Annotated in this window: 56 protein-coding genes, 1 tRNA gene and 1 pseudogene (2 of these 58 running past the window's edge); 23 read left to right on the top strand and 35 right to left on the bottom strand. The window is 61.7% G+C overall.

The genetic code is table 11. The features are described 5' to 3' along the window. Positions 1-601, top strand: partial view of an ion transporter gene (locus ACWUKX_RS08150; RefSeq protein WP_456005607.1) — the 3' portion only. Its footprint begins 185 nt before the window's first position; 601 of the gene's 786 nt are visible here — the last part of the coding sequence; its start codon lies off the left edge, out of view; it ends in the stop codon at positions 599-601. Positions 602-934: 333 nt separating this feature from the next. On the opposite strand, the gene rbsK is transcribed toward ACWUKX_RS08150, so the two are convergent. From rbsK to ACWUKX_RS08135, 3 genes are all read right to left on the bottom strand, one after another. Continuing rightward, the gene (gene rbsK / locus ACWUKX_RS08145; protein ID WP_065008102.1) at positions 935-1,861 is read right to left on the bottom strand and encodes a ribokinase; all 927 of its coding nucleotides are present in this window, start codon (positions 1,859-1,861) and stop codon (positions 935-937) included. Positions 1,862-1,865: 4 nt separating this feature from the next. Next, complete coding sequence (locus tag ACWUKX_RS08140; protein ID WP_127316286.1) at positions 1,866-2,318, bottom strand: RbsD/FucU family protein; 453 nt, start codon at positions 2,316-2,318, stop codon at positions 1,866-1,868. A 98-nt stretch (positions 2,319-2,416) separates the two neighbouring features. Continuing rightward, entirely contained in the window at positions 2,417-3,475 is a 1,059-nt protein-coding gene (locus tag ACWUKX_RS08135) for an ABC transporter ATP-binding protein (RefSeq protein ID WP_095521695.1), read from the bottom strand. A gap of 294 nt (positions 3,476-3,769) precedes the next feature. Here ACWUKX_RS08135 and ACWUKX_RS08130 point away from each other — a divergent pair, with 294 nt between their 5' ends. From ACWUKX_RS08130 to ACWUKX_RS08120, 3 genes are all read left to right on the top strand, one after another. Next, on the top strand, positions 3,770-5,446 hold the full coding sequence (locus tag ACWUKX_RS08130; protein WP_456005604.1) for an ABC transporter substrate-binding protein: 1,677 nt from the start codon (positions 3,770-3,772) through the stop codon (positions 5,444-5,446). A 101-nt stretch (positions 5,447-5,547) separates the two neighbouring features. Beyond that, the gene (locus ACWUKX_RS08125) at positions 5,548-6,669 is read left to right on the top strand and encodes a carbohydrate ABC transporter permease (RefSeq protein ID WP_029353496.1); all 1,122 of its coding nucleotides are present in this window, start codon (positions 5,548-5,550) and stop codon (positions 6,667-6,669) included. A 13-nt stretch (positions 6,670-6,682) separates the two neighbouring features. After that, a complete protein-coding gene (locus ACWUKX_RS08120) occupies positions 6,683-7,600 on the top strand; it encodes a carbohydrate ABC transporter permease (protein ID WP_029353494.1) in 918 nt (305 codons plus the stop codon). 45 nt (positions 7,601-7,645) lie between these two features. On the opposite strand, the gene ACWUKX_RS08115 is transcribed toward ACWUKX_RS08120, so the two are convergent. Beyond that, positions 7,646-8,389, bottom strand: coding sequence for a creatininase family protein (locus ACWUKX_RS08115; protein WP_456005602.1), 744 nt, complete (start codon positions 8,387-8,389; stop codon positions 7,646-7,648). A 5-nt stretch (positions 8,390-8,394) separates the two neighbouring features. Further along, positions 8,395-8,535: a hypothetical protein gene (locus ACWUKX_RS08110; RefSeq protein ID WP_456005600.1), complete on the bottom strand. Its 141-nt coding sequence runs from the start codon at positions 8,533-8,535 to the stop codon at positions 8,395-8,397. A gap of 133 nt (positions 8,536-8,668) precedes the next feature. On the opposite strand from ACWUKX_RS08110, the gene ACWUKX_RS08105 reads away from it, so the two are divergent. Further along, positions 8,669-9,691 carry an aldo/keto reductase gene (locus ACWUKX_RS08105; RefSeq protein WP_456005598.1) on the top strand — a complete coding sequence of 341 codons (1,023 nt, stop codon included), beginning with the start codon at positions 8,669-8,671 and terminating at the stop codon, positions 9,689-9,691. An 87-nt stretch (positions 9,692-9,778) separates the two neighbouring features. On the opposite strand, the gene ACWUKX_RS08100 is transcribed toward ACWUKX_RS08105, so the two are convergent. From ACWUKX_RS08100 to clpP, 4 genes are all read right to left on the bottom strand, one after another. Then, on the bottom strand, positions 9,779-10,051 hold the full coding sequence (locus ACWUKX_RS08100) for an HU family DNA-binding protein (protein ID WP_023798342.1): 273 nt from the start codon (positions 10,049-10,051) through the stop codon (positions 9,779-9,781). 194 nt (positions 10,052-10,245) lie between these two features. Continuing rightward, positions 10,246-12,657, bottom strand: a complete 2,412-nt coding sequence (gene lon / locus ACWUKX_RS08095; RefSeq protein ID WP_029353488.1) for an endopeptidase La — start codon at positions 12,655-12,657, stop codon at positions 10,246-10,248. A gap of 284 nt (positions 12,658-12,941) precedes the next feature. Further along, positions 12,942-14,216 (bottom strand): ATP-dependent Clp protease ATP-binding subunit ClpX, encoded by a 1,275-nt coding sequence (gene clpX, locus ACWUKX_RS08090; RefSeq protein WP_029353486.1) that lies wholly within the window; start codon positions 14,214-14,216, stop codon positions 12,942-12,944. Between the two features lie 295 nt (positions 14,217-14,511). Continuing rightward, on the bottom strand, positions 14,512-15,141 hold the full coding sequence (gene clpP, locus ACWUKX_RS08085; RefSeq protein ID WP_029353484.1) for an ATP-dependent Clp endopeptidase proteolytic subunit ClpP: 630 nt from the start codon (positions 15,139-15,141) through the stop codon (positions 14,512-14,514). A gap of 328 nt (positions 15,142-15,469) precedes the next feature. Between clpP and ACWUKX_RS08080 the strand changes: the two genes are divergently transcribed. Continuing rightward, positions 15,470-16,060: a hypothetical protein gene (locus ACWUKX_RS08080; protein WP_456005595.1), complete on the top strand. Its 591-nt coding sequence runs from the start codon at positions 15,470-15,472 to the stop codon at positions 16,058-16,060. A gap of 209 nt (positions 16,061-16,269) precedes the next feature. Here ACWUKX_RS08080 and ACWUKX_RS08075 read toward each other — a convergent pair whose 3' ends face one another. Further along, positions 16,270-17,373: an NAD(P)/FAD-dependent oxidoreductase gene (locus ACWUKX_RS08075; protein ID WP_456005917.1), complete on the bottom strand. Its 1,104-nt coding sequence runs from the start codon at positions 17,371-17,373 to the stop codon at positions 16,270-16,272. A 256-nt stretch (positions 17,374-17,629) separates the two neighbouring features. Here ACWUKX_RS08075 and ACWUKX_RS08070 point away from each other — a divergent pair, with 256 nt between their 5' ends. Then, positions 17,630-18,898 (top strand): cytochrome P450, encoded by a 1,269-nt coding sequence (locus ACWUKX_RS08070; RefSeq protein WP_456005593.1) that lies wholly within the window; start codon positions 17,630-17,632, stop codon positions 18,896-18,898. Here ACWUKX_RS08070 and ACWUKX_RS08065 read toward each other — a convergent pair. The 6 genes from ACWUKX_RS08065 to ACWUKX_RS08040 form a co-directional block, all read right to left on the bottom strand. Next, the gene (locus tag ACWUKX_RS08065) at positions 18,888-19,238 is read right to left on the bottom strand and encodes a cupin domain-containing protein (protein WP_456005591.1); all 351 of its coding nucleotides are present in this window, start codon (positions 19,236-19,238) and stop codon (positions 18,888-18,890) included. The two genes, ACWUKX_RS08070 and ACWUKX_RS08065, sit on opposite strands and share 11 nt — an antisense overlap. A gap of 21 nt (positions 19,239-19,259) precedes the next feature. Next, positions 19,260-20,540 (bottom strand): O-acetylhomoserine aminocarboxypropyltransferase, encoded by a 1,281-nt coding sequence (locus tag ACWUKX_RS08060; RefSeq protein WP_456005589.1) that lies wholly within the window; start codon positions 20,538-20,540, stop codon positions 19,260-19,262. A gap of 165 nt (positions 20,541-20,705) precedes the next feature. After that, positions 20,706-21,227 carry a CoA-binding protein gene (locus tag ACWUKX_RS08055; RefSeq protein ID WP_456005587.1) on the bottom strand — a complete coding sequence of 174 codons (522 nt, stop codon included), beginning with the start codon at positions 21,225-21,227 and terminating at the stop codon, positions 20,706-20,708. Continuing rightward, complete coding sequence (locus tag ACWUKX_RS08050; protein WP_456005584.1) at positions 21,224-22,000, bottom strand: AAA family ATPase; 777 nt, start codon at positions 21,998-22,000, stop codon at positions 21,224-21,226. Before ACWUKX_RS08050 ends, ACWUKX_RS08055 begins: the two co-directional genes overlap by 4 nt. Positions 22,001-22,010: 10 nt before the next feature. Continuing rightward, positions 22,011-22,433, bottom strand: a complete 423-nt coding sequence (locus tag ACWUKX_RS08045) for a VOC family protein (RefSeq protein WP_065008089.1) — start codon at positions 22,431-22,433, stop codon at positions 22,011-22,013. Positions 22,434-22,435: 2 nt separating this feature from the next. Then, positions 22,436-23,257: an enoyl-CoA hydratase gene (locus ACWUKX_RS08040; protein ID WP_095521887.1), complete on the bottom strand. Its 822-nt coding sequence runs from the start codon at positions 23,255-23,257 to the stop codon at positions 22,436-22,438. A 170-nt stretch (positions 23,258-23,427) separates the two neighbouring features. On the opposite strand from ACWUKX_RS08040, the gene ACWUKX_RS08035 reads away from it, so the two are divergent. The 4 genes from ACWUKX_RS08035 (at position 23,428) to rpsI (ending at position 25,852) form a co-directional block, all read left to right on the top strand. Next, entirely contained in the window at positions 23,428-23,892 is a 465-nt protein-coding gene (locus tag ACWUKX_RS08035; RefSeq protein WP_456005582.1) for a PaaI family thioesterase, read from the top strand. 96 nt (positions 23,893-23,988) lie between these two features. Beyond that, positions 23,989-24,639 (top strand): LysE family translocator, encoded by a 651-nt coding sequence (locus ACWUKX_RS08030; RefSeq protein ID WP_456005580.1) that lies wholly within the window; start codon positions 23,989-23,991, stop codon positions 24,637-24,639. Positions 24,640-24,903: 264 nt separating this feature from the next. Then, on the top strand, positions 24,904-25,368 hold the full coding sequence (rplM, locus tag ACWUKX_RS08025; protein WP_023798353.1) for a 50S ribosomal protein L13: 465 nt from the start codon (positions 24,904-24,906) through the stop codon (positions 25,366-25,368). A gap of 1 nt (position 25,369) precedes the next feature. Continuing rightward, a complete protein-coding gene (gene rpsI, locus ACWUKX_RS08020; RefSeq protein ID WP_023717316.1) occupies positions 25,370-25,852 on the top strand; it encodes a 30S ribosomal protein S9 in 483 nt (160 codons plus the stop codon). A 20-nt stretch (positions 25,853-25,872) separates the two neighbouring features. On the opposite strand, the gene ACWUKX_RS08015 is transcribed toward rpsI, so the two are convergent. Further along, positions 25,873-26,832 (bottom strand): LysR family transcriptional regulator, encoded by a 960-nt coding sequence (locus ACWUKX_RS08015; protein ID WP_456005578.1) that lies wholly within the window; start codon positions 26,830-26,832, stop codon positions 25,873-25,875. Positions 26,833-26,927: 95 nt separating this feature from the next. On the opposite strand from ACWUKX_RS08015, the gene ACWUKX_RS08010 reads away from it, so the two are divergent. After that, entirely contained in the window at positions 26,928-27,800 is an 873-nt protein-coding gene (locus tag ACWUKX_RS08010) for an aldo/keto reductase family oxidoreductase (RefSeq protein ID WP_456005575.1), read from the top strand. 54 nt (positions 27,801-27,854) lie between these two features. Here the strand turns inward: ACWUKX_RS08010 and ACWUKX_RS08005 are convergent. Beyond that, a pseudogene (locus tag ACWUKX_RS08005) lies at positions 27,855-28,913 on the bottom strand (glycerophosphodiester phosphodiesterase family protein). A 403-nt stretch (positions 28,914-29,316) separates the two neighbouring features. On the opposite strand from ACWUKX_RS08005, the gene speB reads away from it, so the two are divergent. The 3 genes from speB to ACWUKX_RS07990 are packed head-to-tail and all read left to right on the top strand — an operon-like array spanning position 29,317 to position 32,127. Continuing rightward, positions 29,317-30,324, top strand: a complete 1,008-nt coding sequence (gene speB, locus ACWUKX_RS08000) for an agmatinase (protein ID WP_456005572.1) — start codon at positions 29,317-29,319, stop codon at positions 30,322-30,324. A 30-nt stretch (positions 30,325-30,354) separates the two neighbouring features. Next, the gene (argC, locus tag ACWUKX_RS07995) at positions 30,355-31,287 is read left to right on the top strand and encodes an N-acetyl-gamma-glutamyl-phosphate reductase (protein WP_455838145.1); all 933 of its coding nucleotides are present in this window, start codon (positions 30,355-30,357) and stop codon (positions 31,285-31,287) included. Next, positions 31,288-32,127: an aminoglycoside phosphotransferase family protein gene (locus tag ACWUKX_RS07990; protein WP_456005570.1), complete on the top strand. Its 840-nt coding sequence runs from the start codon at positions 31,288-31,290 to the stop codon at positions 32,125-32,127. On the opposite strand, the gene ACWUKX_RS07985 is transcribed toward ACWUKX_RS07990, so the two are convergent. Further along, the gene (locus tag ACWUKX_RS07985; RefSeq protein WP_456005567.1) at positions 32,117-33,208 is read right to left on the bottom strand and encodes a COX15/CtaA family protein; all 1,092 of its coding nucleotides are present in this window, start codon (positions 33,206-33,208) and stop codon (positions 32,117-32,119) included. The genes ACWUKX_RS07990 and ACWUKX_RS07985 overlap by 11 nt on opposite strands. A gap of 152 nt (positions 33,209-33,360) precedes the next feature. Here ACWUKX_RS07985 and ACWUKX_RS07980 point away from each other — a divergent pair, with 152 nt between their 5' ends. Together ACWUKX_RS07980 and ACWUKX_RS07975 are read left to right on the top strand one after the other, a co-directional pair. Further along, entirely contained in the window at positions 33,361-33,579 is a 219-nt protein-coding gene (locus tag ACWUKX_RS07980; protein ID WP_029353452.1) for a DUF2842 domain-containing protein, read from the top strand. Positions 33,580-34,100: 521 nt separating this feature from the next. Continuing rightward, on the top strand, positions 34,101-35,843 hold the full coding sequence (locus ACWUKX_RS07975; RefSeq protein ID WP_456005564.1) for an adenylate/guanylate cyclase domain-containing protein: 1,743 nt from the start codon (positions 34,101-34,103) through the stop codon (positions 35,841-35,843). Between the two features lie 294 nt (positions 35,844-36,137). On the opposite strand, the gene ACWUKX_RS07970 is transcribed toward ACWUKX_RS07975, so the two are convergent. Next, entirely contained in the window at positions 36,138-37,193 is a 1,056-nt protein-coding gene (locus ACWUKX_RS07970) for a polysaccharide deacetylase family protein (RefSeq protein WP_456005561.1), read from the bottom strand. 90 nt (positions 37,194-37,283) lie between these two features. Between ACWUKX_RS07970 and ACWUKX_RS07965 the strand changes: the two genes are divergently transcribed. Then, the gene (locus ACWUKX_RS07965) at positions 37,284-38,513 is read left to right on the top strand and encodes a GNAT family N-acetyltransferase (RefSeq protein WP_456005559.1); all 1,230 of its coding nucleotides are present in this window, start codon (positions 37,284-37,286) and stop codon (positions 38,511-38,513) included. A 48-nt stretch (positions 38,514-38,561) separates the two neighbouring features. Here the strand turns inward: ACWUKX_RS07965 and ACWUKX_RS07960 are convergent, their stop codons facing one another. Next, on the bottom strand, positions 38,562-40,751 hold the full coding sequence (locus tag ACWUKX_RS07960) for a GumC family protein (RefSeq protein ID WP_456005557.1): 2,190 nt from the start codon (positions 40,749-40,751) through the stop codon (positions 38,562-38,564). 359 nt (positions 40,752-41,110) lie between these two features. Between ACWUKX_RS07960 and ACWUKX_RS07955 the strand changes: the two genes are divergently transcribed. From ACWUKX_RS07955 to ACWUKX_RS07940, 4 genes are all read left to right on the top strand, one after another. After that, positions 41,111-41,674 carry a polysaccharide biosynthesis/export family protein gene (locus ACWUKX_RS07955; RefSeq protein WP_455838138.1) on the top strand — a complete coding sequence of 188 codons (564 nt, stop codon included), beginning with the start codon at positions 41,111-41,113 and terminating at the stop codon, positions 41,672-41,674. A gap of 5 nt (positions 41,675-41,679) precedes the next feature. Continuing rightward, positions 41,680-42,810 carry a glycosyltransferase family 4 protein gene (locus ACWUKX_RS07950; RefSeq protein ID WP_455838137.1) on the top strand — a complete coding sequence of 377 codons (1,131 nt, stop codon included), beginning with the start codon at positions 41,680-41,682 and terminating at the stop codon, positions 42,808-42,810. A 107-nt stretch (positions 42,811-42,917) separates the two neighbouring features. Beyond that, positions 42,918-44,453: an undecaprenyl-phosphate glucose phosphotransferase gene (locus ACWUKX_RS07945; RefSeq protein ID WP_456005554.1), complete on the top strand. Its 1,536-nt coding sequence runs from the start codon at positions 42,918-42,920 to the stop codon at positions 44,451-44,453. Next, complete coding sequence (locus ACWUKX_RS07940; protein WP_456005551.1) at positions 44,450-45,709, top strand: O-antigen ligase family protein; 1,260 nt, start codon at positions 44,450-44,452, stop codon at positions 45,707-45,709. Before ACWUKX_RS07945 ends, ACWUKX_RS07940 begins: the two co-directional genes overlap by 4 nt. Before the next feature lie 103 nt (positions 45,710-45,812). Here ACWUKX_RS07940 and ACWUKX_RS07935 read toward each other — a convergent pair whose 3' ends face one another. From ACWUKX_RS07935 to ACWUKX_RS07895, 9 genes are all read right to left on the bottom strand, one after another. After that, the gene (locus ACWUKX_RS07935; protein WP_456005915.1) at positions 45,813-46,190 is read right to left on the bottom strand and encodes a tyrosine-type recombinase/integrase; all 378 of its coding nucleotides are present in this window, start codon (positions 46,188-46,190) and stop codon (positions 45,813-45,815) included. Between the two features lie 103 nt (positions 46,191-46,293). After that, positions 46,294-46,620, bottom strand: coding sequence for a hypothetical protein (locus tag ACWUKX_RS07930; protein WP_456005549.1), 327 nt, complete (start codon positions 46,618-46,620; stop codon positions 46,294-46,296). Positions 46,621-46,718: 98 nt separating this feature from the next. Beyond that, positions 46,719-47,726, bottom strand: coding sequence for a DUF2806 domain-containing protein (locus ACWUKX_RS07925; protein ID WP_456005546.1), 1,008 nt, complete (start codon positions 47,724-47,726; stop codon positions 46,719-46,721). Positions 47,727-47,811: 85 nt separating this feature from the next. Beyond that, positions 47,812-48,330 (bottom strand): HK97 family phage prohead protease, encoded by a 519-nt coding sequence (locus ACWUKX_RS07920; RefSeq protein ID WP_456005543.1) that lies wholly within the window; start codon positions 48,328-48,330, stop codon positions 47,812-47,814. A 17-nt stretch (positions 48,331-48,347) separates the two neighbouring features. Then, the gene (locus tag ACWUKX_RS07915) at positions 48,348-48,575 is read right to left on the bottom strand and encodes a hypothetical protein (RefSeq protein WP_456005541.1); all 228 of its coding nucleotides are present in this window, start codon (positions 48,573-48,575) and stop codon (positions 48,348-48,350) included. A gap of 531 nt (positions 48,576-49,106) precedes the next feature. Then, a complete protein-coding gene (locus ACWUKX_RS07910) occupies positions 49,107-49,514 on the bottom strand; it encodes a hypothetical protein (protein ID WP_456005539.1) in 408 nt (135 codons plus the stop codon). Between the two features lie 172 nt (positions 49,515-49,686). After that, positions 49,687-50,136: a hypothetical protein gene (locus ACWUKX_RS07905; protein WP_456005537.1), complete on the bottom strand. Its 450-nt coding sequence runs from the start codon at positions 50,134-50,136 to the stop codon at positions 49,687-49,689. A 685-nt stretch (positions 50,137-50,821) separates the two neighbouring features. Further along, positions 50,822-50,898: transfer RNA gene (locus tag ACWUKX_RS07900), tRNA-Pro, on the bottom strand. A 177-nt stretch (positions 50,899-51,075) separates the two neighbouring features. Then, entirely contained in the window at positions 51,076-51,396 is a 321-nt protein-coding gene (locus ACWUKX_RS07895; RefSeq protein ID WP_456005535.1) for a helix-turn-helix domain-containing protein, read from the bottom strand. A 405-nt stretch (positions 51,397-51,801) separates the two neighbouring features. On the opposite strand from ACWUKX_RS07895, the gene ACWUKX_RS07890 reads away from it, so the two are divergent. After that, complete coding sequence (locus tag ACWUKX_RS07890) at positions 51,802-52,074, top strand: hypothetical protein (protein WP_456005532.1); 273 nt, start codon at positions 51,802-51,804, stop codon at positions 52,072-52,074. A gap of 42 nt (positions 52,075-52,116) precedes the next feature. On the opposite strand, the gene ACWUKX_RS07885 is transcribed toward ACWUKX_RS07890, so the two are convergent. From ACWUKX_RS07885 to plsX, 5 genes are all read right to left on the bottom strand, one after another. Next, positions 52,117-52,455 (bottom strand): hypothetical protein, encoded by a 339-nt coding sequence (locus ACWUKX_RS07885; protein ID WP_456005530.1) that lies wholly within the window; start codon positions 52,453-52,455, stop codon positions 52,117-52,119. A 305-nt stretch (positions 52,456-52,760) separates the two neighbouring features. Next, entirely contained in the window at positions 52,761-53,303 is a 543-nt protein-coding gene (locus ACWUKX_RS07880; RefSeq protein ID WP_065008065.1) for a MerR family transcriptional regulator, read from the bottom strand. Positions 53,304-53,499: 196 nt separating this feature from the next. Beyond that, positions 53,500-53,823: an integration host factor subunit alpha gene (locus tag ACWUKX_RS07875; RefSeq protein WP_095485783.1), complete on the bottom strand. Its 324-nt coding sequence runs from the start codon at positions 53,821-53,823 to the stop codon at positions 53,500-53,502. Positions 53,824-53,929: 106 nt separating this feature from the next. Then, on the bottom strand, positions 53,930-54,901 hold the full coding sequence (locus ACWUKX_RS07870; RefSeq protein ID WP_065008063.1) for a beta-ketoacyl-ACP synthase III: 972 nt from the start codon (positions 54,899-54,901) through the stop codon (positions 53,930-53,932). A gap of 9 nt (positions 54,902-54,910) precedes the next feature. Next, positions 54,911-55,710, bottom strand: partial view of a phosphate acyltransferase PlsX gene (plsX, locus tag ACWUKX_RS07865; RefSeq protein ID WP_029353422.1) — the 3' portion only. Its footprint extends 271 nt past the window's final position; the window shows 800 of its 1,071 coding nt (coding positions 272-1,071); the start codon falls outside the window, past its right edge; the stop codon is at positions 54,911-54,913.

The raw sequence follows: 55,710 nt of genomic DNA, 5'->3' as shown, positions 1-55,710 counted from the left end.
GGTGGTCGTCTACAGGACGAATTTCTTCCGCGATCCATGGCGCATCTTCGACCTTTTCGTCGTCGGTTTCGCGCTCATCCCCGCGACCGGTTCGCTCTCCGTGCTGCGGGCGCTGCGCATCCTGCGGGTCCTGCGCCTGATCAGCATCGTTCCGTCGCTGCGCCGTGTCGTCACCGGCTTCATCACCGCCCTGCCCGGCATGGGCTCGATCATGCTGTTGCTTGGGCTGGTGTTCTACGTCTTTGCGGTGATGGCGACGAAGCTCTACGGCTCGTCCTTTCCCGAACTGTTCGGCGGCATACCGGAATCGCTCTTCACGCTTTTCCAGGTTATGACTCTCGAAGGCTGGTCGGACGGCGTGGTGCGCCCGGTCATGGCGGTCTATCCGACCGCCTGGCTGTTCTTCATCCCCTTCATCATCGCGACCTCGTTCACCGTGCTCAATCTGTTCATCGGCGTGATCGTTTCGGCGATGGAGGCCGAGCATGAGGCGGTAGAATCGGCCGACAGGGCAACGCTGCACAGCGATCAGGCCATCATCCTCGCGGAGTTACAGGCGCTGCGGGCAGAGGTTCGCGAATTGTCCGGCGTTCGCGGCTAGATCGCATCATTCGGCGCGACAGGTACTTCCCCGCGAGCATTGCAAAACACAGCCATTCCTATCCGTCGGCGGCTTCTGATGGTGTGGTGCCGTGAAAAAGCCCGCCGCTCCATTTGCGAAGCGGCGGCCCCCCCCAAATTACCCCCGATTGCCAGGTCAAGGTGCCCCCCGGCATTGCTGACCGTGCAATTGCGGCGCCAGACCCAGTGATCCATTACGGGACACCTATGCCAATGACGCAAGATAGGTTTGCCGATTCATATTAACTGTGGCTAATATGTCACCGTGGTCGGAACGGACTAAAGTCGAGAGCGCCGGCGAGGCTGGGCGGCCTCACCCCTTGGCGAGCAATGCCTCGACCTCTTGTAGCGTGGGCATCGACGGCGCCGTGCCGGGCCGGGTGACCGAAATGCCGGCGACGGCGCAGGCGAAGCGGACCGCTTGCAGCGGTTCCACCTCTCTCGCAAGTGCTGCGGCCAAGCCGCCATTGAAGGCGTCGCCTGCTCCGGTGGTCTCGACCACAGCGCCGGCATTGATCGCGCCGACATAGTCGGAGCGGCTGGCCGTTTGCAACAGCGCGCCTTTGTCGCCGAGTGTTACAATGACCGCGCCGACGCCCTTTTCGAGCAGGCTGTCGGCGGCGCGGCGGGCGTCGTCGATGGAAGACACCTTGATACCGGTCAGTTCCTCGGCCTCGGTCTCGTTCGGCGTGACATAGTCGCAGAGCGTATAGATGCGGTCAGGAAGCTTTGCCGCCGGCGCCGGGTTGAGGATCGTCGTCACGCCTGCCCCGCGCGCGATCTCTAACGCTCGCATCGCCGCCTCGATCGGCTGCTCGAGCTGGGTGACGAAGACGCCCGCCGAGCGGATCAGGCCGGCGTTAGCCTCGATGTCGTCGGGCGAAATCAGCATGGCCGCACCCGGACTGACGATGATGGCGTTGTTGCCGGTGGTCTCCTCGACGAAGATATAGGCCGCACCCGTATAACTCTCCGGCGTGTCGATGACGGCGCTCTTCACCCCGGCCTGCGCCCAGGTCTGCCTGGCCATATCGGCAAAGGGATCGACGCCGAGGCGCGTCAGGAAAGTGATGTCGGCACCGAGACGGCCGGCCGCAACCGCCTGGTTGGAGCCCTTGCCGCCGGGGCCAAGCGTGAAGGAAGTTCCAAGGAGCGTCTCGCCCATGCGCGGCTGGCGGGCGGCGCGGTAGGCAGTGTCGGCGACGAAGACGCCCAGTATGACGACAGGCTTGCCTGGCATCTCCTTACTCCGCATCCGGCGGAACGACGCCCTTGCGGAAGGCGAAACAGCCATAGAAGCGGCGCTCGCCGGTCTGGATGACGCAATAGGCCTTTTTGGCACGTTCGTAGAAGGCGTAGCGTTCGACCGAAATCATCGGCCATGGCTTGCCCTCCGCCGCGTCGATCTCGTCTTGCACTTGCCTCTGCACTGCGGGAATCTCATCCGGCTTGCCGACGATCTCCATGCGGGCGGCCGCATCGTCGACGAAACTGTCCAGCGGATAGAGCGACAGCACCGCCTTGACCACGTCCGCGGCCGGCGCATCGATGCGCAGCAGTCGGCCGAGGACGGTCTGGCGGGCCACCGAATCGGAGGGGAAATTGGTGTCGGCGATGATCAAATCGTCGCCGTGGCCCATCGCCCGCAGCGCCTGGAGCACATCGGCATTGAGCAGCGGATTGATCCCTTTGAGCATGGCATTCCTCCCGAACGGGCTTTTGATGTGAAACCTAGCGCGTGATCCCGAAAAAGGTGATGTCGGTTTCGGATAAGATCATGCGCAAATTCAAAGTGTTATAGACGACGGCCGGTCTCTGCGTCGAAGAGGTGGACCTGGTCCAGCCGTGGTTTCAGGTGAAGCGTGTCGCCCGGCTTGAAGTCGTGGCGCTCACGGAACAGCGCCACCATCTCGCCCTCGCCGAAACGCAGAAACACCAGCGTTTCGGAACCGGTCGGCTCAACCACGGAAATCTTTGCCGGCACGCCGTCGGGGTGGATTTCGAGATGCTCGGGCCGTACGCCGTAGACTACCTTGCGGCCATCCTCTACGGCGCTGTTCGCGGCGATAGGGAACGGCGTCCCGGCGATCTCGACGACAGGCTTGTCGCCCTTGCGCACCACGCCCTTGAGCAAGTTCATCGAGGGCGAGCCGATGAAGCCGGCGACGAACAGATTAGCCGGCCGGTCGAACAGTTCCAGCGGCGCGCCGACCTGCTCGATACGGCCGTCGCGCATCACGACGATCTTGTCGGCCATGGTCATGGCTTCGATCTGGTCGTGCGTGACATAGATGGTGGTGGTCTTCAGCCGCTGGTGCAGTTCCTTGATCTCGGTGCGCATCTGCACACGCAGCTTCGCGTCGAGATTGGAGAGCGGCTCGTCGAACAGGAACACCTGCGGGTTGCGCACGATGGCGCGGCCCATGGCGACGCGCTGGCGCTGCCCGCCCGAGAGCTGGCGCGGATAGCGCTTGAGATAGGGATTGAGGTCGAGGATATCGGCGGCGCGCTTGACCCGCTCGGCGACCACAGCCGGATCGGTCTTCCGCAGCTTCAGCGCAAAGGCCATGTTCTGCTCGACCGTCTTGTGCGGATAGAGTGCGTAATTCTGGAACACCATGGCGATGTCGCGCTTGGCCGGCGGCAGATGATTGACGACACGGTCGCCGATGGCGATTGTGCCGCCTGAAACGGTCTCCAGCCCCGCCACCATCCTGAGCAGCGTGGACTTGCCGCACCCCGAAGGACCGACCAGCACCACGAACTGCCCGTCGGCGATGTCAACGCTGACATCGTGCAGGACCTTGACGGTTCCGAACGCCTTGGCCACATTGCTGATCGCGACTTGAGCCATGGGCCCCCCTTTCGTTGCGGTGAAGCTAAACAACGCAAACGGCGAGGGCAAGTCAGTCTTTTATAGATAAAAAACCCCATCCTCGTTGACACGGCACTTGGTTGTGAGAATAGTGAAAGGGCTCGGGTTATGACCCTGTTCCGGGCGCGCCGGCACACTAGTTCGGACCACGGAAATCGAAGTGTCGCGGGAGGAAAACTTGGGCCCTATTTCTAGGAGTCGCTGTTGTTGGGGAACACGTCCAGCGCTCCAAACACCCGAAACAATCACCATTGAGATTCTGGGAGGAACGAAATGAAAGTCAGCCTTTACAACCAATTTATGCGCGCGGGAGCCACTCGCCGCGATGTCCTCAAGGGCGCAGCCAGCATGGCCGCGATCGCCGCGGCATCCAGCGCCGGGCTTGGCGCGCTGACGCGCCCGGCTTCCGCCGCAAGCGAACTGCGTGCGCAGATCCTGCAGATCCCCGGTGTCGGCAAGGGCCAGCCGACCGATGCCGACTTCCAGCAGGTCGGCGAGCTTTGCCTGGAGGCGACCAAGGCCAGCGTCAAGGAAGGCGAATTCGCCGGTGTCCAGCTCACCTTCATGGGCCTCAACAACCAGAACCTGCACAATGTGCTGTTTCGCGGCTTCCTGAAACCGTGGGAGACCTACACCGGCGCCAAGATCAACTGGATCGACCTGGCGCAGGCGGACTACAACGCCCGCCTGCAGCAGTCGATCGCCACCGGCACCGTCGATTTCGACATCATCGAGATGGGCGCGCCGTTCGAAGGCGACGTCTGCGGCAAGGGCCTCACTTCCGAGATGCCGGACTGGGTCAAGGACCAGATCGACATGAAGGACGTCGTGGCCTATCTGCAGCCACCGGTCGGCACGTGGGACGGCAAGCAGTACCGCGTGACCGTCGATGGCGACGCGCACAACTTCAACTACCGCACCGACGTGTTTGCCGATGCCGACCTCGCCAAGGCATGGAAGGACGGCGGCGGTGACAAGGCGGGCCTGACGGAATGGGGCGTGCCGAAGACCTGGCAGCAGGTGCAGGCGGTGACCAGGTTCCTCAAGGGCAAGCAGTTCCAGGGCCAGGATGTCTTCGGCTATCTCGACGCGCCCAAGGCGTGGGGCGGCTTCGGCTTCTACTTCCTCGGCAGCCGCGCCAGCGCCTATGCCAAGCATCCTGACGACAAGGCCTGGCTGTTCGATGCCGATACGATGAAGCCGCGCATCAACAATCCGGCCTGGGTGCGGGCGATCCAGGACGTGATCGACGCGCTGCCTTCCGAGCCCGCCGACCAGATCAACGCCGACCCGAATACCACCGCCTTCCAGCAATTCCTGGCCGGCACCGGTTCGATGGTCACCTGGTGGGGCGACGTCGGTTCCAACGTCAAGACCAACGACTCGTCGGTCGTTGGCGACGTCACCGGCTTCTCGATCCTGCCAGGCTCGGACGACGTCTACAATTCCAAGACCGGCCAGTGGGACAAGCTCGCCAGCGGCCCGAATTATTCGCCGAACTGCGCCTATCTCGGCTGGGGCGTCTACGTCATGGCACGGGTCGACAGCGACGAAAAGAAGAAAAAAGCGGCGTGGTCTGCCGCTGCCCATCTCGGCGGCAAGGACCTGTCGCTCTGGTGCGCGGCATACCCGTCCGGCTTCCAACCCTACCGCAACTCGCATTTCGACATTCCGGAATGGGTGGCGGCCGGTTACGACGAGGCTTTCATCACCTCGTATCTGAAGTCGGAGGCCGACAGCTACAACCATCCGAACGCCGCGATCGAGCCGCGCATCCCCGGCATCTTCCAGTATTACAGCGCCGCCGAGGACATCCTGGCCAACACATTCGCCGGCAAGATGACGGCGCAGGAAGGCGCCGACGCCATCGCAGCCGCCTGGGAGAAGCTGACCGACCAGATCGGCCGCGAAAACCAGATCAAGCTCTACAAGGCCTCGCTTGGCATGTAGGTTGAGATTGTTGGAACCGTGGTCCGGCGACGCAAAAGCCGCCGGACCACATCTTGACCGGCCAGCCGGTCATAAAAGCCTTCAGTGAACGGACGAGACGCGTGGCTGACCAGACTTTGCCCACCGATGCGTGGCCGGCAAACGCCGCTCCATCCGATCTGATATCGCCGGGCCGTAAGCGGCTCGGCCGGGCGTTGATGGCCGCTGCGACGCTCGGCCTGCTGGCAGTGATCGCAGTTCAGATCCTCTACAAGACAGAAGTCGACACGATCGGCTTCGAGACCTGGAGGCCGGTCGTCTATGCCTATGTGCTGTGGGGTATAGCACTCGGCGTCGGCCAGGTGCTGACGCGCGGCGAAGACGGCCAGCGCGCGCTGTTCCTGCTGCCGGCGCTGCTGTTCACCATCGCGATGGTGATCTTCCCGACGCTGTTCGGCTTCTACATCGCGCTGACCGACTGGAACCTCAGTTCCTTCTCCGGCCGGAAATTCAACGGGCTCGACAATTTCTGGCAGATGCTGGCGGATCCCTACTACCGCAATGCGCTGTTCAACATGGTGCTCTACGTGCTCGCGGTACTGGTCGAATATGTCATCGCCTTCGGCCTCGCCCTGCTGCTCAACGCACAGATCAGGGCGCGCAAATTCTTCCGTGTCGTCTTCCTCATGCCGTTGATGCTGTCGCCGGTCGCGGTATCGTGGATGATCGGCAAGTCGCTGATGGAATACCGGTTCGGGCCGGCCGCGGCGCTGGCGCGCCAACTCGGCTGGGAAAACCCCGCCTTCTTTTCAAACCCGATCACCGCCCGCATCTCGATCATGGTGCTGGATGCCTGGACCTTCATCCCGTTCATGATGATCATGCTGCTCGCCGGCCTTCAGGCGATGTCGCGCGAGGTTCTTGAGGCGGCCAGGGTTGACGGCGCCAATGCCTGGCAGACCTTCTGGCAGGTCACGTTCCCGCTAATGCTACCGGTGTCGGTGACGGCGATCATCCTGCGCATCATCTTCAAACTGAAGCTTGCCGACATCATCATCACCGTCACCTCGGGCGGCCCGGGCGGCGCGACCGATTCCGTGTCGAGCTTCATCTATCGCGAGTATCGCGACCGCTCGAATGTCGGCTACGGCACCATGCTGGCGATGGCCTACCTCATCATCATCATCGTGTTCGTGACGTGGCTGTTGAAATTCGCCAACCGCTTCGTGCGCAACGTCAATTGAATGGGGCGGTGACATGAGCGTCCAGACCACCGAGTATGCCGCTTCCGAAATCCGCTCGCCGGCGAGCTTTTTCGCGAACCGCGTCTTCATCTATGGGGCGCTGGTCTTCTGGGCCTTCATCTGCCTGTTCCCGATCTACTGGACAATAACAACCTCGTTCAAAACCGCGGTCGACGTCACCCAGGGCCATCTGATCCCGTTCGTCGACTTCCGGCCGGACTGGAAGGGTTGGCGCTCGCTCGGCCTGTCGCCCGACTCGATCTTCCGAACCTCGACAGTGCGCGACGAATTCATCAAGCGCTTCATGAATTCGGTCATCACCTCGGTCGGCGCGTCGAGCCTCGCCATCGTCATCGGCAGTCTCGCCGCATACGGCCTCACCCGCTACCGCTATCACTTCGCCTGGTTCAAGAACGAGGACATCTCCTTCTTTTTCCTGTCGCAGCTGATCCTGCCGCCGGTCGTGCTCGCCCTGCCCTTTCTCGTGCTGTACCGGGAAGTCGGCATGCTCGACACGCGCATCGGGCTGATCCTGCTCTACACGCTGATGGTGCTGCCGATCGTCATCTGGATCATGCGCGACCAGTTCAATTCGATCCCGGTCGAACTGGAGGAAGCAGCCCTCGTCGACGGCCTGTCGATCTGGGGCGCCTTCTTCCGCATCGTCATGCCGATTGCGCTGCCGGGCATGGTTGCCGCATTCATCCTGGCGATGGTGCTGTGCTGGAACGAGTATTTCTTCGCCGCACTTCTGACCTCGACCGACGCCAAGACCATTCCCGTGATGGTGGCGAGCCAGACCGGTTCGCAAGGCATCAACTGGTGGTCGATGGCGGCGCTGGCCACAGCCGCAATCACGCCGCTTGCCGTCATCGGCATCGCGCTGGAGCGCTATCTGATCATGGGCATGACCGCGGGCGCGGTGAAGTAGCGGCTCCTTCTTTCCTTCTCCCCTTTGGGAGAAGGCAGAGCCGCGTTAGGCCGACAATATCGCCCGCAAATGCTTGAGGATCATCGCGGCGCCCTTTTGCCCCAGTTCCGCCGAGGCGTCCGGGGCGGTCGCCGTGTACCATCCCGTATTGTCGGCGAAGCGGCCGGCGTCCACCGCTTCCGGGCATAGCGCCAGCATCAGCGACGTCTCGCCGATGCCGGCATGATCGAACGGATACTGGCCGTTCATTGCTGCCGGCATCAGCGGATGCACCTGTATCCAGTTGAAGAAATTGGCGCCTTCGGCATGTTCGGCATAATAGCCTGCCATCGCCTCGGAGCCCCACCAGCCCTCGCCGCGCTCCTTCTCCAGAAAACGGAAGATCGCCTCGCGGCCGGCGGTCTTGAAGGCGAGATCGGTCGGCATGCCGGCAACAAAATTCTCGGTCTGGTGATGGATGATGGCGTGGATGTTGCGAAAGCCGATGCGCAGCAGGCTGTAGAACAGTTCATCTGCGAACGGCGCCAACGCATTTCCGCCGACCTGAACCGAGCCATTGCCCTCCGGCGGCGCCACCGCGTAGCTCGCCGCGCCATAGTAGAACGGCGGCAGGATGACGATGTCGGCTTCTTTTTCGAACAGCTCCAGCGTCTTGACGACTGCCAGCGTATCCATGCCGACGGCCATGTGCTCACCGTGGTATTCGAGCACGCCGAGCGGGAGCACGACCGGCCAGTTTTCGGTGATCGCCTTGCGGATCTGGTGCGGCAGCATCAGCTCGTAGCGCATGACGCCTATTCCATGTTGGTTTGGCCGGCGGCGTCGATGCGGCTCTCGCCGATCCGAGCCACCACAGTGCCAAGCTCGTCGAGCGCAGCCCCGAACAGGTTTTTGCCAGCATTGGAACCGGAGACCTGCCTGAATGTTTGGGCCACGTTTTTCCCCGAACAGGTTGTTTTTGCTCATGCTATCACCGTGAAAATCCGTGTCCAATGGCTCGGAGTGCTTTTGCAGTGCCCCAGGCGTGATAGTGTCATGGCAATTGCGTAGGTGAGGAAACGGCAGGACATGAAGACACGGCATTTCGACCGCATCGGCAATGGCGGCATCGCGTTCACGGAACTCGGCTTCGGCACGGCGCCGCTGGGAAACCTCTATCGCGCTGTTTCCGACGAGGATTCCAACGCCACCTTGGAGACCGCCTGGCGAGTCGGCTGCCGTTACTACGACACCGCGCCACTCTACGGGCTTGGCCTGTCGGAAACGCGACTCAATCCGTTCCTGCGTTCGAAAAAGCGCGACGACTTGGTGCTGTCGAGCAAAGTCGGCCGCATCATGCGCGCCTGCCCGCCGGACCAACGCACCGGCATCGGCAAGTTCTTCGACACGCCGTCGCGCCGCGAGGTCTACGACTACAGCTATGACGGCGTCATGCGCTCCTTCGAAGCCTCGCTCGAGCGCCTCGGCGTCGACCGCATCGACATCCTTTTCGTGCATGATCTCGACATCTTCACCCATGGCAGCAAGGAGGCCTCGGACCAACGCATCGAGGAGTTCATGCGCTCGGGCTATTACGGGCTGCTGGCCTTGCGTGACCAGGGCGTCATCAAGGCATTCGGCGGCGGCATCAACGAATGGCAGGTTGCCCAGACACTTGCCGAGCGTGGCGACTTCGACCTTTTCCTGCTTGCCGGGCGCTATACGCTGCTGGAGCAGGAGGCGCTGCAATCCTTCCTGCCGCTATGCCAGAAGCGCGGCATCGGCATCGTTCTCGGCGGGCCGTATAATTCCGGCATCCTGGCAACCGGACCGAAGCCCGGCGCCTATTACAATTATTCCGAGGCGCCGCAGGACATCCTCGACCGCGTCGCGCGCATCGAGGCCATTTGCAAACGCCACGGCGTGCGCCTGATCGAGGCGGCATTGCAATTTCCGCTGCTGCACCCTTCGGTCGTGTCGGTGATCCCCGGCGGCCAGCGGCCGAGCGAGGTCGAAAGCAACCGGTCGCTGCTCGACGCGAAACTGCCATCAGCACTCTGGGCCGATCTCAAAAAGGAAGGGCTGATGCGCGCGGATGCGCCGACGGCATAGAGCCGTCCGCTGCCCGCCAAAGCGGGTGCAAAGGAAAAGCCGGGGAATGCCCGGCTTTTCTGGTCTCTGAAAAGGGTAAGAAGGCGCTTAGTTGACTGCGTCCTTGAGGCCCTTGCCGGCCGAAAACTTCGGCACGGTGCGCGCCGGAATCTGCACTTCCGCGCCGGTCTGCGGATTGCGGCCGGTCGAGGCAGCGCGTTTTGACACTGTGAAATTTCCGAAGCCGACAAGCCGGACATCGCCGCCCTTCTTCAGTTCGCCGGTGATGACGGAGAACACCGCATCAACCGCCGACTGCGCGTCACCCTTCGAAATACTCGCGGCATCGGCGACAGCGGACACCAGTTCGTTCTTGTTCATAAAAATTCCCTTCCATGAGAAACCGGAACGTACGACTCATCCGGCAGGAAACGGACTTTAGAAAGAAGCGCTTCCGCAACCAAGTCGAAAAGCGTCAATCGAGTCGAAAAAACCCCGGAATTCCGGGGTTTTTCACATGAAAAAGCCGGGCGCTAGGCCCGGCTCTCTCTTGTGCATTGCAACTTTAGCAGTAGCTAATGGGCGAGTGACTTGCCGGCGTCGTCCCCGGCATCCACCGCAGCCGGCGCATTGGCTGGTTCGACCCAGTCGATCGGCTCCGGCATACGCACCAGCGCATGGCGCAAGACTTCACCAACCCGCGCGACCGGAACGATCTCCATACCGTTCTTTACGTTGTCCGGAATCTCCGCCAGATCCTTGGCGTTGTCTTCCGGGATCAGCACCTTCTTGATGCCGCCGCGCAGCGCTGCAAGCAGCTTCTCCTTGAGCCCGCCGATCGGCAGCACCCTGCCGCGCAGCGTGATCTCGCCGGTCATCGCCACATCGGCCCTGACCGGGATGCCGGTCAGCACCGAGACGATCGCCGTCGCCATCGCCACACCCGCCGACGGTCCGTCCTTGGGCGTTGCGCCCTCCGGCACGTGGACGTGGATGTCGCGCTTGTCGAACAGCGGCGGCTCGACGCCGAAATCGATAGCCCGCGAGCGGACGTAGGAGGCCGCCGCCGAGATCGATTCCTTCATCACGTCGCGCAGATTGCCGGTCACGGTCATGCGGCCCTTGCCGGGCATCATGACACCTTCGATCGTCAGCAACTCGCCGCCGACTTCCGTCCAGGCAAGCCCGGTGACGACGCCAACCTGATCGTCGGCCTCGACCTGGCCGAAGCGGAAGCGCGGAACACCAAGGTAATCGGCGAGATTGTCCGCCGTGATGTCGACCGTCTTCTTCTTGGTCTTCAGGATCTCTGTCACCGCCTTGCGGCCGAGCTTCATCAGCTCGCGCTCCAGGCTCCTGACGCCTGCTTCACGGGTGTAGGTCTGGATGATGCCGCGGATCGCGTCCTCGCCGACGGAGAACTCCTTCGGCTGCAGGGCGTGATCGCGGATCACCTTGGGCATCAGGTGACGCTTGGCGATCTCGATCTTCTCGTCCTCGGTGTAGCCGGCGATACGGATGATCTCCATGCGGTCCATCAAGGGCGCAGGAATGTTCAGCGTGTTCGCCGTCGTCACGAACATCACACTCGACAGGTCGTATTCGACCTCGAGGTAGTGGTCCATGAACGTCGAGTTCTGCTCGGGATCGAGCACCTCAAGCAAGGCCGACGACGGGTCGCCGCGGAAATCCTGGCCCATCTTGTCGATCTCGTCGAGCAGGAAGAGCGGGTTGGACTTCTTCGCCTTCTTCATCGACTGGATGACCTTGCCGGGCATCGAGCCGATATAGGTGCGCCGGTGACCGCGGATCTCGGCCTCGTCGCGAACGCCGCCCAGCGCCATGCGGATAAACTCGCGGCCGGTCGCCTTGGCGATCGACTTGCCGAGCGAGGTCTTGCCGACGCCGGGAGGTCCGACGAGGCACAGGATCGGCCCCTTCAGCTTCTTCTGGCGGCTCTGCACGGCGAGATATTCGACGATACGGTCCTTGACCTTGTCGAGGCCGAAATGGTCGGTGTCGAGCACGTTCTGCGCGAAGGCCAGATCCTGCTTGACCTTGGAGTTCTTGCCCCACGGTATCGACAGGATCCAGTCGAGATAATTGCGCACGACAGTCGATTCAGCCGACATCGGCGACATCGTCCGCAACTTCTTCAGTTCGGCTTCCGCTTTTTCGCGGGCCTCCTTGGAGAGCTTGGTCTTCTTGATGCGCGCCTCGATCTCGGCGGCCTCGTCGCGGCCGTCCTCGCCCTCGCCGAGCTCCTTCTGGATCGCCTTCATCTGCTCGTTGAGGTAGTATTCGCGCTGGGTCTTCTCCATCTGGCGCTTGACGCGCGAACGGATGCGCTTCTCCACCTGCAGGACGGAGATTTCGGCTTCCATGAAGCCCATCGCCTTTTCCAGCCGCTCCTTGACCGAAAGCGTGGCCAGCATCTCCTGCTTCTCGGGGATCTTGATGGCAAGATGCGAGGCAACCGTATCGGCGAGCTTGGAATAGTCGTCGATCTGGCTGGCGGCACCCACCACTTCGGGCGAGATCTTCTTGTTCAGCTTGACGTAGTTCTCGAAGTCGGTGACGACGGAACGGGCCAGCGCCTCGACCTCGACCTCTTCCTCATCCGGTTCGACCAGCGCCGTGGCGCGGGCCTCGTGGAAGTCGGGACGGTCGGTGAACGAAACGATTTTCGCGCGCGAAGCGCCTTCCACCAGCACCTTCACGGTGCCGTCCGGCAGCTTCAGCAATTGCAGCACATTGGCGAGCGTGCCGATGTCGAAGATGGCATCGGCCTCGGGATCGTCATCGGCGGCATTCATCTGGGTCGCAAGCAGGATCTGCTTTTCCTGACCCATCACCTCCTCCAGCGCCTTGATCGACTTTTCACGCCCGACGAAGAGCGGAACGATCATGTGCGGGAACACCACGATGTCGCGCAGTGGGAGGACTGCGAAGACGCCGTCGCTGGGAGCCCTGGATATTTTGGCCATTGTCCAACCTTTCTTGTCGCGACCGCCAATCGGCCAACCGCGAATCTCATATTAACGACCGAGGATCGTTCCGCCTACCACCGTTTGTGACGGGAGTTTTACAGCACAGAATTCGGCACCCCGGCCTTCCTCAGTTAGTTGGAGGCACGGGGGGCAAAGATCAAGGGTCAACACGAAACCGTTCATTCAATCTGTCACAATCCGTTCATCATAAGTCGGCCCGTCCGCAAAGCAAAACGGCGCCTCACGGCGCCGTTTGAAGAATTCCACTGCAGGGGCTCACGTCAGGCGCTGACGTTGCCCTTTTTTTCCTTCTGCTCGGAATAGATGTAGAGCGGCCTGGCGTTACCGGACACCACCTCTTCCGAAATAACCACTTCGCGCACGCCTTCCAGCGCCGGCAGTTCGAACATCGTGTCGAGCAGGATCGCTTCCATGATCGAGCGCAGGCCGCGCGCGCCGGTCTTGCGCTCGATGGCGCGCTTGGCGATCGCCGACAGCGCATTCTCATGGAAGGTCAGGTCGACATTCTCCATCTCGAACAGCCGCTGGTACTGCTTGACCAGCGCGTTCTTCGGCTCGGTCAGGATCTGGATCAGCGCCGGCTCGTCGAGGTCCTCCAGCGTCGCCAGGACTGGTAGACGGCCGACGAACTCGGGAATGAGGCCGAACTTCAACAGATCCTCAGGCTCGACCAGGCGGAAAACGTCTCCGGTGCGGCGATCCTCGGGCGAAGCGACGGTGGCGCCGAAGCCGATCGACGTCTTGCGGCCGCGATCCGAGATGATCTTGTCGAGGCCGGCGAAGGCGCCGCCGCAGATGAACAGGATGTTGGCGGTGTCAACCTGCAGGAATTCCTGCTGAGGATGCTTCCTGCCGCCCTGCGGCGGTACGGAAGCGACCGTACCTTCCATGATCTTCAACAGCGCCTGCTGGACGCCCTCGCCCGACACATCGCGGGTGATCGAAGGATTGTCCGACTTGCGCGAGATCTTGTCGATCTCGTCGATATAGACGATGCCGCGCTGGGCTCGCTCGACGTTGTAGTCGGCCGACTGCAAGAGCTTCAGGATGATGTTCTCGACATCCTCGCCGACATAGCCGGCCTCGGTCAGCGTCGTCGCATCGGCCATGGTGAACGGCACGTCGATGATGCGGGCCAGCGTCTGCGCAAGCAGCGTCTTGCCGCAACCGGTCGGGCCGATCAGCAAAATGTTGGACTTCGCCAGCTCGACGTCATTGTTCTTGCCGGCATGAGCGAGGCGCTTGTAGTGGTTGTGGACCGCTACCGACAGCACGCGCTTGGCGTAGGGCTGGCCGATGACGTAGTCGTCGAGAACCTTGAGGATCTCCTGCGGGGTCGGCACGCCCTCGCGTGACTTCACCATCGAGGTCTTGTTCTCCTCGCGGATGATGTCCATGCAGAGCTCGACGCATTCGTCGCAGATGAACACCGTCGGGCCGGCGATCAGCTTGCGCACTTCGTGCTGGCTTTTGCCGCAAAACGAGCAATAAAGCGTGTTCTTGGAATCGCCGCCGTTGTTGCCGACCTTGCTCATTTTCATGTCCTTTCATAGCCGCCCGCCGATGGTCTGGTTGAAAGGGCGCATATCTCAATCTATCGCGGGAAATCGCCGCCGCCAGTATTCCGGCTCCCGCAACGCATTCCGTACGAAACACATATCAGAAAACGTCGCAATGATTCGCACCAACCCCGCACAAAGCTAAGCCGTCGAAAATCAACATAGGCTTAACGTAGGCAATTGCTCCCGTCGAGGGAACAGCCAATTGTGGCCGAAATGCCGCAAGCGGCATCAAAAAGCGGGTTTTCCCACCAGCCAACTGCCACCGGTCTTACGTGGCAATACCTTCGAGCGGCTCACGCGACGAAATGACCTTGTCGATGAGGCCGAAATCCTTGGCCTCGTCGGCGGTCATGAAGTGGTCACGGTCGAGCGTCTTTTCGATCTCGTCGTAGCTCTTGCCGGTGTGCTTGACGTAGACCTCGTTGAGACGACGCTTCAGCTTGATGATATCCTGAGCGTGGCGCTCGATGTCGGAAGCCTGGCCCTGGAAGCCACCGGAAGGCTGATGGACCATGATGCGGGCATTCGGCGTAGCGAAGCGCATGCCCTTCTCGCCTGCGGTGAGGAGCAGCGAGCCCATCGAGGCGGCCTGGCCGATGCACAGCGTCGCCACCGCCGGCTTGATGAACTGCATTGTGTCGTAGATCGCCATGCCCGAGGTGACGACGCCACCGGGCGAATTGATGTAGAGGTTGATTTCCTTCTTCGGATTCTCCGCTTCGAGGAACAGAAGCTGCGCGCAGACCAGCGTCGCCATGCCGTCCTCGACCGGACCGGTGATGAAAATGATGCGCTCTTTCAGGAGCCGCGAGAAAATGTCGTAGGCCCGCTCGCCGCGATTGGTCTGCTCGACCACCATCGGAACGAGGTTCATGTAGGTTTCGACGGGGTTCTTCATGGATTATCCCTTATTGAAAGATGGGATTCCGGCGCCGGGAGATTAGCAAATCGGGCAGAATCGGTTCTGGATCGTTATCCTGTAAATAGGATGTCGGCTCACCCTAGCGCAAGGCCGCCCCTCCTAGCCATCCGGTTAAGTCGAATCAAGGTTTCTGCACAGGATTCGCGAGGCTGCGTCGGCGCTAAAGCGGTGTGGCTGCGCTGCCGAGTAGCACTTTCTTAACCGCGTCGCTTAACGAAATATCTCGAAACTGCTTTCCCGCGATGGCGCTTCCCCTACAATTCAACGTTGAGCTTGCGCTGAAGGTTCAAACAGGGGGAGTGCCATGATCAGGAAAACTGCTTCCTCGGCCATCGCCAGCCTTGCTGTTTTCGGCATGGTGTCCGAAACGGCTGCCGGGGGACGCGCCGTCGAATGCTACGAACCGGTCAACAGGCCGTCCGTTTACGACACCGTTCACGAAAAGGTGCTGGTCAGCCCCGGTGGCCAGATCGTCGACTACGATCCACCAATCTACGGCACGCGCGAGAGCGTGGAGCAGATCGCTCCGGCCCGCGTCACTTACGAGGTGGTGCCGGCCGCCACGCGCACCGTCTACCACACGGTCAAGGTAGACGACGGCGGCTATGCCTGGGAATGGCGCATAATCCACGGCCGCAAAGTGCTGTGCAAGGTGTGGCGCAAGCCCCGATATGCGCGGGTCGCCGAAACCGTGGTGGTTGAACCCGAACGCACAAGGCGCGTGGTCATCCCTGCCGAGTATGAAAGCGTGGCCCGAGAGGTGCTGGTACGGCCCGAGCAGCGGCGTGTCATCGAAATCTCCCCGTCCTACCAGACGGTGGCACGGCGAGTGCTGGTCAGGGAAGGTTCGTCGGGCTGGCGGCGCGTTCATATGCCAAGGCATTGCAATGGATAGTCTCGGCTGGGTCGTCATAGCTTTCGGCGTTGCGGCAGCTTATGTCTTCTTGCGGTACAATTTGTACGATGCGGCGGGGTTGAAGTGGAAAAGCCCGTCTGGACCCGACGACTACAACGTCTACGCAGTCTTTTTCGTTTTTCTGACGATTGCTGCTGTAGGGCTCTTCTTTTACCCAAGCGGCTAGCGCACTGCTTTATGGGCTCTGCTCAAGCCGCCTCGGCCCGCAGCCACGCCTTCAAGCCGGCGACATCACCGTGGCCAACACAAGCCGCCACGCGCCTGCCGACCGCCGCGCCGAACTTGTAGCCGTGGCCGGAGCAGGCCGAGACAACAAGGCATCTGCCTTTTTCATGAGCCAGAAATTTCTCGTCGGCGGTGAAGGTGTAGGCGCAGGTGACGACCTCGGTGATCTTGTATTCTTCGACACGGGCGATCGGCGGCGAAAACAGGTCGCGGATCGCCTCACCCTCGCCCGGCACCGGCTGGCGGTTCCAGTCGGCGTCGCTGGTCGGCACCCTGTGCAGCCCTGAGCCGAATTTCATGCCGGCGCCGCCGGACGGCGGGATCACGTAGCCGTCGACAGCGCCGCCGACATTCAGGATTACGGGGGCTGCCTGCCATGCCGCTTTCAGATCCGCCGGTGGTTCGACATAGGCGAGCGCCGTGCGCCAGGTCTTCAGTTCACCGTCCAGTTCAGGAATCAGTTTCAGCACCCAGGCGCCGGCGGCGACGACGATGCGGTCGGCCTGCATCGTCTCGCCGCTTTCAAGCACGATGCGGCCGGCCTCGGCGTCAACTTCCACCACCTTGCTGTTTTCGTAGACATTGGCGTGGTTCACGCGCAGCCATCTAGCGAGGCGGGTCGCAATCTTGCGACAATGCAGCGCACCGCCGTCCGGTGAAAAATACGCGTAGCGGAACGAGCCGGGCTCCAGGAACGGCCAGCGTTTAGCCGCGGCGTCCGGCTCGAACAGTTCGAATGGATAGTTCCCGGCTTCCATGCCTTCGCGGTATTCCTCGGCTTCGTCTCCCGGCTCTCGCGAAATGCAGATGAAACCGCGCGGATCGAGATGGTTTTCGCCGAGATCGGCCCACATCTCGTCCCAGGCCTCATAGGCTTCGGTGATCAGCCTGCCGTAGCCCGCCGCTGCGCCATAGGCGCGGCGGATGATGCGATGATGATCGCCCGAGGCAGCAAGCGGATTGGGAATCGGTCCCTGCTCGACGATCGAGACCCGGTGCCCAGCTTTGGCCAGCGACCACGCCGTCGACAGCCCTGCAATGCCTGCGCCAACCACGATCACATTCATCAAGTCAGTCTTTCCGCAGCCGCTTCGGCCGGCTCAACGCGCTTTTGTGCATGTCATTGTCCCAAAACCGCTTCACACTTTTGGGCGACATGCATCGGATTGTCGTGCGCCAACATACGGTCTGGCGCCAAGCTGGCAAGCCTTGGAGCGCCGCGCGTCGATGGACGCGCAAAGGACGCTCCAACACTTTGAATCCGCGCATGATCCTTTCCGAAAACCGATTCCGGTTTTCGGGATCATGCGCTAATGATCCAGAATGACCGATTTGGTACCACCAACTTACCTGGCCTTCGATCCAGCCACCCGCCATGTGCGGCTCGATCCGCACGAGCCGGCTTTCTTCCAGAATCCCTGTGAGGCCTATGCCTTTATGCACGGCCGATCGAATGTCATTTTCTGGGAAGAGTTCGGCTTCTGGTGCTTTGGCGGCTTCGACGACGTCAACCGGCTGCTGCGCGATCGCCGCTTCGGCCGCCAGAACCCGGCCGGCATCCCTGACCGCCGGAGCATAGACCAGGACCGCACGCATCTCAGCGCCTTCGACGGCATCGAGGCCAATTCGATGCTGGAACTGGAACCGCCCGTTCACACCAGGCTCAGAACGCTGGTCAACCGCGCCTTCGTCTCGCGTCAGGTCGAGCGGCTCAGGCCGCGCGTAGAGGCGCTGGCCAACGAGCTGATCGACCGTTTCGAACCGGGCCAGGTCGACCTGCTGCCGGCTTTCGCATCGCCTTTGCCGATCACCATCATTGCCGAAATGCTCGGAGTGCCGGTCGAGATGGGGCCGCAACTGCTCGACTGGTCGCATCAGATGGTCGCCATGTACATGCATGGCCGCACACGTGAGACGGAAGAGACGGCCAATCGCGCGGCGCGGGATTTTTCGGATTTCCTGCGCGGCTATGTTGCCGAGCGGCGCAAAAACCCCGGCGACGATCTGTTGTCGCTGCTGATCTCGGCGCAGGACGATGGCCAAAAACTCTCCGAGGACGAACTGGTGTCCTCGGCTGTCCTGCTGCTCAACGCCGGCCACGAGGCGACCGTCCACCAGACCGGCAATGCGGTGCACGCGATCCTCGCGCAAGGCGGCGACCCCCGCCGCTTCTTCACCTCGCCACAAACGACAGCCGCCACGGTCGAGGAATGCCTGCGCTTCGACGCGCCGCTGCACATGTTCACGCGCTATGCCTATGAAGAGATCGAGGTGAGTGCCGGTGTCATCGTGCGGCGGGGCGAGACGATCGGCCTGCTGCTCGGTATGGCCAACCACGACCCGGCGGCGTTTGCGGAACCCTTCGCCTTCAGGCCGGATCGTGCGGACCAGAAGAACGTCTCGTTCGGCGCCGGCATTCATTTCTGCATCGGCGCGCCGCTCGCCCGGCTCGAATTGCAGGTATCGCTGAAAACCCTGTTCGACCGGCTACCGCGGCTCTATCTCGCCGAACAGCCGCGCTTTCGCGACACCTATCATTTCCATGGGCTGGAAACGCTCGCCGTGCACACCGGACAAGTGATCAAAGCTTGATCACATATTCCTTGCGAGTCGTTTCAAGCACTTCCCAGCTGCCCTTAAAGCCCGGCCTGAGCACGAAACTGTCGCCGGCCCTGACGGTGCGCGCCTCCCCGCCCTCCTCAGCGATCACTGAAACGCCCGACAGGATGTGGCAGAACTCCCACTCGTCATACTCGATGCGCCATTTGCCCCGGGTCGCCTCCCAGATGCCGGCATAGAGCCCGCCGTCGCGTTCCTCGACATTCCAGGTGCGAAGTTTCGGATCGCCTGAAATCAGACGATCCGGCGCCGGCGCGCCAAGTTCCGGTTCAATGCTGTCGACATTGACGGAAAGAAATTTCGGCGCGGTCATGGAAGCTCCTTCCAAGCAGAATCAAACGTTGGCGAGAGCCTGTTCCAGATCGGCGACGATGTCGTTGACATCCTCGATGCCAATCGAGAGCCTGACCGTATCCGGCCCTGCGCCTGCCGCGACCTTCTGCTCGTCGGACAGCTGCCGATGCGTGGTCGATGCCGGATGGATGACTAGCGACTTGGTGTCGCCGACATTGGCAAGGTGCGAGAACAGTTCGAGCGCCTCTACGAATTTGATGCCTGCCGTATAGCCGCCCTTCAGGCCGAAGGTGAACACGGCACCGGCGCCAAGCGGCGAGTACTTCTTCTGCAGCGCATTGTTCTTGTCACCGGGCAGGCCAGGATAGGACACCCAGGCGACCTTTGGGTGGTTAGACAGCCACCCGGCGACGGTGACCGCATTGTCGCAATGGCGCTGCATCCTGAGCGGCAGGGTTTCCAGCCCGGTCAGGATCAGGAATGCATTAAAGGGCGAGATCGCCGGGCCCATGTCGCGCAGGCCAAGCACGCGCGCGGCAATGGCGAAAGCGAAATTGCCGAAGGTTTCGTGCAAGACGAGGCCACCATATTCGGGGCGCGGCTCCGACAGCATCGGATATTTGCCGGATTTCGACCAGTCGAAGGTGCCGCCGTCGACAATGGCGCCGCCGATCGAATTGCCGTGGCCGCCGATGAACTTGGTCAGCGAATGCACGACAATGTCGGCGCCATGCTCGATTGGCCGCACCAGATAGGGCGAGGCCAGCGTGTTGTCGACGATCAGCGGCAGGCCGTGCTTGCGGGCGATATCGCCGATCTTCTCGATGTCGACGAAGACACCGCCCGGATTGGCTAGGCTCTCGATGAAGATCGCCTTGGTCTTTTCGTCGATCTGGCTTTCGAAGGTCGAGATGTCGTTGGTGTCGGCCCAGCGCACCTGCCAGCCGAAATTCTTGAAGGCGTGGCCGAACTGGTTGATCGAGCCGCCGTAAAGCCTTGTCGCAGAGACGAAATTGTCGCCGGGCTGCATTAGATTATGGAAGACGAGCACCTGCGCGGCATGGCCCGACGCCACGGCCAGCCCCGCCGTGCCGCCTTCGAGTGCCGCGATACGCTCTTCCAGCACCGCCTGCGTCGGGTTCATGATGCGGGTGTAGATGTTGCCGAAGGCCTTTAGCCCGAACAGCGACGCGGCATGGTCGGCATCATCGAAGACAAAGGAGGTCGTCTGGTAGATCGGCGTGGCACGCGCGCCGGTCGCCGGATCGGGCTTGGCACCCGCATGGACGGCGAGTGTGTTGAAACCGGGCGTGCGGGTCATCGAATACCTCCCCTGAATGCTGAATACTGAATGCTGAATGCTGAATGCTGAATGGTGAATGGTGAATGGTGATGGCAAAGTCGGCCAGCCTCATCCTGATTGCAAGCGGCTCATATGCCGCTTTGCCCGCCTTCCAGAAAAATCCTTCTATTCACCATTCACTACCTATTTCTGGCGAACGCCGAAGCTCTGGAATCCCGGCCGCATCAGCGGCTTCTTCGACGACAGCACGCCGGAATTAACGCCGGTCCAGCCGATTTCGCCCGACAGCTTGCCATATTCGATCTTGGGGCAGCGGTTCATCACCACCTTGATGCTGGCGGCCTCTGCGCGCGCCGCCGCCTCGTCATGGCGCACGCCAAGCTGCATCCAGATGACTTTCGGCAACGGATCGAGCCGCAAGACCTCGTCGACGACGCCCGGCACTGCCGTGGAGCCTCGAAAAACGTCGACCATGTCGATCGGCTCGGGAACATCGGCGAGCCTGGCATAGGTCATCCGGCCAAGGATTTCCTTGCCGGCCTGGCCGGGGTTGATCGGGAACACCGAAAATCCCTTGCCCAGCAGGTATTTCAGCACGAAGTAGCTCGGCCGGACATCGTTGGTGGACGCGCCGACCATGGCGATGGTCTTCACCGAATTGAGGATGCCGGCGATATAGGCATTGTCGTAGGCGTCGTGGTTCATGCCTCGTCCTCATACAGAGCTTCGGCGAGAAAACCATCCGGGTCGTTGCAGAAACTGCGCATCATGCGGAAATGTTCGGTATCGTGAAAATCGGTCGGGTCGAGGCCGAACCGGCTGATGCGGAACAGCCGCGCGCCGGGACAGGCCATCAGCAGCGGCGAATGCGTCGCCATGATCACTTGCGCCGTGCCTGATAGATCCATCCGCCGCAGCATCCTGATCAGCTCGATCTGACGCGTCGGCGACAAAGCGCTTTCGGGCTCGTCGAGGATGTAGATGCCTTGCCGGCGGCAGCGCTCCTCGAAGAAGCGGATGAAGCCCTCGCCATGCGACCAGGACAGGAAGTCGGGCGGCGCCGCACCAGAATCCAGCGCCGCTTGGTCAAGATAGCGCGCCACGGAGTAAAAAGATTCGGCGCGAAAGAACCAGCCGGCGGTGACCTTTGGCAGCCAGTGGCCGCGCAGCGTTGCGGCGAGCGCCGCGCCGCTCTTGTCGATGGCGCGGGAGTGGTCGATGGGCATGTAGCCCTTACCGCCGCCGGCTTCATCGTATCCGGCCAGCGCGCCGATCGCCTCGAGCAGCGTCGATTTGCCGGTGCCGTTCTCGCCGACGATGATGGTGATCGGCGCGGTGAATTCGAGTTCGAAATCGTGGCTGCGGAAGATCGGCAGATTCCAGGGATATTTTTCCCAATCTGCGACACGGCTGGGCTCGATCAGGATGCGCTTGAGATAGGGCGCATTCAGCCGCGTCAGTTGCTTGCGAGGAGCCATGCGGCGGCGGTCAGCCCGGCAGCGAGATGCTGCCGTCTTCCGCGATCGGAAAAGCCGGATTGTGCGCCACTTCCCAGACATGCCCTTCCGTGTCGGCGAAATAGCCATACCAGCCGCCCCAGAAGGCGCGACCGGCCGGTTTGACGATACGACCGCCGGCCTTCTCGGCCATCGCCAGCATGTGATCGACTTCCGTGTCGGAGCGGGTGTTGTAAGCGAGGTAGATCGCCGACGGCGCCGTGCCGAAGGTGATGCCTGAATCCTCTTCGGCGCTTTCGCGCGGAAATAGCCCGAGAATGACGCCGCCCATCTGGAAGAAGGCGACGCCATCGGTGATTCCAGCATGGCGGGTCAGGCCCATCGCCTCGTAGAAGCGTGTGGCGCGCTCCAGATCGTCGACGGCGATGGTGATAATGGAGATACGAGGCTCCATGTCTATTCCTCCGTCCATTCCGGCTTGCGCTTGCCGATGAAGGCGCCGATGCCCTCTTCCGCGTCGCGCGCCAGCATGTTGTCGACCATGACGCGGCCGGTATAGGCATAGGCCTCGGCAAGCCCCATCTCGGCCTGCGCGTAGAAGGCTTCCTTGCCGGTCTTCACGACCAAAGATGATTTGGCGGCAATGGTTTGCGCGTATTTGGTGACAATCTGATTCAGATATTCGCGCGGCACGACCCGGTTGACGAGGCCGAATTCCTTGGCCGTCGCAGCATCGATCGTCTCGCCGGTCAAAAGCATCTCCATAGCGTGCTTTCGCGAGACATTGCGCGACAGCGCCACCATCGGCGTCGAGCAGAACAGGCCGATATTGACGCCGGGCGTGCAGAAGGTCGCCTCATGCGAGGCGATCGCCAGATCACAGCTCGCGACCAGTTGCGCCCCCGCGGCCGTCGCCAGACCATCGACCTCGGCGATCACCGGCCTGGGATGGCGCACGATCGCCTGCATCAGTGCCGCGCAAGCGGTAAACGTCTCCTCGAAGAACGCCTTGCCGCGGTCGGGATCGCCACGGTGCGCGGTCATTTCCTTGAGATCGTGGCCGGCGCAGAACACCTTTCCGGCGGCCGCCAGGATGATGACGCGGACGGATCTGTCTGATTTCGCGCGGTCGAGTTCCGCCGTCAGCGCCGCCATGACCGCCAGCGACAGGGCATTGGCCGGCGGATTGGCGAGCGTGAGGCGCAGGACGCCCTTGTCCAGCCTCGCGACGACAGGACCTTCGGCAACAGCCGGCTTGATCGCGACGATTTCAGCCATTTCTCCAACCTCTTCATCGGCCAGCGGCATCGCATGCGCGGGCCATGGAACAAAAGAACTAGCACGCTGCCGATTGAAGAACAGTCGTCAGACGTGTTTTCTCATGAGCAACAATTGGCCCAGCCGCCTTATTCGGCAAGCCGAGGTCAGCACGATCAACGAGGAACATAATGGCCGAGCAGAGCAACCTCAAACCGGTGCTAACCGCGGCCGAAGTCAATGCCTTGATGGCAAGCGTCTATCCCCAGCTCAACAACCAGTTCACCTTCTACGAGGCGATCGACGTGTTTCCGGGCGGCTGCACGGTGCGGCTGAATGCCGGCGAGCGGCATTTGCGCCCTGGCGGAACGGTGTCGGGCTCGTCGCTGTTCACACTGGCCGACATAGGCGGCTATGTCTGCGTGCTTTCGCATGCCGGGCCCGATGCGCTTTCTGTCACCACCAATCTCAATATCAATTTTGTCCGCAAGGCCGAGGCCGGGCCGATCGACGGCCATTGCCGCATCCTGAAGCTGGGCAAGAGCCTGATGGTGTTCGATATCGACATCGTCGCCGGACCGGACGGACAGACGGTGGCGCACGCCACGGGAACCTATTCGATCCCGCCGAGGAAGAGCTTTCAATCGCAAGCCTGATTTGCCGGCGAATACGTTTTGCGCTCGTTCCAAGCGAACTCAACGGAACGAAACGTCCGACAAAACGTTCGCAGCACCAATCAGACCCGCAAAAACATGCCCGAACTTCCCACCTATCTGGCGTTCCTGGTCGCAGTGCTTGGCTATCAGCTGTCCGGCCCCGGACCGGACATGCTTCTGGTGATCAGCCGCGGTATCGGACAGGGCCGGCGGGCGGCGCTGGCAACGGCGACCGGCTGCGTTTTAGCAGGCGTGATCCAGATTCCGTTGCTGGCAATGGGACTTGCATCGCTAATCACGTCCTCGCCTACCGCGTATGGCCTGCTGCAAGTGCTCGGAGCGGCGTACCTCATTGCAATCGGGACAAAGTTCTTGCTCGTGCGCCACGAAGCGGAAACAAACAGCATCGTCGCGGCCAAGGAGGGAGGCCTGGCGGGCGCCTTTCGGCAAGGCATGATCTGCAACCTGACCAACCCTACCGCACTCGTTTTCATGCTCGCAGTGCTGCCGCAGTTCGTCCATGCCTCCACAGGATCGTCGGCGATGCAGTTTATCGTACTCGGAACCACCATGAAGGCTACGGGCCTTCTGGTCCTGGGGGCTGTAGCCTTGGCCTCAGGTGCGGTCGGCGCCTGGCTGGCACGCAACTCCGGTTTTCTTGTCTGGCAAGAACGCCTGGCCGGTGCGATCATGATCGCCGTCGGCATCAAACTGCTGCTGGCCGCAATTATTCCGGGCCGGCGCTAAACCAAGTTTGATGGGTTCGAATGCGGTATAATAATACCTCAACTACAACCTATTGATTTTACACAATAATCCTTTTAGGATGACGGGAAAAGCAGCTTGACTGCATAACTCTCCTCCCCTATAAGCCTTCACGAAGCAGCGGCCCCGCAAGGCCGCCGTTTTGTTATTGGCGGCGGGCAAGCGCTCACGGTCAATCCAAGCAACAAGAAACGCCTTTCCTTGTCGTTCGTCGATGGGGAAGGTCCGAACCGAAAGCAACAATTCATGGCAACCTTTTCGCAGAAGCCTGCGGATGTGGTGAAGAAGTGGGTGCTGATCGACGCCGAGGGTCTCGTCGTCGGCCGTCTCGCCACTGTCATCGCCAATCATCTTCGCGGCAAACACAAGCCCACCTTCACCCCGCATGTCGACGACGGCGACAACGTCATCGTCATCAATGCCGACAAGGTGGTGTTCACCGGCAAGAAATTCACCGACAAGGTCTATTACTGGCACACCGGCCATCCCGGCGGGATCAAGGAGCGCACCGCGCGGCAGCTGCTCGAGGGCCGTTTTCCCGAGCGTGTCGTCGAGAAGGCCGTCGAACGCATGATCCCGCGTGGCCCGCTCGGCCGTCGCCAGATGAAGAATCTCCGCGTCTATGCAGGCACGGAACATCCGCATGTCGCCCAGCAGCCCGTCACGCTCGACGTGGCCAAGCTGAACGCCAAGAACAAGAAGGTTTCGTAAAATGGCTGAGCTTTCCTCGCTCGCAGAACTCGGAACTGCCACCGGCAACACCAACACGCAGCCGGCTGCACCCGTCCATGTCCAGAAGCTCGACAAGTCGGGCCGCGCCTATGCCACCGGCAAGCGCAAGAACGCCATCGCGCGCGTCTGGGTGAAGCCCGGCTCCGGCAAGATCGTCGTCAACGACAAGGTGTTCGCCGAATATTTCGCGCGTCCGGTCCTGCAGATGATCCTTAACCAGCCGATCATCGCCGCCAACCGCGCCGGCCAGTACGACATCGTCGCCACGGTCATCGGCGGCGGGCTTTCCGGCCAAGCCGGTGCCGTGCGCCACGGCATCTCCAAGGCGCTGACCTATTACGAGCCGGCGCTGCGCGCCGTGCTCAAGAAGGGCGGCTTCCTGACCCGCGACAGCCGCGTCGTCGAGCGCAAGAAGTACGGCAAGGCGAAGGCCCGCCGCTCCTTCCAGTTCTCCAAGCGCTAAACTCTACGCAGCCGCATAGGTCAAAGGCCGCCTTCGGGTGGCCTTTTTCTTTGTGCCGACTTCGCTGAATGTCGGGATCGATCGGCCGATGCCTTGATGAAGTCGATAAACGCGCGCAGTGGAGCCGGCACGAGACGCCGGCCGGGATAATAAAGGAACGGCCCCGAGAAGCTCTGCCACCAGGGTTCGAGGACGGGTTCGAGCACACCGCTTTCGAAATGCGGGCGAAGCCAGTCCTCGAAGAGGCTGACAATGCCGGTGCCGGCAATGGCTGCATCGACGGCGAGATCGGCCGCCCCGCCCAGGGTCACGAGAAGCGGCCCCGCCGGATCGACCTGCACCACCTCGCCGTCTCGCTCGAATTCCCAAAGCGGCATCGCGCCGCTGGCGAATCGGCCGCGCAGGCAGGCGTGGCCGAGAAGATCGCGCGGGTGCTCAGGCCGGCCTTGGCGATCAAGGTAGGCGGGGCTGGCAGCGGTGGCGAAGCGCTGCACGCGCGGCCCGATCGGCACCGCGATCATGTCTTGTTCCAGCCGCTCATCGTAACGGATCCCGGCATCGCACCCCGCCGCCAGCACATCGACAAAACTCTCCTCGGCGATCACCTCCAGCCGGATGCCGGGATAGGCGGCGAGGAACCGCGGAACAATGCCGGGCAGCACCAGCCGCGCCGCGCTGACCGGCACATTAAGCCGCAACGTACCTGCCGGCCGGTCGCGGAAGCCGTTCACAATGTCTAGTGCTGCCTCGACCTCGGTTAAGGCTGGACCGAGCCGGGCCAGCAAGCTCGCACCCGCTTCTGTCAGGACGACACTGCGGGTCGTCCTGTTGAGCAGCCTGACACCTAGCTGCGTCTCGAGCCGGCGCACCGCCTCGCTCAAGCCCGACGCGCTGCCGCCGTTCGCGCGGGCGCCATCGCGAAAACCCTTGGCCCGCGCCACGGCCACGAAGGCGTTCAGGTCTCCGAGATCGATCTTCATTGTTCGATATTCCGTACAGCCCGTGCGGAATGTAGCCAATTATCGTAAGATCGGACAGCGCCTATCTCAGCGTCATCTTTGAACGGAGATAGACTATGTCCAGCATCGACTTTTCCGGCACGTTCACTCTCGGCGACCGCACCGTGAAGCGGCTCGGCTACGGCGCCATGCAGCTCGCAGGACCCGGCGTCTTTGGTCCGCCTGGAGATCACGACGCAGCCTTGGACGTGCTGCGCGAAGCCGTTGCGCGCGGGGTGAACCACATCGACACCAGCGACTTCTACGGCCCGCACGTCACCAATCTGCTGATCCGCGAGGCGCTCGCGCCCTATTCCGACGATCTGACGATCGTCACCAAGATCGGTGCGCGTCGCGGCGCGGATGGCTCGTGGCGCCCCGCCTTCTCGTCCGAAGCGCTGACCCAGGCGGTGCACGACAATCTGCGCAATCTTGGTCTCGACGTGCTGGACGTGGTCAATCTCAGGATCATGTTCGACGCGCATGGGCCCGCCGAAGGATCGATCGAGGCGCCGCTCACTGTGCTGGCCGAGCTGCAGCGACGCGGTTTTGTGCGCCACATCGGGCTAAGCAATGTCACGTCAGCACAGATCGAAGAGGCGCGACGGATCGCCAAGATCGTCTGCGTGCAGAACCAATACAATCTGGCGCACAGGGGCGACGATGCCTTGATCGACAAACTCGCCCGCGACGGCATCGCTTATGTGCCGTTCTTTCCGCTCGGCGGCTTCAACCCGCTGCAGTCGTCTACCCTATCCGGCGTCGCTCAGCGCCTCGGCGCCACACCGATGCAGGTCGCGCTCGCCTGGCTACTCGGTCGCGCGCCCAATATCCTGCTCATTCCCGGCACCTCATCGGTCGCACATCTCATTGAGAACCTTGCCGCAGCCGAACTCGATCTGCCGGAGGATGCCGCCAGGGAATTGGACGGAGTAGCGATGGCCGCCTGACAGCGGGCTGGCGACCATCCAGGGAAGCGGCTCCCTTGCCCGCTCCGATCCAGTCTAGTTGATGCTTGCGGTGTTCGCCGGCTCCGCCGGCCGCGTCTCATCAGAATAAGGCACGCGGTAGCCGTTCGCTGCCAGCCAGTCGATCGCCGCTTTCGGCTCGTCGGTCTGGATGATGGTGGCGCCGCGCTCGGCCCAGAAGCCGTACGTCTCGCGCGGTAGACTGGCGAGCACCGCCAACTCGTCGCCGCGACCGCCGGCAAGGAAGCCGCCCGGCTTATTGACGATAGCGTAGGTATTGGCCCAGATGTGCCAGTCGCCCCTTATCGCCGCCGCGCGCATACGGGGGCTGAACAGCGGACCGCCGGTGTCGGTCAGCGTCTCCGATCCCGCGCGCCAGTTGATCATCTCGACCGCGCGCGGCGAAAAGATCCCGCTGACTTTCTCGGCGAAACCGGCGTCGCGAACCGCGTCATCGGCGATAATCGGCATGAACTGGAAACCATTGCCGATCGCGCCCATGGCGGCTTTGACAGTGGTGATTCTGGCCGGATTTCACAGGTTCTCCTTGACGATCACCTGTTCGGCCATGCCCAGATCGCGCGCGACCGCGATCATGCCGGCCAGGCTGTCGACATCGAGCTTGTTGTCGATGTTGATGAGTATCCTGTCCTTGGTCGCCATCAGCATTTCGCGCAGCGTCGAAACCGGCTCATCGGTGACGGCGCCGGTGCCTTCGATCACCAGTCTGCAGGTTTTGAGCTCGGCCAGCGTGCGCTTGATCACCTCGCCATTGCAATTCGTCGTGCGGTCGAGCCAGCTGTCATGCATGACGATGAACTGGCCGTCCTTCGAGCGCCTGACATCGACCTCGACGATTTCGGCACCCAGCGCGATCGATGCCTCGACGGCGGCGATCGAGTTCTCCGCATAGAGCGTCTTGCGGGCCTGCATACTGCCGGCGCGGTGTGCCGCCACCATGACATGGTCGCGCCACTGGTTGGCGTGTTCGAAACGGTCGAGAATTTGTCTGGCGCGTGTTTCGCCTGCCGATGCCGCGCCTGTGAAGAGCACCGAGGCGGCGGCAAGCAGAAGGTTCAGCCAGGTCGTTCGCATGAGAATCGCTCCGTACCGGATGCAAACCCGGTTAACCGACACACGTGACAGCCTGGTGAACGAAGCCGGCTTCGCAGATGCCGGAAGTCCGGGTCAATGCCGGCTGAAGCGGCCGTTCTGAAACCTCGAACCGGCAATCAGCAGGTCGCCGGCAATCAGCTTGCCGAGATGCTTGGCGCGCCCATATCTGTTCCGCTCCGCGGCCGACACCATCCCATGCGAGACGGCTATCTACTCAAGGTTGCATTCATGCTTACCTAAGCAATTTCCGGGTTTGCCATGCGGGCTCACCTGGCAAGCAAGAATTTGTGACCGGGCTCGAATGGCCCAGGCCTCGGAAGGGGTCGCATTTCTGAGAATTATATCCAATAAGGTTGCGCCTCGACGCACAGGAGATCGCTTCATGCCGAACAGCAACATCGACCACGCCTTCACCGCCCGGGCCAGGACGGGTGCGTCCTTCGAGCCGACCTATGCCGGCGCGCTGTCGTTCATGCGACGCAAATACACGAAGGACGTGAAGGGCGCGGACGCGGTGGTGTGGGGCATCCCCTTCGACGCCGCCGTCACCAACCGGCCGGGCGCGCGCTTCGGGCCGCAGGCGATTCGCCGCGCCTCGACCATCCTCGACAACGATCCGCAGTATCCGTTTTCGCGCGATCTGTTCGAATATCTCGCCGTGGTCGACTATGGCGATTGCCTGCTCGACAGCGGCAATCACCAGAAGACTCCGGGGACGATCGAGCGCGAGGCAGCAAAGATCCTGAGATCCGGCGCCTTCCTGCTATCGCTTGGCGGCGACCATTTCGTCACCTGGCCGCTGCTCAAGGCGCATGCCGCTATCCACGGCCCACTTGCCCTCGTGCAGTTCGACGCCCACCAGGACACTTGGCCGGACGACGGCAAGCGCATCGACCACGGCTCCTTCGTCGGCCGTGCGGTCAAGGAGGGCATTGTCGACCCCGACCGTTCGATCCAGATCGGCATCCGCACCCATGCGCCCGAAACCTTCGGCATCAAGATCCTGTACGGCCACGAAGTTGAGGAAATGCGCGCGTCCGATATCGCTTATGCCATCGTCGATCGTACCGGCGGCAAAAAAGCCTACGTCACCTTCGATATCGATTGCCTGGACCCGGCCTTCGCGCCCGGCACCGGCACCCCGGTCGCCGGCGGGCCGTCCTCGGCAAAAATCCTGTCGGTACTGCGCCAGATCAATCAGGTCGATATCGTCGGCGCCGATGTCGTGGAGGTTGCGCCGGCCTATGATCACGCCGATATAACGGCAATTGCCGGGTCGACAGTCGCCATGCACTATCTCGGGCTCCTGGCGGAACGAAAGGCTCGACTCGAAGAGCTGAACAGCGGCAATCACGCCGCCGCCGCATTGAATCAGGCAAGCGGCATATAACTTCGAAATATCAGGGAATTCAGGCAGGCAATGAAACCGAAAATCTTCATCGACGGCGAGCACGGCACCACCGGTCTGCAGATCAGGGCGCTGCTTGCCGAACGCGGCGACCTGGAGATCATCTCCATCCCGACCGAGCGCCGCAAGGAACCGGCAGCTAGAGCCGAGTTCCTCAACGCCGCCGATGTCGCGATCCTGTGCCTGCCGGATGCAGCCGCAAAAGAAAGCGTTTCGCTGATCACCAACGACACCACAAGGGTTATCGACGCCTCGACCGCGCACCGCGTCGCCGAAGGTTGGGAATATGGCTTCGCCGAAATGGACAAGGATCAGGCGCGGAAAATCGCTTCGGCGAAGCGCGTCGCCAATCCGGGCTGCTGGCCGCAAGGCCCGATCGCGACGCTCAGGCCGCTGGTGGCAGCCGGGCTGTTGCCGCCGGATTTTCCGGTCACCGTCAATGGCATTTCGGGCTATTCGGGCGGCGGCCGGCCGATGATCGAGGACTATGTCGCCAAGGGCGAGAATGCCTCGGAATTCCTGCCCTACGGGCTGACCCTGCAGCACAAGCATGTGCCGGAGCTCAGGACCTATGCGAAGCTGTCGCATGACCCGATCATGCAGCCGGCGGTCGGCAATTTCGCGCAAGGCATGATCACCGTGGTACCGTTGCAGCTCGGCGGCCTCGACTATGTACCGACCGGCGCCGAGCTTCATGCGGCGATTGCCGACCATTTCGCCGCGATAGATGGCGGCGTGGTCGAGGTGGCGTCCTACGCGCATCTGGAGCGCGTGCCGGAGATCGACCCCGAAATCTACAACGGAACCAACCGGATGAGGCTTTATGTCTTCGCCAATGACGACAAGGCCCAGGCGCTTCTGCTCGCCGTCTACGACAACCTCGGCAAGGGCGCCTCGGGTGCTGCCGTGCAGAACATGGATCTGATGCTCGGCCTCAAGCACTGAATGGACGCTCCGGCATTTCCAGAACGCTGGAAGGTCAGCGCGCCAGAACTGATTGCCGAGACGTTCAGCAGCCGCATCTGGAAGGTTGTTCGCGCGGACGGCGCGCCGGCGATCGTCAAGGCCCTCAAACCTTTCGACGACGTCGAAGACGAGTTGCGCGGTGAGCATTTTCTCGCCTGGCGGCGCGGCGAAGGCGCGGTGCGGCTGCTCGGCCGCGACGGCCACTGCATGCTGCTCGAATATGCCGGCGAAACCTTGCTGTCACAGGTACTCGCGCAGCAGGGAGACAACGCCGCCACAGCAATCGCGGCCGAAGTGATGGCAAGACTGTTCTCGCCGTCTGACCACCCTGCCCCACCGGATCTGCAGCCGCTGCGGGTACGGTTTTCCAGCCTGTTCAAGAAGGCGAACATCGATCGCGACGCCGACGAAAAAAGCCTCTACGTCGAAGCCGCTGCGACCGCGGAACGGCTGTTGGCCGATCCTGTCGACGTGCTGCCGCTGCATGGCGACCTGCATCACGACAATATCATGCAGGGACCGCGCGGCTGGCTGGCGATCGACCCTAAGGGCGTTCTCGGCGATCCCGGCTTCGATGCGGCGAACATGTTCTACAACCCGCTCGACCGCGACGACCTTTGCAGCGATCCCCGGCGGATTGCCCACATGGCTGAGATCTTCGCCAGAACGCTCGGCCAAACGCCCCCAGCCATCCTGGATCATGCCATCGCCTATGGCTGCCTGTCGGCGTCGTGGCATCATGAGGACGGCAACGCGATCGAGGAAAGCCGCGAATTGTCCATTGCCACGGCAATCAGGACGGTGCGGCTCAGCCCCTGACGGCAATCTGGTTGGGCAGCGGATAAGCGCCTTTGGTGCCGCGCCAATGCGCTGCGGCAAACCCTAGCAGGACAAGCGCGGATGCCTGATGCGTCAGCGCCATGTGCAGCGGCACCTGCATCAGCAGCGTACCGATGCCGATCAACGCCTGCGCCAGCACCAGCAGAAACAACAACGTCGCGCGGTGCGCATGCGTCGTGCCTGGCTGGCGGCGGTGTGTCGCGATCATGTGCCAAAGTGCTGCGGCGAAGATCGCGTAGGCGCCGAGCCGGTGGATGAACTGAACCGTCTTCGGGCTCTCGAAGAAGTTGCGCCATGCCGGCTCGAGGATCATCAGATCGCCGGGGATGAGCTTGCCGTCCATCAACGGCCAGGTGTTGTAGCTCAGGCCGGCATCGAGGCCGGCGACCAGCCCGCCGAGATAGATCTGGATCAGCGCCAGCAGCACCAGAAAGCCGGCCAGACGCTGCGTCGAACGGTCGGCGGCCGGTTCGGAATGAGGCGCGAGCCCGCGCGCCACCACCATGGTCGCGGTGAAGATCAGCGCGGCCAGCGTCAGATGCGTTGCCAGCCGGTATTGGCTGACGGAGACCCGGTCGACCAGTCCGGACGCCACCATCCACCAGCCGATCGCGCCCTGGAGGCCGCCGAGAAGAAGAATGCCTGATAGTTTCGGCCCAAGGCCGCGTTCGATGCGGCGCGTCGCCCAGAAAAACACCAGCGGCACGGCGAAAACCACGCCGACACCGCGCGCCAGGATCCGGTGCACCCATTCCCACCAGAAGATCGACTTGAACGCTTCGATGCTCATGCCCTTGTTGAGCTCGGCATATTGCGGGATCTGCTGGTAGCGCTGGAATTCCTCCTGCCATTCGGCTTCGTTGAGCGGCGGGATGATGCCGTGGATCGGCTTCCATTCGGTGATCGACAGGCCGGATTCGGTGAGCCTGGTGGCGCCGCCGACCAGCACCAGGACAAACAGCACCAGAAGAACGACGTAGAGCCAGCCGCGCACCAGCGCCCGGTTGTGCAGGTCGCGGTCGCGAGCCACGAAAGGCGCGGCAGCTGAGATGGCAGCCATAGGCTTGTCCCGGCAGGTTGCAGTCGCGGATTGGTGAACCATCGCAACCCCGCTGGCAAGACCGGACAGCGCGTCACGCCGTCGCGCCGCTTCTTGCGGGTTGCGTGTCTCTTTTGTTGGGCCTAAGCGATAGAGATCAACGGGATCGCGAAATGCCCATTCGCCTGAAAAAGCTGATCGGAACCTTCCTGCTGGTGGCGCTGGTCATCGTCTACGCATTGGTCGCATCGATCGTGGCGGTTGCCCAACTGGCAGAATCGGGACCGTGGGCGCATTTCCTGTTCTTCCTGCTGAGCGGCATGCTCTGGGTGCTGCCGGCTATGGGCATCATCAAGTGGCTGATCCTGGAGCCGCCGCGGCCGAAGAATTGAGGCTCGCCGCCGCCGCTAGATGGTGACAAGCCTGACGCTTGCTACCCGACGTGTAGGGCAACTCAGGGTGGTCTTCTGCTTCCGTGTCGCCGATCGGAACGCGCAGATAGCGCCTCTTGCCGACCTCAGCACCTCTAAGCGAACGTCTGGTGTGATGCCCGATTCGGGCGTTCATAGGGCATCTCCCTGTTACATCGCGGTGACAAAAGCACCGCCACGGTGGCGTCAACCGGTTACACAGAGCAGGAAATATCTCCGGCCTTCTGGGAGTGCGGGTCACCGTCCCCAGAGGCTGCGTGGGCGCGTCGCCGGTTGGCTGTTAGCGCGGCGACTGGATCGCTCCACGCCTCGCAAGCGGGATAGCGAAATCTCGTGACGGCAAGGTCAAGCTGCGTTCTCCGTTCTGAATCGGCGACGGGCGGCGGCTGGGAGAGATGGATGCCATGCACGTTGAGCGTCTGGAAGTTGGCGGGGCATGGGCGCGAGGCAGCCCGCGTGCACGCGCCTGGCCGGGCGGTGCAATGACCGCGCAGCGCCGCCTCGCAGCGATCCTGGCTTGCGACGTGGTCGGCTATTCGCGCCTGATGGAGCGCGACGAGCGCGGCACGCTCGAGCGGCTGAAGACATACCGCAAGGGCCTCCTCGAACCGCTGGTCTCCGAGCACCAGGGTCGGATCGTCAAGCTCACCGGCGACGGGATGCTGTGCGAGTTCGCGAGCGTCGTCAACGCGGTGACCTCGGCGATGGCGATCCAGCAGGCCCTGGCAGAACACGAGGCGGAGACGCCCGAGGAAGAGCGGATTCGCTTCCGCATCGGCGTCAATCTCGGCGACGTGGTTTGCGAGGAGGACGGCGACCTCTACGGCGACGGGGTCAACATCGCCGCCCGCCTCGAAAGCATCGCCGATCCCGGCACCGTGGTCGTCTCGGGCACCGCCTACGACCACCTTCAGGGCAAGCTCGACGGCGGCTTCACACTGCTCGGCGACCTGCGCCTCAAGAACATCGAGCGGCCTGTGCGCGCCTACCGCGTCGAGACCGACGCCAGCGCCTCGGGGGCTGCACTGCCTCCCCTGCCCGCGAAACCCTCGATCGCGGTTCTGCCTTTCACCAACATGAGCGGCGATCCCGACCAGGAATACTTCGCCGACGGACTGGTGGAGGACATCATCACGGGATTGAGCCGGGTGAACTCCTTCTTCGTGATCGCCCGCAACTCGTCCTTCACCTACAAGGGCCGAGCGGTGGACCTGCGCCAGGTCGGGCGTGAGCTGGGCGTCCGCTACGTGCTCGAAGGTAGCATCCGCAGAGCAGGATCGCGGGTGCGTATCAGCGGGCAGCTGGTGGACGCGATCAGCGGACACCATGTCTGGGCCGACCGCTTCGAGGGCGACGTGAGCGACATCTTCGACCTACAGGACAAGGTGACCGAGAGCGTCGTCGGTGCGGCCGAGCCGAGCATCCGGCTGGAGGAGATCAAGCAAGCGCGCATGAAGCCGACCGACTACATCGGTGCCTACGACCTCTACCTTCGTGCGCTGCCGCGCTTCTACAGCATGACGCGCGAAGGCTTCGCCGACGTGCGCCGGCTCACCAACGAGGCGCTCAGCATCGACCCAGGCTTCACCCTGGCGAAGGCACTCGGTGCCTATATCCGCAGCCTGTCCGTGAGTCAGTGCTGGCACGAGCCCGACGATATCCGCGTCGCCGTGCGCATGGCCCGCGAGGTGCTGGCGGACGCGCGAGACGACCCGACAAGCTTGCGTTTCGCCGCGCAGGTGATCGCCTACAGCGCCAAGGATTACGAGACGGCGCTGGGGATCGAACGGTCCCTGCTGCTCAATCCCAATTCGGCGCAGGGCTATACGGGCAGCGGCTGGGTGAACGCCCATTCCGGCCGCCCCCTCGTCGCGATCGAGCACTTCCACAGGGCAATGCGGCTGAGCCCGGTCGACCCCGAGAAGGGCATCGCGCTCTCCGGCATCGGGATGAGCTACCTGATGCTCGAACGCTACGAGGAAGCGCTGGCTTGGGGAGAACGAGCGATGCGCGAGATGCCGAATTACGGCTCCTCGCACCGGGTGGTGATCATGGCGCTGGTCAAACTCAATCGGCCGGACGAAGCGCAGGCGGCGGCGCGGCGGCTGATGGAGGCGTTCCCGACCTACACGCTCGCCCTGCAGAGGCAGATCAACCCGTGGCGGGACAAGGTGTTCGCCGAGCGCTACGTCGAGGCGCTGGGTATTGCCGGCGTGCCGGAGTGATCGTCGCGTTTGCAAAGATGCCCTCTCCTGCGCGTCGCGTCCGGCCAGGCGACGCCCCTTGATCCCGCGTCGCTTCTGGAAGGATAGTTCTCTGGTCGGGTTGTCCGAGGACTGAGCGCGTAGAGCAGCTGTGAACAGCCGGCGAGCTCTCTGTTGGTTCGCGTCGAACTTCCGGTTTCCACCCTGACGAGACCTACCGACGGTCCAGACAAATGTCGCCTTCGGGTCACGACGTTCCCTTGACCTCCCATCAGGAATGGTCCTCAAGGGGTCGGTTCTGCCGGACTTTCACCACTAGATGGTGACGACCATCTTGCCGGCATTGGCCAGCGGCGTCGTCACACCCGACAGCATCGTGCGGATATGGGCAACGCTCTGATAGCGACCGTTGACCGAAATGCGCGGCAGCGCTTGCAGGAAACCGGCATGTTCGGCGCGCAGCACGCCGTGGCGTGTCGTCACCGCCGAGGCATAGCCGGCGTCGCGGGCAAAGCCGACTTCGCGGTCGCCAACGGCACTGGCATAGCCATAGGGATAGGCGAAATGGCGCGGCTCCTCGCCGAGTTCGGCCTGCAATATGCGCCTGACGTCGTCGACCTCGTGCCGCGCATCGGCTTCGGAAAGCCGCTTCAGATTGCGATGATTGACGGTGTGCGCGCCGATCGTCACCAGCGAATGCCCTGCCATGGCGCGGATCTCGTCCCAGTTCATCAACATGCTCTGGCGCGCGCCCAACTCGATACCGTTCGACCGCGCCAATTCGCGCAGCACCGCGCGCTGGTCCTCCTCGCGGACGTCCAGCGTCAAATAGTCGTGCAGGCGCGCGAAGGCCTGAAGTTTCCTGCCCGGGGTCGAGCAGTCGATCGTCACCGGACCGTTCGGTGTTGTCAGAACCAACCGGTCCCGCGCGCTGACGATGTCCTCGACCACCTCCCACCATAGATCGGCGGCGCCGTTTATCAGCCCTGGCGCGACATAGATGGTGACCGGCGCGCCGTGCATTTCCAGCACCGGCAGCGCCTCGGTCATGTTGTCGCGGTAGGCGTCGTCGGCGGTGATCGCCGCGAACTGGCCACCCTTGCCGCCGGCCTTGATGCGCTCGATTGCCTCGTCCAGCGTGACGAACGTATACCCGTGCGCCTTCATGTCGGCGATCACGGCGTCGAGGAACTCAGGCGCGATGTTGAGATGCCGGTTGACGCCATCAGGCTTTTCCGGCTTGGCGGTGACCCGATGCAGCATCAGGATGGCGCCGATGCCGCCGACGAACGGCTTGGCCAGCGGGGCAAGACCGGTATAACGGACGACGTTGAGCGCCAGTTTCCGGATTGCCTCGCCCCCGTCGATCATTCATTCACCTTTTGCGCCTAGGCTCATCCAAGCACGAAATGCGCCTATGCGCGCCCCAATCGCGGTGAATACGCCCTAAAGGATTGAGGTATGGTTGACGCCACCGCGTCATTTGACGGCAACCGGCTCGAAGCAATGGAGGCGACGCCGCGCGCGTTGCCTGCGGATCATGCCGGCCTGTCGGTCTCGGTCGCCGACGGTGCGGCACTTGCGGCCTATGCCGAGTTCTGCCGTTCGGCGCTGTTCGCGCCGGCGCAGAGCCCGGCCTGGATCCTGAACTGGGCCAGATATGCCGAAGCGGATACTGTTTTGGCGACGCTGAACGCTGAAGGCAGGCCGGCTTTTTCGTTGGCGCTGGAAGTCACCAGCCGCGGTCCGTTCCGCGTCGCCCGTTTCATGGGCGGCCGCCATGCCAACGGCAATTTCGCCGCCGCCGACCCGCATTGGCTGACCAGGGCGGATGGCGCGGCAATCCGCTCGATGCTGGCGGCGGTCGCCAGGGCGCGGCCGGACATCGACCTCGTCGCACTGGAACGGCTGCTGCCCGATCTCGACGGCGTTGCCAATCCGCTTGCCTCGCTTGCGCATTTTCCCAGCCCCAACTTGTCGCTGGCCGTCGACTTGGCGGGGGGCTTTGATGCACTGCTATCCCGCGCGAGCGGCAAGCGCAGGCGTAAGAGGCACCGCTCGCAGGCGCGCAAGTTAGAAGCCGTCGGCAGCCACCGCCGCATTGAGGCCCAGACAGCGGACGAGGCGAACAGACTGCTTGACGCGTTTTTCGAGATGAAGGAGTTCCGCTTCCGCAAGATGGGCATCGCCAACGTCTTCGGTGAGCCGGAGGTTCGTGCTTTCTTCAGCGCGTTGTTCGTCGAAGCGCTTTCCGACGACAAGCCGTCCTTCGTGTTGCATGGGCTCGAAGTCGCCGGCAAGCTTCGCGCCGTCACCGGATCGAGCCGCTCGGGAAAACGCTTGATCTGCGAGTTCGGAGCGATCGCCGACGACGACCTCGCCCATGCCAGCCCCGGCGACTTCCTGTTCTTCGACAACATCGAGGAAGCCTGCGAGAGGGGATTCGAAGTCTATGATTTCTCGGTCGGCGACGAACCCTACAAGCGACTGTGGTGCGATATCGAGACCCAGCATTTCGAGGTCCTGATTCCGCTGACGATGAAGGGCCGCGCGCTGGTGCTTGTCTTGCGGCAAGGCGCGCGCCTGAAAACCTTCGTCAAGAACAGCCCGACGATCTGGAAGCTGACCAAGATGCTGCGCCGCAAGACGGCCGGACAGGCAGCACGTGCCGCGGGCGAAGACGACAGCTGACCGCTGCCGAGATTTCCGGAGCGTTTGAGCAGAATTATCGAACCCGTCTCAGGCGGCGGAGCGTCGTCCGGGTACCGGCGTCCCCGGCGTTTCATAGCCGACCGGCGTCACCAGCGTCAGGTCGGGATAGCCGCTCTCGATCAGCTCGACTGCGGCCTGCGCCACCTCGTCGTTCGGCTCCAGCAGCGACAGGAAGACCTCGGTGCCCTCGCCGACAAGGCGGTCGATGCCTTGCGCGTCGGCGGGTCCGCATTCGACCACGACCAGATCGTAGGCGGTGGTCAGTGACTGCATGATGATCGGCAGCCGGTCGGCGGCGCGCATGGCGCGGACCGGATCGGCAGTGCCGACGGGAATGACGTGGCAGTCCGAATAGAGATCGGGGTGGATCACGTCGCTGAACTGCGCTTCGGAGGCGAGCAGATTGGTAATGCCCGGGAACAGCCCGCTGTCCAGCATCGGCCGTGAGGCGGCGCCCGAGGCGGTGAGATCGAGCAGGAGCACACGCAGGCCGGCGTCGGAGACCTCACGCGCCACTAGCACCGACGAGGCGGCCGCTTCGTCACCTTCCGGCGACACGAATATGGCGCGCGCCGCCCCGGTTGTGATCAGTTTTTCCACCGCCTTGTCGATTTCGACCTCGCCGAGGGTGGGGCGCGCCGACTTGACGTCCTCGCCAGTTGCTGGGGCAGTTGCTGGCGCCGCGTCAGCCGCCTGCGGCTCTGCCTGGGCTTCGGCCGTCCGATCCTCGAGGTCTTCGATATCGGCCGGTTCGTGATTGGACGGTTCGTGGGCAACCGGCATAGTGACCTGTTCGATCCGATCGAAGCGGGCGCCGGCGGCCGGCCGCATGGCGCGACCCGAAAACAGCTCTTGCAGAAGCGTCACGATCGCCATGAGCAGCAATGAGCCGACGAAGGCCGCAGCGGTGATCGGCAGGATCTTCGGGAAATAGGGCTCGGACGGCGCAACCGCGCGGGAAAAGACACGAGCGTCCACCGGCAGATAGTTGCTGTCCTTGCGCGAAGACGCCTCACGGTAACGGGTCAGGTAGGATTCGAGCAACTGCCGCTGGGCGGTCGCTTCGCGCTGCAGGGCATCCAGTTCGACCTGCTGGTCGCCGGCGCGCGCCGATGCAGCCTTCAGCGTGTTGACGTCGGCGACAAGCTGGTTTTCGCGGGCATGGGCGGTCTGCGCCTGCGTCATCAGCCCTTTCATGATCTTTTCCGCCTCGTTGCGGATCTGGCGGTCGAGATCGGTAAGCTGCGATCTCAGCGCCCGGATGCGCGGATGATTGTCGAGCAAGGAGGTGGAAAGGTCGGCGATGTTGGTCTTGAGCTCGACCTGCCGCTCGCGCAGCCGCTGGATGAGTTCGGAAGACAGCACCTCTGGTACCGCATCCAGCGAGCCGCCATTCTGCAGCGCCCTGCGCACGCTGTCGGCCGTCGCTTCCGCCGATGCGCGATTGGCCCGCACCCGCGACAGTTCGCTGGACAGTTCGGAAAGCTGTTGCGTGGCGAGCACCGAATTGTTGCCGCCCATCAAAAGATCGGACTGGGCGCGGTAGCTTGCTACCTTGGCCTCGGCGTCCTTCACCCGCTTCGACAGGTCGGCGATCTCAGGCGCCAGCCAGTCGGTTGCGGCGGAATTCGATTCGATGTTGGCATTGCCTTGGACCGAGATGTAGGCGTCGGCGATGGCGTTCGGAATTTCGGCGGCGAGCCCGGGATTTTCCGAAGAGAATTCGATGACGATAACCCGTGATTTTTCAACGCGATAGACGTTGAGCTTCTCGCGCATCGTCGTCAGCACGCGTTCTTCAGGCGGAATCTCGTTGGGGTCGCTTTTCAGGCCGGCGATGACGAGCAGACGGCTCAACATCGGCATGTCCGCCGTCTCGTCGAATTCGGGAAGCCGCGACAGATTGAGCTTCTGCGCCACCTGCTTGAGGATGTCGGTCGAAGACACAACCTCGACCTGGCTGGTCACGCCTTCCTCGTCGAGAATCGGCTTGTCGTTGTCATTGGTGCCGTCGGGGCGCGTGTAAACCGATTCGCGCGTCTCGATCAAAAGCCGTGTTTCGGCCCTGTAATGCGGCGTGGCGAGCCAGGTGAGCGCCAACGCCAGGCCGGTTATGACCAGCGCCACGACAAGAATGCGCAGCCAATTCCTCGCAAGGCTTGCGAAGAGCTGCCTGAGATCGACGTCGACATCTGCGGCCACGGATTTAACGGACATGCATCCTGCTCCGGTACTTAAAGCACGTCGCGTTTGAACAGATTCATACGACCCGCTTTAAGCTCTTGTTTTCCTGCATGTCGTTGTCCCAAAACCGCTGCGCACTTTTGGGCGACATGCATTGGTCAGGATGCACCGTAAACAACTATGGTAACTCAGCCGTTAATATCGCGGTAAGTATCTGTTAGGTTTTACTCGCAAGCGCCAACAAAAGCATTAAAACCGGCCGTGTTTTGTCGGTTGTCGCCGCTTCGGACCGCCCGCCTTTACCGGCCATTAACCCTAACGGGATGATAACGGACCTCGATCCCCAGAGTTTGCCGCGGTAACAGCGGCCAATCGAAGGTACGTGTCCGGCCATGAAAAGCACTGCTTCCCTCTTCCGCGCGCTGCTCGCCGTGTCGTTGCTTGCCGGCTGCTCCAGCTACCGGCCGGCGCCGGCCGCTTTTCATAAAATGCTCGACCAGCCTTATCGCCTCGGTGCCGGCGACCGGGTCCGCGTCACCGTGTTCGAGCAGGAAGGATTGACCAACGTCTACAGCGTCGACCAATCCGGTTACCTGTCCATCCCGCTCGTCGGCGCCGTACCGGCGCGCGGCCACACCGCACAGCAACTCGAAGGCGAGATCGCCGACAAATTGCGCCAGGGCTACCTGCGCGATCCGGACGTTTCGGTCGAGATAGACCGCTACCGTCCGATCTTCATCATGGGCGAAGTCGGTGCCGCGGGCCAGTACTCCTATGTTCCCGGCCTGACGGTGCAAAAGGCGATTGCCATCGCCGGCGGTTTCAGCCCGCGCGCCAACCAGGAAAGCGTCGACATCACCCGCGACATCAATGGCAAGGTCATGACCGGTCGCGTGGCCACCTCCGACCCACTCCTGCCCGGCGACACGATCTACGTTCGCGAACGCCTGTTCTAGACCACGTGGCGGACACACTCAGGATCGTCCACTGCTTTCGCTCACCTGTCGGAGGGATTTTTCGTCACGTGCGCGACCTGACCGAGGCGCAGGTCGCCGCCGGGCATGCCGTCGGCATCGTCTGCGATTCGACGACGGGTGGCGATTTTGAGGAACATTTGTTCGAACAAATGAAGGGCAAAATGGCGCTCGGCATCCATCGGACGCCAATGCAGCGGCATGTCGGACCGGGCGATCTCGCCTCGGCCTGGCGCACCTTCGGGCTTATCAAGGGATTGCGGCCGGACGTGCTCCACGGGCACGGCGCCAAGGGTGGCGCCTATGCCCGCCTGTTCGGCTCGTTGTTGCGGGTATCAAGGTCTCGCGTAGCCCGCCTTTATTCGCCTCACGGCGGCTCTCTTCACTATGACGAGACTACCGCCACGGGGAAGCTGTTTTTCGCGCTCGAACGGTTCATGGCGCGCTTCACCGACTATCTTCTGTTTGTCTCCGATTATGAAAGGCAGACATATCACAGGAAGGTCGGCGAACCGCCCATCCCGAACAACCTTGTCTACAACGGCTTGAGCGCCGCCGAGTTCGAGCCGGTGCGAACCGAGCAGAATGCGGCCGATGTCCTCTATATCGGCATGATGCGCGACCTCAAGGGACCGGACATCTTCATCGATGCGCTCGTCCTTGCCGGAACGCGGCTCGGCCGCCCGGTGAAAGCGGTGATGGTGGGCGACGGCGACGACCTGCCGCGCTACCATGCGCAAGTGAAGCGCCTCGGTCTCGAAGGCCATACGCGCTTCCTGCCGCCGATGCCGGCGCGCAAAGCCTTCGCGCTGGCCGAACTGGTTATCGTTCCCTCGCGTGCGGAAGCCATGCCTTACATCGTTCTGGAAACGCTTGCCGCCCGCAAATCGATGATCGCCACCGCCGTCGGCGGCATCCCGGAAATCTTTGGCACCGGCTCCCCTGCCCTGATCCGGCCTGACCCGCGCGAACTCAGCAACAAGATGAGCGCGGCGCTGGCCGACCTCAATGCCTACGGCAGCCTGATGCCCGACAGCGCCGACCTCAAGACGCGATTCGGCGCCGACGTAATGGCCGCCGCGATCGAGACGGCCTATTTCGCCGCGCTCAAGCGGTAACCCCAAAAGGGCGCTAACCCCAAAGCTTCTCTAAAGCCACCTGTTGTTTCAAGGGTTTCTTAGCTCTCTTTTGCTATTCACCTGAGGGAAGCTTTGCGGATGCACCCATGAACGAGATCGATCCCGCACGCCGCTTTTCGATAGACGCGGTGCGCAAATTCGACGGCCCGGCCAGCGGCGGTAACCTTGGCGGGATGAACGACGTCGCCCGTCAGGTCGCGTCGCAATACCGGCGCGATACCATGTCGCCGATCATGGTCAGCGGCGTCTTGCGCATGGTGGAATTCGCGCTGCTGTTCCTGTCGGGCCTCTGCGTCTATTTCTACTATGTCGGCTTCTTCAGCCATCTCGCCTGGCAGTACCCGCTGACGATTGCCGCCGCCTCGTTCCTCGCAGTGGTGCTGCTCGACGTCACCGATTGCTACCAGGTCGTTTCGTTGATGCGGCCGCTCGCCAATTTCGGCCGTCTCCTGCTGGTCTGGGCCGGCACCTTCGCCTTGATGGCGCTGACGGCATTCGCCATGAAGATGTCGGAAGACTATTCGCGCCTGTTTTTCGGCACCTGGTTCGTCGTCGGCTTCATGCTGATCTTCGGCCTGAGGCTGCTGATGTCGAAGCTGATCCGGCGCTGGGCGCGCGACGGGCGCATGGAGCGCCGCGCCGTCATCGTCGGCGGCGGCATGGCGGCGGAAGTCCTGATCCGCTCCGTCGAAAAGCAGCCCTACAACGACATTCGTATCTGCGGCATCTTCGACGACCGCGGTGACAAGCGCTCGCCACCCATCGTCGCCGGCTATCCGAAGCTCGGCACCGTTTCCGAGCTCATCGAGTTCGCCCGCATCGCCCGCATCGACATGCTGATCGTGTCGCTGCCGCTGACCGCCGAATCGCGCGTCCTGCAGCTTTTAAAGAAGCTGTGGGTGCTGCCGGTCGATATCCGGCTCTCGGCGCATTCGAACGCGCTGCAATTTCGGCCGCGCGCCTATTCCTACATCGGCTCGGTGCCGATGCTCGATATCTTCGACAAGCCGATCAACGACTGGGATTCGGTCGCCAAGCGCGCCTTCGACATCGTCTTCTCGATCGTCGGCATCATCGTGTTCTTGCCAGTCATGCTGGTGACCGCGATCGCCATCAAGCTCGACAGCAAGGGACCGGTGCTGTTCCACCAGAAGCGGCATGGCTTCAACAACGAGATCATCGAGGTCTACAAGTTCCGTTCGATGTACACGGACAAGGCGGATCCGACGGCCAAGCAGACGGTGACCAAGAACGACCCGCGCGTCACCCGCGTCGGCCGCTTCATCCGCAAGACCTCGATCGACGAGTTGCCGCAGTTCTTCAATTCGCTTTTCGGTTCGCTGTCGCTGGTTGGGCCGCGCCCGCATGCCATTGCCGCGCAGTCGCACAACCTTCTCTACAATGAGGTGGTCGACGGCTATTTCGCACGCCACAAGGTCAAGCCCGGCGTCACCGGTTGGGCCCAGATCAATGGCTGGCGCGGCGAGATGGACACCAACGAGAAGATCCGCATGCGGACGGAATACGACCTCTATTATATCGAGAACTGGTCGCTGCTGTTCGATCTGAGAATCCTGTTCCTGACACCGATCCGGCTGCTCAATACGGAAAATGCCTATTGAGCGCCGTCACGCATGAGCTGCCGCCGGCTGCAGTCAACGCCAAGCTGATCGCGCTGATTGCGTCGAGCGCGGTTTTCCTCGGCGCCTTCCTGTCCGGCTTCGTCATCGCCGAGCCGGCGCCATACGACCTCTACATGGTCGGGCTGATGGCAGTGTGGGCCTTGTTCGGCCTGCGCATATCGCGCGCGGCGGCGCCGCTGCTGGTGCTGCTGGTGGTCATGAACATCGGCGGCATGATCTCGATGACCCAGATGTCGGATATTGCCGGCACCCCGCTCTATCTCTCTGTGTCGCTGTTCCTCGCCTTCACCGCGGTGTTCTTCGCCTCGGTGACATCGGTCCAGCCAAACCTCTACCGGGTTATCTTCCTGGCCTATGTGATGTCGGCGGTGCTGACCTCGCTGCTCGGCATAGCAGGCTATTTCCATGCCTTTCCCGGGGCGGAGATCTTCACCAAATACGACCGCGCGACCGGCGCCTTTCAGGATCCGAACGTGTTCGGGCCGTTCCTGGTGCTGCCCGGCATTTACCTGCTCTATCTCTTGCTGACAGGCCCTATCTCTCGCATGCCCTTGCTAGCGGTGCCACTGCTGATCATCACGGCCGGCATTTTCTTCTCCTTCTCGCGCGGCGCCTGGGGCATGTTCGGCGTTTCGGCGATCCTGCTTACCGGCGCCCTGTTCCTGCAGAGCGCCAGCGGCAAATTCCGGCTGCGTGTCGCCGTCATGACCATCGCCGCCGTCTCACTGCTGGTCATTGCGATGCTCGTCATCCTGCAGCTGCCGGGCGTCTCGGAGATGTTTTCCAGCCGTGCCCAGCTGGAACAGAGCTACGATACCGCCCGCCTCGGCCGTTTCGCCCGCTACTCGATCGGTTTCCAGATGGCGCTGGAGCATCCGCTCGGCATCGGCCCGCTCGTCTTCGGCACGATTTTCGGCGAGGACACGCACGACATCTGGCTGAAGATGCTGATGGATTATGGCTGGCTCGGCTTCGTGTCGTTCCTGACGATGACCTGCTGGACGATAGCGGCCGGTTTCCGCATTCTCCTGCGCGACAGGCCGTGGCAGCCCTATCTTCTGTGCGCCTATGTCGCCTTCGTAGGCAATATCGGGCTGGGCACCTTCATCGACATAGATCACTGGCGCCACGTCTATCTGCTGCTCGGCCTGATCTGGGGCGCCATCGCATTGGAATACCGTCACCAGCGGCAGTTGCGGCCGGTGGATCTGACCGCGCCGGCGGCTAAGGCATGATGGATTTCTGGGGGCAAGTCGAAGTTTTGAAATGGTCGGAGTGGCCGGATTCGAACCGACGACCCCTTGACCCCCCAGGAAATTGGCCGCACCGCGATTTAGGTCATCTTTTCAATTGGCTACGTCTATCCGTTATCTCCACTTCGGGACTTTTTCCGGGACTTCCTGTCACCGCTTTGCAGCGACTCCATTGCGGCCGCGACCTCTTCATCAAGCACATGCGCGTAGCGCGTGGTTGTCTTGATATCCGCGTGGCTAAGGGCTTTTGGACAGTTTTCAGGTTTCCCGTTTTGCTGAGCAGCTTTGTCGCGAGGTCGTGGCGGAAATCATGGAATCGGAAATCAGAAACATCGGCGAGTTTCCGAATGCGCTTCCACTGCGATTGGAGGCCGCTGTACGTGATCGGGTCGCGATCCCCTTTGATGCGCGCTTTGCCATCACCTTTGTATGAAGCAGTGGCCTTGCGACTACGCTTGGCCACATAGGTGAACACCCACTCATCATGGTGCTGACGGAGCGGAAGTAGAATCGCGCGCACAGTTGGAGGGCATTTTGCGCGAGAGGCTCCACCGCCAGTGTTGCGTTTACGTGCGGAGCGTTCCGCTTGAAGTACGGTCAAGCAGGCCGACTTGGTGACCGCCCATCTGCCGCAACGTCCTGGCGAATTGGCGAATTTTCTTGAGTTCAGCAGCAGGAAGGGAAGCGAACTTTAGGACCGATTTCAAGTGCTCGACGGTCCAGCGACCGGCCGTGATCAGCGTGAATAGTTCATAAGCAGGAATGCCGGCGTACGCTTCGAACGAGGAAAGGTCTTGTCGATCGATTTTGAAGGTAATGGTGCGGCCGCCGAATTGAGCGACGACAGAGTCGTGCGAGGGCGATCCCGCCGCGGCAGGTTGTTGGTTGGTCATGTTGTTTCCTTTGATCTGGCGCAAACCTGCGCGAATCACGCCGAAGTGTTGCTCGTTGCTTGTTCAGATATAAAATAATGGGTTACTAACGCAAGTTGCTATTCGGGTAGCTGTACATATCGATTGCCATGCCCCAGGCTGTACTTGCGGATCTTGGTTCCATTCCCAATGGTTGTCGCCAATTTCGAGGCAATATTAGAGAGCGCCTGGAACTCTGTATCTGGCAAGATAGAAGATACCGCATAACCGACTTCCGTAAGGACGTAGACGGGTATTGCCGGTCTCCCATCTCTTTCTTGCAAAAGATCCTTGGTCCAGGTGATTGTTTCAGATTGCAGAAATGACAGTCCAAACCTCTTGTAGGATGCAAACCACAACTCAATCCCGGCTGCGTTAGTGATTTTTGAAAACATCGATACTTGCCCTAAACCCGGATCGATGAGCAACCCTCCCTCAGTCAGTTGAGCGATCTCGGCAAATGTTAACTCGCCAACAGTTGACTTGGGAAGAAGGTTACCTACCCGCGACTTGCAAACTTTTTCAAACAAAAGCGCGGTGGTGGCGTCGAGTTCATCGACTGCTCTGAGCACCTTGGCAGAGAAGGTACCGGGTTTTCGTATCTCTGCCGCGAGAACACGCCCCCATTTCTCCCTCAGTTCGTCCGTAGTCGCCTCCTCGGCGTAGCGCTCGAACCGATCAATGAAAATGCCTTCGAGGCGATCGCCTCCTGAGGACGCTTCTTGATCTGAAGGAGGTTGCTCGCGGAGGTCTTCAATGGCTGCGGCAACAACGGCTTCCTTATTGTTATGTTGTCCGAATATTTTGCCGAAATGGTTTTCGATGGCGCGCGCCGCCGCTTCAGGATCGGTGTGAAATTTCTCCAATCCCATTGTCGTCAGGGCTTCTATGAACTTTAATCTAGAGTCAGAAATTGCCCTCGCTTCTGCAGTTTTTGCCTCCATTGGGGCGCTAATCCTCTCAAAGACGTTTCCGACCATCCTGTCAAAAGCGGCGATAGCTCTGCTCCTGGCGCTGGCTTTGAGAAGGGTAGGAGTTATTTCCGCCGACACCGACGTTTCTTTGTCGAGATGATCTTCCTTTTCCAAGAACCCAACCCCCTTTAGCCTGAAGCAATAACTGCAGCATCAGGCTAGGAGATGGGCTTTGGCAATGGGCAAGATGCAAGTTCTCCTATTCTTTAAAACTTGTGCACCAACCCAATCCCCTGATCCGCATCGCTGCCTCGGCCCTTGCGACATGGATACGACGCGCGGCGTTGGCGCGACTGTCGGCACGGGTAAGGCTAGCTGACGTAGCATCGCCATAAGCACCCCAAACAATCAAGCTTATTTCCCTCAGCCCTGCCTGTTCGATCGTCCGCATCGGCAGGTCGCCCCGGTCATCCCACGACTCGATTTCACTCCAAAACCCGACTGACACTTGTCCGATATGGCCGCGACCCACGGCGGCGAGCGCTTCCTGACCGCTTGGGGAATCCGGATTAGGAGTGAGCGAGCAAAAGAGACCTATGGCGTCCGACTTTAGCTCCAGCGTTCCATTGCTGACGCGTCCTAGAGGCCGCGCGTCATCGTGAGACCATAGGGACACAACGTCTGGAGACTCGCGCAGCGACTTATCGAATGCTCCGCGCGCGAACTTCTCGATGAACAACCCCGAGATATTTGGCAGGCTGCTGCCATTGGAGCGCATAACCCGAGATGAAAGGCTCAGCCATCAGCCAGCCTCTTCAGGCGTTTCTCGGCTTTGTCCAGCGCGATACGACGAACGATAACCTTCGCTGTATCGCCGCGCTTGGCATGCTGCGCCTCGCCAGGCAACTTCACCATGCGCTGCGCGGGCCGGCCATTGCCTTGCGCCGTTTCGTATTCGCGACGCTCAAACATTGTAGCCAGCCTCCTTCGCTGCCCGCAGCCAGCGATCGAGATGCCCGTCATGCCGGTCGCCGCAGAACGCCGGCGGCAGCGGAACGAGAGCGGTCCACTCAACGCCCTCCGCATTAAAGGCGTCGACCAAGGCGTCGTATTCGACGCGAGCGGCTTTCAGCGGCCGGCGTGGCGCCCATGGAGCCGAGGCAAAGCCGTAGCAGGTTCATGCCGCTGGTGCCGAGGTCGTCCCGCGCCAACCGTCCGGCCAGGAGCGAGGCGATCGAGACGATGCCCCTGTGCGATCGGTTCAACCATGGCAAGGAGTCAACAAACTCCCGCCAAGCAGTTTGTGCCTCTTCCCTTCGAACGGATCCCCAATCGGGTCGGTATAGTCCGATGATGGCTGATTGTGGTTCTTAGGGAAGCGCTCAGGATGCTTAAGCGAATAGCCCGTCATGTGGGCTTTTTCTAAAGGTACGCGCGGTCTGGCCATGGTGTGACCCCCATATTTTCAATTGGAATTCTGTGCGCGATGGGCCCGGAGCGGTCCTCAAAAAGCCGTTGCGCCAGAGAGTTGAAGGCCCCCCAGGGGCGGCCCGTTCACTCGCCGCTGGTATCGCGAAACCAGTCAGATTCATTGTGATCGACTTGACCGGAGTTTCGAACGATCGGGCCAGTAGGCGGCTCAGATTTCGCGCCTTCACGGTACTCGGCCAGCGCGGGATTGAGGAAGGCTGATCGCGGGCGCGACCGGATTACCGTTTTCACTTTCCCTAGGGTGGCGACCTTGATTTGACGCTTCGAACGGCTCCGCTTTGATCTCTTGGCCATATTCTCCCCCAAGCCCACATCGGTACGCTTGAGGTTCACACGGGATTGTGGCGGGCTGATGCCGCAGGTGTTGTCATTGGCCGGCCGCAAGTCTGGCCTTATGGAATAGAACTCGCGCCAGCTTAGGCGCTTGCCGCGGAATGGTCGGTCGGTGTCGCTAGGCATGGTTGATGCCATTGGAACTCCTTCTGTGTTACTGAGAAGGATAGTGTGTATGCATCAAGACTGAGGACTCTTAGGAGTCTGAGGGGCAGATACGTAGTGCCCGTATCCAGTTTTCTCTGCCTCACCTGCCGCCACCATTTTGCGCAGCAGGTAATTCACGTTGGTTAGCTTCATGTCCGCAGCCTCACCGATCTCGGCGGGTGTCATGGCGTTCGTTGCAGTTGCCATGACGTCCATGATCTTCCGCCGCTCGTCCGACCGCTTGACCTCGTCCACATTGCCAAGGACAGACCCTGACGTACTTGATCGGCGCAAACTCCATGCTGAGTAGCGTCTGCGCGTCCACAAAAGGCGTTGGTTTGTTGTTGTCGTTGGAGGCTTGGTGATAGTGGCCAGCCTCGAATTTCGCAGATAAGGGACCAAGCTTTGCCGCCATCGCATCTTGCCCGACATAAGCAGTCGACTGGCTGGCCGGCATATTACAGATGTCCTCAAGCGGCAGATCATCGATAATGGCGTCCGTGATGATATCGACGGCCCGCTCACACGACTCACCCGCGACCTGCACCACGGTTGGTGTGCCATAGCTCCACAGCGTAATGACGGAAACACAGCGTAATGACGGAAACGTCATCGCCCTTCCCTATGAAGCGGCTGAAAGAGTCGGTTAGCGCCGCAAGGCGCGGAAAATCGCCGTGCTCGACGTCACTCCAATGGGGCACCTTTTCCACGGTATTCCTATTGGTGGCCTCCCAATCGGGTTTGCCGTCCTTGAACGGTACCAACACAGGATCGCCGGACAGCATGTCGCAGAACCCAGCAAACTCTTCCCATTCTTGCGGGCGAGGATCGGTATTAGGCGCGGCTACGGTCAATGAACTCTGGCTCCAGCAAGGCTGCGCCAGCGGCCCGCGTGATTTCTGATGCAAGCGGCGAGGCAAAGGTTGCCACGCGTCGTGCGCCCGATTGCGGCGCGTAGACACCGCGGCGCCCATCCGGGCGCTGCACGAGCTTTAGGTTATATAGCCGGCAGCTATCTGTGAGCTCGATATCGAAGTGAGCAACGACATTCCCGAAACCGCCTGGCGGCTCGGGTCGGATTGATAGGATTCGCAATAGTGCTCCTGTTTTTCGCAGTGTGTTGTGCTGGGTTAGAGAGTCGCGAACCGGCACGGATGCAGAACATTGGCCGAGTTACTTCGGGACTTTTTCGGGACTCTGCGTTCCGAAACGGGCGATTTTGAATGCCTTTCGTTCCGAAATAGTGAAAAGGCGCCACGCGGCGCCTTCAAAGGATGCTAGGGATTTCAATGATTTAATGGTCGGAGTGGCCGGATTCGAACCGACGACCCCTTGACCCCCAGTCAAGTGCGCTACCGGGCTGCGCTACACTCCGGACCGGTCGCGATGTATCGTGATAACCCGGTTCGGGTCAACCGAATTCGGCGGCCGTCGTGCCGATGCCCGGCATGGTGGATTTGAAGTTCCTGCTCTGTTGGGGCGTCGTCAGCATTCAGGAACTTCAAATCCAGAATCACACTCGTTTGTCTGGCTTGATCCTCTGGCGTCGCTGCTATGAGACGGGTCGTCGATTTTCCACGGATTGCGTCAGCACGGCTGTATTGATCAGCGCGTTTTCCGGAAGCCGAAGCGCGGAGGCTATTCGCCGAAGCTTCGACGGATCGGCATTCTTGCCGTTCTCGATGTCCGCGATTTCATCGACCGCCAGGCCGCACGTCAGAGACAGCTCTTCCATGCTGTATCCCCTGGTCTCTCTGATGGCCTTGAGGGCGCTGTGGTCGGGCGCAGCTTCGGTCGCCGACAGTTCGGAAAAAGCTTCGCTTGTTGCTATTTGGGGCATTGGCAACTCCGTGGATTCAAAGAGTTTGATCAAATCAAGATGTTGCCTGAGACGGCGCAGAGAATGCCCTCTCGGTAGTGATTTGCCAAGCGCCAAAGGTGCCGTCACGGCATCGTGATGCCGATCGGCGCAGCCCCGGCACAGGCCTCGGCGGCACCCGCACGGGACCGCCATTCCGATCGAGTTCTTTGATTGGCCGATCGCCGAAATTGTTCGACTTCCCTTGTTTAACCGGCTGTCGCTGGCTCGGCAGCCGTTTTGAAAGGACGGCGGAAGCCTGATGCAACGCCGAACGCATCAGGGCTGCGAATTTTTTGACCGATGCGTGAACCTTTCCTCTCCGGGCCGCACCAAGACGGTATGGGACGCCATAAGACGATCCCCAACCGGGAAGGACGCCCTGACGGCGATCCTCGATGCAGAGAAGGAAATGCTCAAATGACTGATATTTCGAACTTCAAGCGCCTTTCGCTCGCCGCCGCCATTGTTGTCTCGGCCTTCGGCTCCATTTCCGTTCCGAGCTCGGCCTTCGCCAACGGCACGCATCCGAGCGGCGGCGCGGTTTGTAAGGGCGCGGGTCACTGCCTGGTGCTGCAGCTCGACTGCAAGGGCACATACATGGATGCCACCGACTCCAACGGCACCGTCTACGGTAAATGCAGTCAGACCGCGCAGGTCAGCCCGAAGAACAAGCTCGAGCTCGCGCGTTGATCAACTTGTTATCAACGAAAATGGCGCCGCCATTTTCTTGTCTCAACGTGCCGATCTCGATCTCGTTCGCGACGTTTTCTGCTGGCGGCTGAGGAACAGGCTTGCGACGAGCCCGACCACAACCAGCCCGACAGCAGCCGCTGTCGCCGGGTGATCGCGGGCTGTCTTTTCTATCACCCTGCTATGCCTCCTGATCACAGGCAGAGCCTCACTGAAGCGCTCGGCAAGATCCGAATAGTAGTCCGAGGCGGTGTCACGCCCGTCCTCGTAATAGGCGCTGCCGCGCCTGGACACGGCTTTTCTCAGCGCCGCCAGTTCCCTGGAGAGGGCTGCGACCTGCTTTTCAAGGTCAATGTCGGAGAGGGTCGAAAATGATACCATGACATGCTTCCTTCCTTTGCGAAAAGGAACGCATGATTTCGGAAGCAGTTCCGGTTTCTGACGGCAATCGGTCGGCCCTTAAAGCGCGTCGCGTCTGAAGGGGTTCATGCGACCCGCTTTAAGTTCTTTTATCCATGTCGTTATCCCAGACCGCTGCGCGCCCTCATGTCAGGCCTGAGGGTATGCCTTTGGGCGACATGGACTACAGCGCCGCGCGTCCTATTGGACGCGCAAAGGACGCTGTAGCACTTTAATTTTGCGTACGATCCTTTCCGAAAATCGATTCCGATTTTTGGGATCATGCGCTAGCGCACCTGATCGAGCAGGCGCTTGCATTCCAGCAGGTCGAACAGCGCTTCCTGCAGCAAGGCGCGGTTGTCGCGCGAGAGTTTCGACGTGCCTGGCTGCACCGGGCCTTCGTCGTCGGTCTTGCCCAGGCCGAAAAAGCGCCGGCTGGGTTTCACCTTGGGCTCGCCGACCAGCATCTCGTCATCGGCGCCGCGCGGCTGGGCCGCGGGCGTCAGCGGCACCGCATCGGCCTGCCGGCGTTGTGAGATCGCCTCGACGGCCGCCATGTCGCCACTGCCGATGGCGACCAGGAAATGGTTGCCGTTCTCGCGCAGCAGCTTCTGCACGCCCTTGATCGTATAGCCCTGGTCGTAGAGCATGTGGCGGATGCCCTTGATCAGTTCGACATCCTGCGGCCGATAGTAGCGGCGGCCGCCGCCGCGCTTCATCGGTTTGATCTGGTTGAAACGCGTTTCCCAGAAACGCAGCACATGCTGCGGCAGGTCGAGATCTTCTGCGACCTCACTGATGGTGCGGAAAGCATCGGGGCTCTTGTCCATGGGCGAAATCCTCACGCTGGAGCATGATCCCGAAAAGTGGGAATCGGTTTTCGGCCAAGATCACGCTCAACAAAGAGTCATTCCGATCCGGCTTGTTCTTCCGAATCGGGCCTTATTTCAGCGGTTTATAAAACAATATTCAAGCCCGGCGTCAAAGGGGGCAACCGTTTTCAACCGGGCTTTTGAAGCGCAGGCGCTATTTGCTGCCCTTGGCTTTGCTGTTCTGGTGGGCGCGCAGAATGCGGTTCTTCAGCACATTCGACGATTTGAAGGTCATGACGCGGCGCGGCAGGATCGGCACTTCCTCGCCGGTTTTCGGATTGCGCCCGATGCGCTCGTTCTTGGAACGGACATGGAACGTCGCGAACGACGACAATTTCACCGTCTCACCGCGAACGATAGCTTCGCAAATCTCGTCCAGAACCGCTTCGACGAGCTCGGCCGATTCAGTGCGCGACAAGCCAACCTTGCGATAAACGGCTTCAGCAAGATCGGCGCGCGTAAGTGTCTTTCCCCCCATGCGAACCGTCCCCATCAGCGCTCAAAAACATAACTCTATATAAGCAAAGATAGAGCCTAAGTAATTGATCCGGCAAGGTCAAGGACCGAACCTGTCAGTTCGGCACTTACCAGCGAACCAAAACCGCGCCCCAGGTGAAGCCCCCGCCCATCGCCTCGATCAGCACCAGATCACCCTTCTTGATACGGCCGTCGGCGACCGCCACCGAAAGAGCCAGCGGCACGGAAGCCGCCGAGGTGTTGCCGTGCAAATCGACCGTAACCACCACCTTTTGCTCTGCTATCCCGAGCTTTTTGGCTGAAGCGTCGATAATCCGTTTATTGGCCTGATGCGGCACGAACCAGTCGAGATCCTCAGCGGTGATGCCCGCAGCTGAGAACGTCGCCTCGATGACGTCGGTGATCATGCCGACCGCGTGCTTGAACACTTCGCGGCCTTCCATCCTGAGATGCCCCACCGTTCCGGTGGTCGACGGTCCACCATCGACGAACAGCTTGTCCTTGTGGGCCCCGTCGGAGCGCAGGCTGGCCGCCAGCACGCCGTGGTCGGCAATGCTGCCCGCCCCCTCTCCTGCTTCCAGCACCATCGCCCCGGCGCCGTCGCCAAACAGGACGCAGGTCGAGCGGTCGCTCCAGTCGAGGATGCGCGAGAAGGTTTCCGAGCCGATCACCAGCACGCGTTTGGCCAGACCGCCGCGGATATAGAGGTCGGCTGTCGTAACCGCATAGACGAAGCCCGAGCACACTGCCTGCAGATCGAAGGCGAAGCCGTGATGCATGCCGAGCCGGTTCTGGATGTCGACGGCGGTCGCCGGAAAGGTGTTGTTGGGCGTCGACGTCGCCAGCACGATCAGGTCGATATCGGCAGGCGTCAGGCCGGCATTGTCGAGGGCTGCGCGCGCCGCCGCCTCGCCGAGCGAAGCCGTGGTCTCGTCGTCGGCCGCGATATGGCGTTGGCGGATGCCGGTGCGCTGGGCGATCCATTCGTCGGAGGTCTCGACCATGCCTTCGAAATCGGCATTCTTCATGATGCGGCGGGGCAGCGCGGCGCCTGTGCCGCGCACGACTGATCTGATCAAGGCTCTTTCCTATTCCTCTGCGTCGGCAACGACGTCGGATTTCCTGGATGTCTGGGCATGCGGATTGCGCGCATGGAACAGGTCGAGATCGGCTTCGATGCGATCGAGCAGATTGTTGCGCACCATGTCGTAGCCAAGCTCGATCGCCGCCGCGAAGCCGTCCGAATCAGCCCCGCCATGGCTTTTCACCACGATGCCGTTCAGACCCAGGAAAACACCGCCATTGGAGCGGCCGACATCCATCTTTTCGCGCAGGCGATCGAAGGCGCCCTTGGCAAATATATAGCCGATCCTGGCCATCAGCGTCCGGTCCATCGCGGCGCGCAGGTAACCGGCGATCTGTCTTACCGTGCCTTCCGCCGTCTTCAGCGCGATGTTGCCGGCAAATCCTTCGGTAACGACCACGTCGACCGTGCCCTTGCCGATGTCGTCGCCCTCGACGAAACCATGGTAGTTCATCGAGGCCATGTTGGCCTCGCGCAACATGCGGCCCGCTTCCTTGACCTCTTCCTGGCCCTTGATCTCCTCGACGCCAACGTTGAGCAGACCGATGCTCGGCCGTTCGATGCCGAACACCGAGCGCGCCATGCCGGTGCCCAAAATGGCGAAATCAACCAGTTGATGCGCATCCGCGCCGATGGTGGCGCCGACGTCCAGCACCACGCTTTCGCCGCGCAATGTCGGCCAGAGCGCCGCGATCGCCGGACGGTCGATGGTCGCCATGGTGCGAAGGCAGAATCTCGACATCGCCATCAGCGCGCCGGTGTTGCCGGCCGAGATGCAGGCGTCGGCAGTGCCTGCCTTGACCG

Source organism: Mesorhizobium sp. f-mel, from assembly GCF_053850215.1.
The sequence above is the reverse complement of the archived record's forward strand: the minus strand, read 5'-3'. Positions and strand labels throughout refer to the sequence as shown.

Coding starts and splice junctions, on each gene's coding strand:
- rbsK (WP_065008102.1), bottom strand. CDS start 1,861: ATGCCAGGCAAGCCTGTCGTCATACTGGGCGTCTTCGTCGCCGACACT.
- ACWUKX_RS08140 (WP_127316286.1), bottom strand. CDS start 2,318: ATGCTCAAAGGGATCAATCCGCTGCTCAATGCCGATGTGCTCCAGGCG.
- ACWUKX_RS08135 (WP_095521695.1), bottom strand. CDS start 3,475: ATGGCTCAAGTCGCGATCAGCAATGTGGCCAAGGCGTTCGGAACCGTC.
- ACWUKX_RS08130 (WP_456005604.1), top strand. CDS start 3,770: ATGAAAGTCAGCCTTTACAACCAATTTATGCGCGCGGGAGCCACTCGC.
- ACWUKX_RS08120 (WP_029353494.1), top strand. CDS start 6,683: ATGAGCGTCCAGACCACCGAGTATGCCGCTTCCGAAATCCGCTCGCCG.
- ACWUKX_RS08115 (WP_456005602.1), bottom strand. CDS start 8,389: ATGCGCTACGAGCTGATGCTGCCGCACCAGATCCGCAAGGCGATCACC.
- ACWUKX_RS08105 (WP_456005598.1), top strand. CDS start 8,669: ATGAAGACACGGCATTTCGACCGCATCGGCAATGGCGGCATCGCGTTC.
- ACWUKX_RS08100 (WP_023798342.1), bottom strand. CDS start 10,051: ATGAACAAGAACGAACTGGTGTCCGCTGTCGCCGATGCCGCGAGTATT.
- lon (WP_029353488.1), bottom strand. CDS start 12,657: ATGGCCAAAATATCCAGGGCTCCCAGCGACGGCGTCTTCGCAGTCCTC.
- clpX (WP_029353486.1), bottom strand. CDS start 14,216: ATGAGCAAGGTCGGCAACAACGGCGGCGATTCCAAGAACACGCTTTAT.
- clpP (WP_029353484.1), bottom strand. CDS start 15,141: ATGAAGAACCCCGTCGAAACCTACATGAACCTCGTTCCGATGGTGGTC.
- ACWUKX_RS08080 (WP_456005595.1), top strand. CDS start 15,470: ATGATCAGGAAAACTGCTTCCTCGGCCATCGCCAGCCTTGCTGTTTTC.
- ACWUKX_RS08075 (WP_456005917.1), bottom strand. CDS start 17,373: ATGAATGTGATCGTGGTTGGCGCAGGCATTGCAGGGCTGTCGACGGCG.
- ACWUKX_RS08070 (WP_456005593.1), top strand. CDS start 17,630: ATGACCGATTTGGTACCACCAACTTACCTGGCCTTCGATCCAGCCACC.
- ACWUKX_RS08065 (WP_456005591.1), bottom strand. CDS start 19,238: ATGACCGCGCCGAAATTTCTTTCCGTCAATGTCGACAGCATTGAACCG.
- ACWUKX_RS08060 (WP_456005589.1), bottom strand. CDS start 20,540: ATGACCCGCACGCCCGGTTTCAACACACTCGCCGTCCATGCGGGTGCC.
- ACWUKX_RS08055 (WP_456005587.1), bottom strand. CDS start 21,227: ATGAACCACGACGCCTACGACAATGCCTATATCGCCGGCATCCTCAAT.
- ACWUKX_RS08050 (WP_456005584.1), bottom strand. CDS start 22,000: ATGGCTCCTCGCAAGCAACTGACGCGGCTGAATGCGCCCTATCTCAAG.
- ACWUKX_RS08045 (WP_065008089.1), bottom strand. CDS start 22,433: ATGGAGCCTCGTATCTCCATTATCACCATCGCCGTCGACGATCTGGAG.
- ACWUKX_RS08040 (WP_095521887.1), bottom strand. CDS start 23,257: ATGGCTGAAATCGTCGCGATCAAGCCGGCTGTTGCCGAAGGTCCTGTC.
- ACWUKX_RS08035 (WP_456005582.1), top strand. CDS start 23,428: ATGGCCGAGCAGAGCAACCTCAAACCGGTGCTAACCGCGGCCGAAGTC.
- ACWUKX_RS08030 (WP_456005580.1), top strand. CDS start 23,989: ATGCCCGAACTTCCCACCTATCTGGCGTTCCTGGTCGCAGTGCTTGGC.
- rplM (WP_023798353.1), top strand. CDS start 24,904: ATGGCAACCTTTTCGCAGAAGCCTGCGGATGTGGTGAAGAAGTGGGTG.
- rpsI (WP_023717316.1), top strand. CDS start 25,370: ATGGCTGAGCTTTCCTCGCTCGCAGAACTCGGAACTGCCACCGGCAAC.
- ACWUKX_RS08015 (WP_456005578.1), bottom strand. CDS start 26,832: ATGAAGATCGATCTCGGAGACCTGAACGCCTTCGTGGCCGTGGCGCGG.
- ACWUKX_RS08010 (WP_456005575.1), top strand. CDS start 26,928: ATGTCCAGCATCGACTTTTCCGGCACGTTCACTCTCGGCGACCGCACC.
- speB (WP_456005572.1), top strand. CDS start 29,317: ATGCCGAACAGCAACATCGACCACGCCTTCACCGCCCGGGCCAGGACG.
- argC (WP_455838145.1), top strand. CDS start 30,355: ATGAAACCGAAAATCTTCATCGACGGCGAGCACGGCACCACCGGTCTG.
- ACWUKX_RS07990 (WP_456005570.1), top strand. CDS start 31,288: ATGGACGCTCCGGCATTTCCAGAACGCTGGAAGGTCAGCGCGCCAGAA.
- ACWUKX_RS07985 (WP_456005567.1), bottom strand. CDS start 33,208: ATGGCTGCCATCTCAGCTGCCGCGCCTTTCGTGGCTCGCGACCGCGAC.
- ACWUKX_RS07980 (WP_029353452.1), top strand. CDS start 33,361: ATGCCCATTCGCCTGAAAAAGCTGATCGGAACCTTCCTGCTGGTGGCG.
- ACWUKX_RS07975 (WP_456005564.1), top strand. CDS start 34,101: ATGACCGCGCAGCGCCGCCTCGCAGCGATCCTGGCTTGCGACGTGGTC.
- ACWUKX_RS07970 (WP_456005561.1), bottom strand. CDS start 37,193: ATGATCGACGGGGGCGAGGCAATCCGGAAACTGGCGCTCAACGTCGTC.
- ACWUKX_RS07965 (WP_456005559.1), top strand. CDS start 37,284: ATGGTTGACGCCACCGCGTCATTTGACGGCAACCGGCTCGAAGCAATG.
- ACWUKX_RS07960 (WP_456005557.1), bottom strand. CDS start 40,751: ATGTCCGTTAAATCCGTGGCCGCAGATGTCGACGTCGATCTCAGGCAG.
- ACWUKX_RS07955 (WP_455838138.1), top strand. CDS start 41,111: ATGAAAAGCACTGCTTCCCTCTTCCGCGCGCTGCTCGCCGTGTCGTTG.
- ACWUKX_RS07945 (WP_456005554.1), top strand. CDS start 42,918: ATGAACGAGATCGATCCCGCACGCCGCTTTTCGATAGACGCGGTGCGC.
- ACWUKX_RS07930 (WP_456005549.1), bottom strand. CDS start 46,620: ATGACCAACCAACAACCTGCCGCGGCGGGATCGCCCTCGCACGACTCT.
- ACWUKX_RS07920 (WP_456005543.1), bottom strand. CDS start 48,330: ATGCGCTCCAATGGCAGCAGCCTGCCAAATATCTCGGGGTTGTTCATC.
- ACWUKX_RS07915 (WP_456005541.1), bottom strand. CDS start 48,575: ATGACGGGCATCTCGATCGCTGGCTGCGGGCAGCGAAGGAGGCTGGCT.
- ACWUKX_RS07910 (WP_456005539.1), bottom strand. CDS start 49,514: ATGGCATCAACCATGCCTAGCGACACCGACCGACCATTCCGCGGCAAG.
- ACWUKX_RS07905 (WP_456005537.1), bottom strand. CDS start 50,136: ATGACGTTTCCGTCATTACGCTGTGTTTCCGTCATTACGCTGTGGAGC.
- ACWUKX_RS07890 (WP_456005532.1), top strand. CDS start 51,802: ATGACTGATATTTCGAACTTCAAGCGCCTTTCGCTCGCCGCCGCCATT.
- ACWUKX_RS07885 (WP_456005530.1), bottom strand. CDS start 52,455: ATGGTATCATTTTCGACCCTCTCCGACATTGACCTTGAAAAGCAGGTC.
- ACWUKX_RS07880 (WP_065008065.1), bottom strand. CDS start 53,303: ATGGACAAGAGCCCCGATGCTTTCCGCACCATCAGTGAGGTCGCAGAA.
- ACWUKX_RS07875 (WP_095485783.1), bottom strand. CDS start 53,823: ATGGGGGGAAAGACACTTACGCGCGCCGATCTTGCTGAAGCCGTTTAT.